The sequence below is a fragment of the Bifidobacterium miconisargentati genome (genome assembly GCF_019331675.1).
In the GTDB taxonomy this organism is placed as follows: domain Bacteria; phylum Actinomycetota; class Actinomycetes; order Actinomycetales; family Bifidobacteriaceae; genus Bifidobacterium; species Bifidobacterium miconisargentati.
This window is the reverse complement of record NZ_JAHBBJ010000013.1, coordinates 1-57,671: the sequence shown is the minus strand read 5'-3', so window position 1 is coordinate 57,671 and position 57,671 is coordinate 1. Positions and strand designations below refer to the sequence as shown.

Genomic DNA, 57,671 nt, shown 5'->3' with positions numbered 1-57,671 from the left:
CCTTGTTTGCCTCGCTGGCAGACCTCCCGCGGGGCGTTACGTGCGGTTTCTGCCTGGCTTGCCTCGCTGCACCTTGGCCCGGCGTGACCAATCAGGCAGATACTCCCCGTTATGCTTCCCTCAGAACCACAAACTGCGCGTCTTCGGTATGCCGGCCGTCTGTAATTTGTTCCAAAGCGGTCGTCTACGCAACACGTCGTCGAATGTAAACCGCACGACCGTGGCGACCTTCGCCCGGCGTAGTGCATCCTCACGTGCCCTTTCATCGTGAACCACGCCCTGTATGGTCTTGCGCCCCGACATATCCGGATCCACATATTTTCGTGTGCCGTCAAATTCGCCCACGATGATGCGGCCGTCGGCGAGTCTCCACATGAAATCCACCCGATATGCCATGCCGGTTTGAGGATCGATGATGGTCTGCTGAATTTCCGGAGTCGCGTATCCGCCTTCGATGATGGTGCCGCGAGCCAGCGATTCGCCGCCATTCTCGCTGGCGGGATTGGCATGATGCAAAAGCCGGAATACCGTTGTGCAGTCTTTCCGGGAGTTGCCGCAGATGGCGAGTATGTCACTTGCGGCGACGCCGCTGGCCAGCGCGGAGTCGATGACGGGCAAGGCCAGGCGGAATTCGTGCATAAGGCCGCAATCCACTACGGTTCTGGCTCCGTCGGTCACGGGAATGCCATCCACGTATGCCGGAGTGCATGACGGTATGAAAATTCGCCGCACCAGGGCGGTGCTTGCATCTGCACCCTTACCGGGGGCGACGATGGCGATGGTGCCGTCATGCATCATCCACGGATGGTCAAAACCGTGGATGCTCGCCGCGGTGATTCCGGCGAATATCCAATTCGGATGTTTGAGGTGCAGCGTACGGGCGATATGCGTCGATCGTTCCGCGGGATTCAGGGAATCCCAATAGGTGGGTGATACGTACATATTGGGGAATACGCGCTTCAGCTCCTGTGCCTTGGCCCGCCGCTCCAATGCGGAACGCTGAGCTTTGTCTTTGCCGACGGCACAGCGGCGTTCTGTTTCGGCCTGTTGCATTAACGTTTCCACGACTTTGTGATGTTTCATGGCAATGACCATATGCCGGCGAATGCCTCTCGGGAAAGGCGGAGCGGCCAATGTGGGTGCAGCTTCTCAGCAAAGTGCTGAATTGTGGATAGATGTGGATAAGTATGTGGATAATGGGTGGTCGGCCGTCAGACGCATCTTCGACGATTCCAATGTGGGGCCAATCGGCTGCGTAATACCTGTTCTACCGCGCTGAAATGATGTGAGCGGGGTGCCAGAGGGCACTACTAGCTGTATTGCCGCGTTAACTGGCTGCCAGCGGGGAAAGCCGGTTGCGTATTGCCTGTTCTGCCCCGCTAACAGGCTTGTATTGGGGTTATGAAGGTATGTGACGCCTGCTCTGCCCCGCATGCATGCCATAAAAAGAGCATCGGCGGCACCTGCTCCCCGTTTTACCGCTCCGCACCGGTCCTCAACGGTAAATCCCGGTCAGCCGGTGCTTGGAATGCCTCGCCGGCATTCGGCCCCAAGCGCCCGGAAGCCCATCGGACGACCGCCGGCCCATGCTTCGAGCGGCGGTATTCCGCGTGTCACAAACCACTCGTATAGTTGGGCCCATGCCAACATTTTCACGCGAAGAAATCGTGCATTTGGGCGATCTTGCCCGAATCGCGCTCACCGATGAGGAAATCACCCGTCTGCAGGGCGAACTGAACGTCATCGCAGACTCCATCAACAAGGTCCAGGAAGTCGCTTCCGACGACGTCGAGCCCACCGCCAACCCGGTTCCGCTTGAGGCCTACCTGCGCCCGGACGTGGCCGAGACCCCGCTCACGCAGGAAGAGGCGCTCGCCGGCGGTCCGAAGACCGAGGCCGGTATGTTCGTGGCACCGCGAATCCTGGGAAGCGAGGAGTGAACCCGATGAGCAACGAAACCGCATCTCTCGTCAAGCTGTCCGCCGCCGAGCAGGCCGCCGCCATCAAGAAGGGCGACGTCACCTCCCGCGAGCTCGTCGAGGCCCACCTCAAGGTGATCGAGGCCGCCGAGTCGTCCATCAAGGCCTTCCTCAAGGTCTCCGGCGACGTGGCCCTGGAGCAGGCCGACGCCTTCGACAAGAAGTCCGCCGAGGACAAGGCCGCCCTGCCCGAGCTGGCCGGCGTGCCGATCGCCATCAAGGACATGATCGTCACCAAGGGCATCGAGACCACCGCCGCCTCCAAGATCCTCGAAGGCTGGGTGCCGCCGTACGACGCCACCGTCATCGAGAAGCTCAAGGCCGCCGGCATGCCGCTGCTCGGCAAGACCAACCTGGACGAGTTCGCCCAGGGTTCCTCCACCGAGCACTCCGCCTACCAGACCACCCACAACCCGTGGGATACCGAGCGCGTGCCCGGCGGTTCTGGCGGTGGCTCCGCCTCCGCGGTCGCCGCGTTCGAGGCCCCGCTCGCCCTCGGCACCGACACCGGCGGCTCCATCCGTCAGCCCGGCGCCCTGACCGGCACCGTGGGCGTCAAGCCCACCTACGGCGGTGTCTCCCGCTTCGGCGCCATCGCCATGGCCTCCTCGCTCGACCAGATCGGCCCGGTCTCCCGTACCGTGCTCGATTCCGCCCTGCTGCAGGAAGTCATCGGCGGCCACGATCGCCGCGACTCCACGTCCATCCCGGAGGGCCCGCGCCCGATGGTCGCCGCCGCCCGCGAGGGTGCCAAGCGTGACCTCAAGGGCCTGAAGGTCGGCCTGATCAAGGAACTCGGCGGCGATGGCTTCCAGCCCGGCGTCGAGGCCCGCTTCAACGAGGCCGTCGACAAGCTCAAGGAAATGGGTGCCGAGGTCGTCGAGGTCTCCTGCCCGCACATCGGCTACTCCTTGGGTGCCTACTACATCATCATGCCGTCCGAGGTGAGCTCCAACCTGGCCCGCTACGATGGCATGCGCTACGGCCTGCGCGTGATGCCGCCGGCCGGCGTGCCGCAGACCGCCGCCAACATGATGGCCTACACCCGTGAGGCCGGCTTCGGCGACGAGGTCAAGCGTCGTATCATCCTCGGCACCTATGCCCTGTCCGCCGGCTACTACGACGCCTGGTACGGCTCGGCCCAGAAGGTCCGCACGCTCATCATCCAGGACTTCAAGAAGGCCTTCGAGCAGGCCGACGTGCTGGTCTCCCCGACCTCCCCGTCCACCGCCTTCAAGTTCGGCGAGAAGATGGACGATCCGCTGGCCATGTACATGAACGACATCGCCACCATCCCGGCCAACCTCGCCGGCGTGCCGGCCATGTCCATCCCGGCCGGCCTGTCCGACGACGGCCTGCCCGTGGGCTTCCAGTTCATCGCCCCGCAGCAGCGCGACGAGGTCATGTACAAGCCCGCCGCCGCCCTCGAAGCGGCGCTGGAGGAAAGCTGGGGCGGCCCGATCTGGAACAGCCTCAAGACCCCGTGGCTTGACGGCCTGGCCAAGTGACGGAAGCATCGGAAGGAAAACACAAACATCATGGCTGAAAAACTGATGAAGTACGCCGATGCCACCAAGAAGTATGACGTGGTCTTCGGCCTGGAAACGCACGTGGAGCTCAGCACGAACACCAAGCTGTTCTGCCCGGCCCACATCGAGTTCGGCGGCGAGCCAAACACCCAGCTGACCCCGGTCTCCCTGGGTCTGCCGGGTTCCCTGCCGGTGGTCAACAAGACCGCCGTCGACTACGCGATCAAGCTGGGTCTGGCCCTGCACTGCGAGATCGCCGAGTGGAGCCAGTTCGCCCGCAAGAACTACTTCTACCCGGACATGCCGCGCGACTACCAGATCTCCCAGTACGACAAGCCGACCAACGGCAACGGCTACCTGGACGTCGAGCTTGAGGACGGCACCGTGTTCCGTGTGCCGATCGAGCGCGCGCACATCGAGGACGACGCCGGCAAGAACACCCACGTCGGTGGTGCCGACGGCCGCATCGAAGGCGCCGACCACTCCCTCGTGGACTACAACCGCGCCGGCGTGCCGCTGATCGAGATCGTGACCAAGCCGATCGAGGGCGCGGGCGACCGCGCTCCGGAGATCGCCGGTGCGTACATGCGCGCCATCCGCGACATCGTGCGTGCGCTGGGCATCTCCCACGCCCGCATGGAGCAGGGCAACATGCGCGCCGACGTGAACGTCTCGCTGCGCCCGTCCGCCGACGCCCCGTACGGCACCCGTTCCGAAACCAAGAACGTGAACTCTTTCCGCGGCATCGAGAAGACCATCCAGTACGAGATCCGCCGTCAGGCTGCCCGTCTGGACGAAGGCAAGGAGATCCTGCAGGAGACCCGCCACTGGGATGAGGCCTCGCAGACCACCGCCGGCGGCCGCGTGAAGTCCGATGCGGACGACTACCGCTACTTCCCGGATCCGGATCTGGTGATGCTGCACATCACCAAGGAGCACATCGCCGAGATCCAGGCCCAGATGCCGGAGATGCCGCGCGAGCGCCGCAACCGCCTCAAGGCCGAGTGGGGCCTGACCGACCTGCAGATGCGCGACATCCTCAACGCCGACGCCCTCGACCTCATCGAGGAGACCGTCAAGGCCGGTGCCTCCGCCGCCGGTGCTCGCAAGTGGTGGCTGGGCGAGCTGTCCCGCGAGGCCAACGCCAAGGGCGTCTCCCTCGAGGAGCTGCCGGTCACCCCGGCTGACGTGGCCGAGGTCGAGAAGCTCATCGCCGACGGCAAGCTCAACGACAAGCTCGCCAAGCAGACCGTCGCCGGCGTGCTCGCCGGTGAGGGCACCCCGGACGAGGTCGTCAAGAAGCACGGCTACAAGATCGTCGAGGACAACGGTGCCATCGAGGCGGCCGTGGACGCGGCGTTCGAGGCCAACCCCGACGTGGTTGAGAAGCTCAAGAGCGGCAACATGAAGCCGATGGGCGTGATCATCGGTGCCGTCATGAAGGCCACCCGCGGCCAGGCCGACGCCAAGGCCGTGACCAAGGTCGTCATGTCCAAGATCAAGGGCTGATTCTTCGTTCAGTCTCACCATGGCTCCCCTCCTTGAGGGGAGCTGTCAGCGAAGCTGACTGAGGGGAGTACCGGATTCGTCCGTATGCTTTCCTTGGTTCGCTTTGCCGGACGGCTCCCCTCTTCGAGGGGAGCCTTTTTCGTATGCCTCTCCTTGTGCGCCACCGGCGTAAACATGTGGCGAACATCCCACTTCAGCCCGTTTCCAGCTTTCGTCCAGTCGAGTAAGATAGGTTCGGCACTGCAATATGAGTCGAAACAGGGGACGAGTACCAATGGCAGGGACCAACGAGGTGTTGAGCATGGCTACTGATGCGCGGATGAAGCGTGATTTGCCCGAACGCATCGTCATTCCTCCGATTCGCGGCGAAATGGTGCACCTGCGCCCGGCCACCGTGGAGGATCTGCCCCGCTTGGATGAGCTGGACGCCTTCTATGGCGCCTCCAAGATCACGGGCAAGGACGCGGCCACCGAGCGTGCCGTGGTGCACACCTGGGTCCGTCGCTCCCAAGCCTGGGAGGCCGGTCAGGCTCCCGCCGAATCCGGCGTGGGCGATCCCGAATCCCGCCGCACCATCGCCTGGGCCGTGCTGACCGACGCCGACCATGACGATGACGGCAAGGTGGACGCCGCCTCGACCGGCAACGTCATCGGCATGATCTTCCTCATCGACATCGATGGCTGGTCCCGCTCCGCACGCATCCAGATCGTGCTCGGCCGCGACTACCGTGGCCGCGGCTACTCACGTGACGCCATGCCGCGCGTGATGACGTACGGTTTCGCCCCCGAGCCGGCCGGCCTGGGCATGCATCGCATCTGGGTGGGCGTGCCGGAGAAGAACAGCCGCTCCATCTCCGTCTACCAGTCGCTCGGTTTCGTGCCGTCCGGCACCTCGCGCGACGCCCTGTGGGACGCGGAGAACAACAAGTACCAGGATCTCATCGTCATGGATACGCTGGTGGACGAGTACGATCCGATCCGTTCGCTCGACGCCTTCGGCATGCACCTCATCGAGGACAATCCGGGCGTCAAGGAGGCCCTGTCCGCCCGCGAGCACTCCATCGCCATCCAGCAGAACATCGCGAGCCCGGCCGATGCGCAGGACGGCGATGCCGGCAGCGATCCGGACCCGAAGCCGGCGGCAGCGGCACCGCAGCGGCAGGAAACCAAGGAAGAGCAGCGGAACGACTCCGGCGCGAACCGGATCGCCGACGAAGAAAGCAACTGGCCGTACGGTCAGAACGAACGCAAGACCTCGAAGGAAGCATGGTGGCGTACACTGGGCCGAGGCCGCAAGCGTGACACGGAAAGTGAGTAATCAAGCATGAGCGCCGAGGATCTCGACAACTACGAAACCGACGCCGAACTCGCACTGTATAAGGAATACCGAGACGTCATCAAGCTCTTCACCTACGTGGTGGAGACCGAACGCCGTTTCTACCTGGCGAACAAGGTGGACTTCAACGTCCGCTCCGCCGGACAGGACGTATACTTCGACGTGCAGCTCACCGATGCGTGGGTGTGGGACGTGTACCGTTCCAGCCGTTTCGTCAAGTCCGTCCGCATCGTGACGTTCAAGGACGTCAACGTCGAAGAGGTGCAGAAAACCGACATCGACATCCCTGACGACATCCATTAACCTCGGATTCATCTCCGATCGTTGTCGTTGACCGCTGAGGGAGCGGGATAGATGACGCTGGACACACTCAAGGCCGTTCGGCCAAGCTTACGGTCCAGCATCACCTATCCCGCTCCCTCAGCTCGTTGTTGGAGGAGGCAGACCGCGATTGGTCTGGGGAAAGATAGTTCTGTCGTTTTTGTTGTCGTGACTATGAATATTCGTTGAGGAAATGCACAAGGTCGGCGTGCGCTTCCGGGGCTTGGGATAAGCTATCGCTGATTTGGTTAGAAGGAGATTTCAAGTGAGCGAAAAGCAATCCGTGGTGATTATCGGCGGTGGCCCCGCCGGTCTGACCGCTGCCTGGGAGTTCGTCAAGGACGGAGGCGCTGAGAACTACGACGTGACCGTGCTCGAGGAGACCCGCGAATTCGGCGGCATTTCCCGCACCGTCAAGCACAACGGCAACCGCATGGACATCGGCGGTCACCGCTTCTTCTCGAAGGACACCCGCATCATGGACTGGTGGAAGGAGGTCCTGCCGCTGCAGGGCGCCCCCAGCTATGACGACAAGAAGCTCGGCCGTCACCACGATCTCGAACCCGGCGGCCCGGATCCCGAGGTCACCGATGAGGTGATGCTCAAGCGTCACCGCGTCTCCCGCATCTTCTACGGCGGCCGCTTCTTCGACTATCCGATCTCCCTGAAGCCCGCCACCTTCAAAGCCATGGGCTTCGTGATGACCATGCAGGCCGGCTTCAGCTACCTGAAGTCCATGTTCCACAAGCTGCCTGAGGACAATCTCGAGAACTTCTACATCAACCGCTTCGGCCGCAAGCTCTACTCCATGTTCTTCGAGGGCTACACGGAGAAGCTGTGGGGCCGTCACCCCTCCCAGATTTCCGCCGATTGGGGCGCCCAGCGCGTCAAGGGACTGAGCGTGATGGGCGTGCTGAAGAACGCCTTCCAGAAGCTGCTGCCCAAGAAGCGCTCCAACGCCGAGGTGGAGACCTCCCTCATCGAGGAGTTCTGGTACCCGAAGTACGGTCCGGGCCAGCTGTGGGAGACCGTGGAGAAGCGCTGCGCCGCCAACGGCGCCAAGGTGATCACCGACGCCAAGGTGGTCGAGGTGCGCCAGTCCAACGGTTCCATCTCCTCCGTGGTCTACGAGGATTCCGAGGGTAACCGCACCGAGCTGGCCGCCGACCAGTTCATCTCCTCCATGCCCATCAAGGACCTGGTCAACGCCATCGACGCTGCCGGTGAGGACGCCGAGGCCCCCGAGTCCAAAGTCGCCCCCGCGGACATGACCACCATCGCCAACGGCCTGCCGTACCGCGACTTCGTGACCGTGGGCCTGCTGGTCAAGCGCATGCGCCTGAAGAACACCACCAACATCCCCACCCTCGGCAACCCGCCGATCGTGCCGGACTGCTGGATCTACGTGCAGGATCCGGGCTACACCGTGGGCCGTATCCAGGTGTTCAACAACTGGAGCCCGTACCTGGTCAAGGACGTGGACAACACCGTCTGGATCGGTCTTGAGTACTTCTGCAACGAGGGCGACGCCTTCTGGAACATGAGCGAGGAGGACTGCGTCAAGTTCGCCATTCACGAGATGGTGCGCATGAAGGTCATCTCCAGCCCGGACGACGTGCTCGACACCCACCGCGAGAAGGTCAAGAAGGCCTACCCGGCCTACTTCGACACCTACGCCCAGATGGACGAGCTCGTCGAATACCTCGACTCCTTCGGCAACCTCTACTGCGTGGGCCGCAACGGTCAGCACCACTACAACAACATGGATCACTCGATGGCCACCGCCATCGAGGCCGTCGGCAACATCAAGACCGGCAAGACCTCCAAGAAGAACGTGTGGTCGGTCAACACCGAAAAGTCCTACCACGAAGAAAAGTAAATAACGGAGCGTCAACGGCCTTTTCTCAGCGCTCGACGTACCTTCGTACGCCTTCGGCTTCGAACGGCCGTTGCCGCACACGTTATTTACTTTTCTTGGAAAAGCACCGCTTTTCTTTCGGCTCCCCTCGCTGAGGGGAGCTGTCGAACGAAGTGAGACTGAGGGGAGCCCCGCTGGAAATCACAGCCGGGCTCCCTTTCGTTTTTCTCCCTAGCTCCCTTCGCTGAGGGGAGTTTTTGCTGGACTCTGTTAAACCAAGATCGACATGGATTCCACCGGACTACCCCTCAGTCGGCTTCGCCGCCAGCTCCCCTGACAAGGGGAGCCAAGATAGGGGAATGCCGATCTTGGATTAACAGAGCTTTTTACTATGTGTGCGCTGTTTTTGCGTTGGTCGGCGAGCCGTTGTACAGTATTCGAAGTTCGCTAGGTAACAGAGACGCCGCGAACCTCTATGTGCGGTACAACCGCAAATCACTCTTAACGCCGTCAGAGGCGCAAGCCTGTTCGGTATGGAAAGGGCACACTAGTGGCAAACAGCCAGAATCTTGAGGATATGAAGCTGCCTGAGCTCAAGGAGCTCGCCAAGCAGATGGGTCTGCGCGGAACGTCGACCATGCGCAAGCCCGACCTTCTCGCCACCCTGCAGGCCGCGCGCAACGGCGGTGAACCGCCGGCCGGCGTCACGGTGCGCGCGCCCAAGACCGCCGCTCCGGCCGCCAAGGAAGCCGCGGAGACCAAGCCGGCCACCGCCGACCAGGCCCCGGCCGTGCAGCCCGTTCCGACCACCGACCAGCCCGCTGCCGCTCCCGCCGCAACCGCACAGGACCAGCCGCAGCAGACCCCGGCCGAAACCGCCGAAAAGCTGTCCAAGGCCGAAAAGCCCGCCAAGTCCGGCAGGGGCGAGAAGTCCGTTTCCGACGTCGTGGCCCAGCTTGACCTGCCGTCCCTGGATGCCGCCTCCTCCGAACCGCGCCGCTCCCGTCGTGCGCTGGACAACAAGGACGCCAAGGACCACACGGACGACACCCGTTCCTACCGTCGTAACAAGAACGACGATCAGGCCGAATCCGGCCGTCGCAAGACCCGTCAGCACACCGATGGCGACGACCTGCTCGCCACGCTCGACCTTGGCGGCGATGCCGAGGGCCGCCGTCGCCGCAATCGCCGTGACGAGAATGCCGAACCGCTGATTCGCCGCGTGCGCGACGATGAGGACGAGCAGCCGCGCCGTCGTCGCCGTCAGGAAGGCGACGAGGAGAACGTGCGCGACCTCGACGACATCCTGGCCACCCTGCCCACGCAGAAGCAGGAGCAGTCCGAGGACGCCGAACAGGGCGAGGACCGCGATTTCGTGCGCCGCAGCCGCAATCGTGACCGTGGCAACGACCGTAACGATCGCGCCGAGCACAATGATCGCGCCGACCGCCGTGGCCGTCGCCTGCGTGGCCGCGACCGCGACAACATGGGTGCCGGCGACGATGATCGCCGTTACGACGATCGCGCCGACCGTGGCAATGATCGTGCCGACCGCAACGATCGCAACGACCGTGCGGACCGCCGCGAGGAGCCGCAGGAGGATCTGGTGCCGGTTGCCGGCATCGTGGACGTGTTGGATTCCTACGCCTTCGTGCGCACCTCCGGCTACCTGCCCGGCCCGAACGACGTGTATGTCTCCATGGGACAGGTCAAGAAGTATGGCCTGCGCAAGGGCGACGCCGTGCACGGTTCCATCCGCGCCCCGCGCGAGGGCGACCGCCGCAACCAGCGCCAGAAGTTCGTGCCGCTGCAGTCCATCGACTCCATCAACGGCCAGAGCGTCGAAGAGACCCTGAACCGTCCGCAGTTCTCCAAGCTCACCCCGCTGTACCCGCAGGAGCGCCTGAAGCAGGAGACCACGCCGAACAAGATCACCGGCCGCATCATGGATATCGTGGCCCCGATCGGCAAGGGCCAGCGTGGCCTGATCGTCTCCCCGCCGAAGGCCGGCAAGACCATCACGCTGCAGAACATCGCCAACGCCATCGCCACCAACAATCCCGAGGTGCACCTCATGGTGGTGCTGGTGGACGAGCGTCCGGAAGAGGTCACGGACATGGAGCGCACCGTGCAGGGCGAGGTCATCTCCTCGACCTTCGATCGTCCGGCCTCCGACCACACCACCGTCGCCGAACTCGCCATTGAGCGCGCCAAGCGTCTGGTGGAGCTCGGTCAGGACGTGGTGGTGCTGCTCGACTCCATGACCCGACTGGCCCGCGCGTACAACATCGCCGCCCCGGCTTCAGGTCGCATCCTGTCCGGTGGTGTGGACGCCCAGGCCCTGTACCCGCCGAAGAAGTTCTTCGGCGCCGCCCGCAACATCGAGAACGGCGGCTCGCTGACCATCATCTCCTCCGCACTGGTGGAGACCGGCTCCAAGATGGACGAGGTGATCTTCGAGGAGTTCAAGGGCACCGGCAACATGGAGCTGCGCCTGAGCCGCGAGCTGGCGGACAAGCGACTCTTCCCGGCCATCGACATCAACGCCTCCGGCACCCGCCGCGAGGAGCTGATCACCGAGCCCAAGGAACTGCCGATCATCTACCGTCTGCGTCGACTGCTCGGCGGCATGGAGCCCGAGCAGGCCTACCAGACGCTGGTGCCGCGCCTCAAGAAGACCGCCACCAACCGCGACTTCCTGGCCGCCATCGTGCAGCAGGCCAACAACGGCAACGCCGTGAACGGCAACTGATTTCGATTCCTCGGTTCCCCTTGCCAGTGGTGAGGGGAACTTTTTAATGCACGATGAAGCATCGACGGCTTCCCGAGACTGGAGTATCCTCGAATCTATGAGCGAAACGAGCAGTGACTGGCAGAGGACGACCATCGATTCCGCCCAAGCGGCGGCCCACCCGGAGACCGCGAAGGCGGTGGCGCAGATCAAAGCGCTTCGTCAATCCATCGACAACATCGATTCCGCGGTCATTTCACTGCTCGCCGAGCGGTTCAAGACCACGTCACAGGTGGGTGTGCTGAAGGCCAACGCCGGGTTCGCTCCGGAGGACACCAAGCGTGAGGACTACCAGATTGAGCGCCTCCATCGCATCGCCGTCGATGCCGGCCTTGACCCGGAAATCGCGGAGAAATACCGCGAATTCGTGGTGACCGAAGCCAAGAAGCGCCACCAGCGCATCGCCGATGCCGGCGGTGATCCGGGCGTTCTGGACGTGTTCGCCTAATTTCCGCTGGGGCGTGCCTCGACTAGATTGATACGGAGTTGGTTATCCGCCCCGGTCCGTGAGTCGCGCGCGAGTGCGCTGCCTGATGCATGTTGACCGGCCGTATCGATGGGATTGATGGTATGAAGCTTGCCGCCGCCTTGGTCAGCTGCGCCCTGTGCGTGACGGCCGCCACCGGTGGTGCATGGCTCAGCCGTCCGGCCGACGTGGACTACGGACCTCTGCTGGCCTCCGCCGCCGACCGATACGCCGTGCTGGATGACGGAGGCGCGCCCGTACGCTGGTATGTGACCGGTTCGGTAAACGGGACGGCCGCGTCCGGCGCCGATTCCGACGCCGCCGTCGCGCGCATTCCCGCCGACTCCGATACCGCCCCGACCTCCCCATGGAAGGTCACGGTCACCTACTCGCTCGATGGTCCGAACGTGGACGCCGCAACCGTGAGCGGCGCATCCGGTCTCGTCGGCATATACATCGATGTCAAGCCCGCCACTGACGAGGCTGACGGAAGCGTTCCCGTCGTCGCGTTCACCGTGCCCACCCAGGTCTCCGACGACATCTCCGTGGATAAAGGCGTCTCACTCGCCACGCAAGGTTCGAACACTGTCGTCGCGGCGGCCGGTACAGCCGGTTCCGGTCTGAGTTTCAGCTGCTATATGAACGCCAAGGACTTCACGATGAGTGCCGTGGCGCTCGCCTCGCTGCCTGAGGCGGCCGGTGAATCCGGCAACGCCGCGTCGGTCTCAGGTTCCGATGCCGCACAACTCACCACGACCGCAGCCGCGCTGGTCGACTCCCTGACCGACGCCGGCTCAGGCGAGCACCAGCAGCTCGTGGATCAGCTCAAGGCCCTGCGGGACAACGAGCGCAAGCTGGACCAGTCCGTGGTGGCCGAGCGTAAAGCCGCCCACAAGCAGACGTTCGAAGGCTACATGGCCGCGTACGTGAGCTCGTACACCAATCACCTGTCGGGCTCCATCGGCACGTCCACACAGCTGCCCGCGCTGATGGGAACCGCCGGCGAACTGTCCGGCGATACGCCGCTTGCGCAGGCCGTGATTGACCTGGCCAACGCGGTGAACAACGTGAGCGCCGCACACATGCACGCGGGTGCCGTGGATGCGTTGGACGAGGTGATCCGCCGCATCCAGCAGCAGGGCACCACCGGTCTTATCGACGATCTGACCTCCGAGGCCGCCGAGGAGGCCACCAAGGGATCCAAGCAGTACTCCGAGGGGCAGAGCCAGCTTTCCGCCGCGATGATCCCGTATTCGATGAAATACACGGACGTCTACACCGCCAACCTGTCCGCGCTGACCGGCGGCACGTCCTCCGGCGCCTCCGCCTACGCACAGCAGGCCATCGCCGAGACGAACGACAGCGACGATCTGAAAGACGCGCAATCCAAGGTGGACGCCGCCATGAGCACGTTGGCCGCAGCCTGCGAGCACACCGGCAAATCCCAGGCGCTGAAGCAGATCGTGCTGCGCTTCTCCGATCAGTTCGAGGGCGGGGACAATGCGGGCGCCACGCAGAATGGCAGTGCGGACAGTGATTCCGGCAATACCGGATCCACTACGGCCTCGGATGCGGCGAAGACGTCCAAGAATGGCGAGAGCAAGAACACCGAAACCAGTCAGGCCAAAACCATCAGCGAATCCCGTGCGCTCGCCGGACTGGCGGACCCGCAGTCGCGGTCGTTCTACGGCCGCACCAAGGCCGCCGACGCCAAACGCAAGGCCCAGGCCGCACTGAAGCAGGCCGAGGCCGCCAAACAGCAGCAATCGCAGGACGCCAACGCCTCGCTCGTGGACGATACGATGTCCATGTCCGCCGGCGACGTGATGAGTTACGCCAATGGTCTCACCTCCGCGTTGGGCGGCGGCAAGTCGTCCAGCGACTCCGGTGCGTCCGGCAGTGGTGATGCCGGCCAGTCCGGTCAGTCGCAATCCAATACGTCCGGTTCCGCGGCAACCGGTGACGGCACTTCGGCGACGTCCGGCAAGTCGGGTCAGTCGGGTCAGTCCGGCGATGCCGCGGACGACACCGACACTGCGCCCGTCCTGTTCGGCTTCGACAAGGGCGGTACGTTGCTCACGCATGACATGAGCACGCTCATCGGCGAGACCGTGGAACTCGGCGACGCCGGCACGCTCATCGCCCAAGCCATCAACCAGCTCGGCTCGTCCGTGCCCCAAGCCAACACCGGCGATCCCCGCTACTTGCTCGTCATTCCTACTGTCTGATCTGTAAGGAGATGCCTTCATCGCCGGGGAATCGGTACAGGCCGTGGTTGGCGTGATATTGCGGTGTCTGCAATTACACGGAAATATGAATATATGGTATGAAAACGATATGGGGGAAGCCCCGACCGTACTGGTCGGGGCTTCCCCCATATGTGCGCTTCTTTCGGTCGCCGGATGGCGGCTTACTTGGCCTTTTTGACGGGAGGTTCGCCGAGCTCGCTGGACTCGACGGCGACTTCGGCAGCCTCAGCGGTTGCGGCTTCGGCGGCGTCCTCGGCGGACTCCTCCTCGGCGTGCTTGGCCACGAGATCGAACTTGCCCACCACACGGCCGGCCTGCGCGATATCGGTCAGCGCGGCGCGAATCGCGTCCACGCCGTCCTGCGCGGCGGTCAGCGCCACGGAGAGAATCGGCGTCTTCATGGAGACCTTGGCCTCGGACTTGATCTTGCGCAGCTGCTCCACGGCCTTGCCTGCCCAAGCCAGCGTCTCCGGCGAAACACCGGCGGCAGCCGCGGCGTACGGCTCCGGGGTCGGCCAGGCGGCGCGATGCACGGAACCGGAGCCGGCGTGCATCCAGCTCCACACCTCTTCAGTGGCGTACGGCAGGTACGGGGCCAGCAGGCGGGCGAAGGCGTCCAGACCCAGGCCCAGCGCGGTGCGGGCGGAACGGACGGCCTTCTCGGACGGGGCCACGCCCTTCTCATCCGGGGTGCCGTAGGCGCGGTTCTTGACCAGCTCGATGTAGTCGTCGCAGAACTGCCAGAAGTAGGACTCGATGGCCTCCAGCGCCTTGGAATGCTCGTAGGCCTCCAGCGCGTCGGTGGCCTGACGGATCACATGGGCCAGCTTGGCCATGGCGGCGCGATCCAGCGGCTCGGTCACGTCGGCCGGGTTCCACACGGCCTCGGCTGCGGCACCCACATGATGGTTCTCGTCCTCGCGGCCGATGGCCAGCGCGAACTTGGTGGCGTTCAGCAGCTTGATGGCCAGTCGACGGCCGATCTTCATCTGGCCGATGTCGTACGTGGCATCCAGGCCCAGACGGGCGGCGGCGGCCCAGTAGCGCACGGCGTCCGCGCCGAACTTCTCGATCGGCTCGTTCGGCACCACCACGTTGCCCTTGGACTTCGACATCTTCTTGTGGTCCGGATCGAGAATCCAGCCGGACAGCGTGGCGTGGGCCCACGGCAGGCACTTGTTCTCAAGGTGTGCGCGGTCCACGGTGGAGAACAGCCAGGTACGGATGATGTCCTGGCCCTGCGGGCGCAGATCCATCGGGAACGTGGCGTTGAACAGGGCCTTGGAGGCCTCGTCCGGCTCGGCCCAGTGGGTCACGATCTGCGGGGTGAGCGAGGAGGTCGCCCACGTATCCATGATGTCCTTCTCGGCAGTGAAGCCGCCGGGCACGTCGCGCTGGTCCTCGGTGTAGCCGGCCGGCACGTCGATGGTCGGGTCGATCGGCAGGATGTCCTCGCTCGGAGTGATCGGGTGATCGTAATCCGGCTCGCCATCGGCCTTGACCGGGTACCACAGCGGGAACGGCACGCCGAAGAAGCGCTGGCGGGAGATGAGCCAGTCGCCATTGAGACCGTGGACCCAGTTCTCGTAGCGCACGCGCATGAAGTCGGGGTGGAAGTTCAGCTCCTTGCCGCGCTCGATGAGCTCGGCGTTCAGCTTGGCGTCCGTGCCGCCGTTCTTCAGGTACCACTGGCGGGAGGTGACGATCTCGAGCGGCTTGTCGCCCTTCTCGTAGAAGTTCGTCATACGCTTGGTCGGCGTCGGCTCGCCGTCCAGATCGCCGGACTCGCGCAGCTTGTCCACAATCACCTTGCGGGCGGAGAACGTGGTCTTGCCGGCGGTTTCCGCGAAGATCTCGCGGCCGGCCGGATCGGTGATCCAGTCCGGGGTGTCCATCACGATGCGGCCGTTGCGCTGGATGATCGGACGGGTGGGCAGCTTGAGATCGCGCCACCACTGCACATCGGTCACGTCACCGAACGTGCAGCACATGGCGATGCCGGCGCCCTTGTCCATCTCGGCGGCCGGGTGGGCCAGAATCGGCACCTTGACCTTGAACAGCGGGGAGTAGACCTCCTGGCCGAAGTACTTCTTGTAGCGGTCGTCGTCCGGGTTGGCGATCAGCGAGGTGCAGGCCGCCAGCAGCTCCGGGCGGGTGGTCTCGATGTAGATCGGGGTGCTGTCCTCGAAGCGGAAGGCCACCTTGTGGTAGAAGCCCGGGTACTCGCGGCTCTCAAGCTCGGCCTGGGCCACGGCGGTCTGGAAGGTCACGTCCCACAGGCCCGGGGCGTCCTGCTGGTAGGCCTCGCCGCGGGCGAGGTTGCGCAGGAAGGCCTTCTGGGCCACGCGCTGCGGGTGCTCGCCGATGGTGTGGTAGGTCTGGGACCAGTCGATGGACAGGCCCAGCTTTCGCCACAGCGCCTCGAACAGCTTCTCGTCCTGGGCGGTCAGCTTCTCGCACAGCTCGATGAAGTTCTTGCGGGAGATCGGGACCTGGTCCTTGGCGTCGATCTTCTTGCCATCGGTGCCTTCGAACGGCGGCTTGAAGTCCGGGTCGTACGGCAGGGAGACGTCCACGCGCACGCCGTAGTAGTTCTGCACACGGCGCTCGGTAGGCAGGCCGTTGTCGTCCCAGCCCATCGGGTAGAACACGTCGAAGCCGCGCATGCGCTTGTAACGCGCGATCACATCGGTGTGCGTGTAGGAGAACACGTGGCCCACGTGCAGCGAACCTGAGACGGTGGGCGGCGGGGTGTCGATGGAGTACACGGCCTTGCGGTCGCGGGTGTTCTGGAATTTGTAGGTGCCGTTCTCATCCCAAACGGCGCGCCACTTATCCTCAAGACCGTCCACGCCGACCTTGTCGGGCAGTGGGGTGAGGCTGGCGTTGATGATGGAATTGCCTTCAGTCATAAGGCCAAAGTCTATGCGTGTTGCATGACAAGGCGGCCTTTTCCGGCCCTTTTGCCGGTGACCCCGTGGGCGGTGTATCGGGGCTTGACGTCCGGTGCCGGGAACTGCGGAATCCTGGTGGGCCTGCCACGCTCCTCAGGATTTCAGTCGATGCGTACGTTCGCCAGCGGCAGTCGCTGATCCGTCAGCGCGGTCGGGTACCCGCTCACGCCGCTTCGCGCGGCCGTGAAACAGGCCCGTGTGTACAGCCAGTCGGCGGCCGCATCCTCGCTGAGTAGCCGCGCATACGTTTTCATCCGCTCCGCATAGTCCGCATCGTTCGTGGCCGCCCGCGCCGATGCATACGCTTGCTGCGCCTCCGCGCGGTCGTAGTGGAACGGTCCGTTCCCGTCCACGAACAGGCCGGCGTCGTCCGTGCCGTCCATGCTCATCAGCGTCATCTCCCACGTGCCGGCCTGGATACGCGCCGCATAATCGGCGTCGGAAAGCACCTCAAGGTTCACGTTCGGCCGCGGCCCCTGTTCGATCTGCTGCTTGATGGTCTCCGCCAACGTTCGCCAACGCTCGGTGACCACCAGATTCACCGTCGTCAGGTACTGGTCGCCGAAATACCCGAACATCGACTGCGCCTGGGCCGTGTCATAGGGGAACAGCCCGGTCAGATCCTCATAGCCCGATTCGAGCGGGCTGATGGGTCCGCCCAACGCTCCGTTGCTGCCGGCTTGAGAGCCCGCGATACCAGCTGCGTCGATCTGGTAGCGGAACGCCTTGCGCGCCTGTTCGTCCGAGAGCAGCGAATCGGTGCCGTGATTGTACGCCAGCATCACCTTGCTCGTGGTGGCGCCTTTGGTCACGGTGATGCCGCTCGTTGTGCTTGCCTTCGCGGACTCGCTCTGCAGCGATGCCGCCGCATCCGCGCCGAGATTCTGGGCCAGCTCGATATCGCCGCTCTGCAGAGCCTTCATCAGTGCGGTGTCACTGTCGTACTTGGTCATGGTCACGGCGGCGCTCGCCGCCTTGGTGCCGTGATACTCGTCGTTGCGAGCGAGGGTGAGTGATTGGCCGGAGCGGAAGTCGCGCACGGTGAACGGTCCGGAACCCACGGCCTTCGTGGCGTAGTCGGCACTGCCCACTTCCGCATCGAACACGACGCCGAGCTTGCCGGACAACGTTCGCAGCAGTGTGGGATTCGGTTGGTTCAGGGTGATGACGACGGTCGTGGCGTCCGGATTGGCCACCGAGGCGAGGCTGCCGAGACTGTTCGTATCGCGGCTGCCGATGGAATTACCGGCGGACTGATTCGTGGTCTGGTTTGCGGCCTGACCATTGACCGCCTGCTGCAGCGACCACACCACGTCCGCCGCGTCCAACGTGTGCCCATTGGAGAACGTGACGTTTTTGGCGATGGTGAGGGTGTAGGTCAGGCCGTCATTTGTCACGGTCCATTTCGTGGCGAGTCCCGGCTGAAGCCGGTTCTGCTGGTCCACGGTGACGATCGTTTCGTACACGTTGCCGATGAGTAGTCGTTCAGCGGGGGAGACGGTGTCGATTGCGGTCGGATCGGCGGCGGATTCGCTTGCTTCCGATGATGCGGACGGTCGGATATCCAGCGATTCCGGCATATCCGTCACGCCAATTTTTACGGTCGTGGCATCTTCGGTGCCCGCATTACCGAACGGAATCAGCGGGCGATGATTGATGACCGACCAGCCGGCCCAGACGAGCGCGCTGAGCAGTGCGGCCACCCCCAGAAAGACTCCCCACTGAACCCACGCATTGTCCCGTCTGCTTCGCATGGAGCCCAGTCTAGCGGTGGCGAGCGATGGGGAGACGGTACGGGCGTAGGTTGTATGCCATGCGTTGGCTATCTGACTTCACTGACGGTTCTTTTTGCGACGTTTTCTAACCAGTGACTGTCGGTTTGCCGTCGCTAAGCGGCTCAGTGATGGCAGAAGGCCAGTGCTTGGACGCATACCGTCGCGAAAACCGGATTTAGCAAAGGGAACAAGCCAAGTACTGGCCCTCCGCCTTCACTGAGAGGCTTCAGTGAAGCCATGTGACCGGCCCCTGGCCTACGCCTTCGCCGGCTCGAAGCTGGGACAGGAATCGGCGAGCGGGCAGTGCTCGCAGTCCGGCGTGCGGGCATGGCAGGTGGCCCGGCCGAACAGGATGAGCCGATGGGACAGATCCGTCCATTCCTCGGGCGGGAAGCAGGCGGTGATTTCCTTTTCGACCTTGACTGGATCGGACTTCGCGATGCGCCAGTCCGAACGCCAGCGCAGACGGCCGGTCACGCGCATCACATGCGTATCCACCGGGAAGCCGGGGATGCCGAAGGCGTTGCCAAGCACCACGTTCGCGGTTTTACGGCCCACGCCCGGCAGGCTGGTCAGCTCCTCCATCGTATGCGGCACCTCGCCGCCGAACCGTTCGTCCAGAGCGGTGGCAAGGCCGATGAGATGCTGGGTTTTGGAGCGGTAGAAGCCCAATGGATGGATGATGTCCTCCACTTGGGCGGGGTTGGCGGCGGCCAGCGCGGCGGCGGTGGGGAACGTGGCGAACAGTTCCGGGGTCACGGTGTTCACGCGCTTGTCCGTGGTCTGGGCGCTCAGCACGGTGGCGATGAGCAGTTGCAGCGGCGTGGAGAAATGCAGTGCGCACTCGGGAGCGGGAATCACCTGACACAGGATGGCGTATTCATGATGCATCCGCTCGATTCGCGCGGTTTTGGTCTCGCGCATGGGATTTGCCTCGAATCGGCTCAGAATCAGGCGGCGGTGTTGAGCGCCGGAGCGCCGCCGTCGGCATCGGGATCGACTGCGTCACCGCGGATGGCCGACTGTGCGGCCTGCTTGGCCGCGGCCTCGCCACGGTCGTTCTCGGGCGGGTCGAAGCGGTAGCCCACGTTACGCACGGTGCCGATGAGATGCTCGTATTCGCCGCCGAGCTTGGCGCGCAGACGACGGATGTGCACGTCCACGGTGCGGGTGCCGCCATAGTAGTCGTAGCCCCACACCTCCTGCAGCAGCTGGGCGCGCGTGAACACGCGACCGGGGTGCTGGACCAAGTACTTGAGCAGTTCGAATTCCTTGTACGCCAGATCGATGGGGCGACCATGCAGGGATGCGGTGTATCCATTGGTGTCCACGATGAGATCGCCGGAGCGGATCTGCCCGTCCTCCACGGTGGTGCCGGGTTCGGTGGAGGCGCCGGACGGCGAGCTGGTAGCGGGCGCATTGCCGCGTTCGGAAACGAGGCGCAGACGACCTTCGACCTCGGCGGGGGAGGCGGTGGTCACCACCACGTCCGCGATGCCCCACTGGGAGTTGACCACGGTGAAGCCGCCTTCGGTGAGCACCAGCACGATCGGCGTGGACAGGCCGGAGGCGTGGATGAGGCGGCACAGCGTCTTGGCGGTGGCCAGATCGTCGCGGGCGTCCAGGAACAGAATGGTGTTCTCCGGCATCTTCACCAGGCTTGCCGCATCCATGGGCAGCACGCGCACACGATGGGAGAGCAGGGCGAGGGACGGCAGTACGGTGGCGGGATCGCTGGCGAATGTCATCAACGTAAGATCCGTCACGCTAATTCCCCCTCTTACTTGATTTCGCGGCAGGACCGCGATTCTTATCGATGCAAGGTCCGTGAGTCGAACGTTGTCACGCCGCTGCCGTCACGTTGACATTATTGTACGCGCGTGTGCGGGACACATGGATGTTACGTATGCGGAATATGAACGTGCCCCGTCTGCGAGGCAACTCACAAACGGGGCACGGTGTCAGGTATTGGAATGATTGTTGAATGATTCCGGGGCGCGGCAGAGCCGGCTTCAGGCTCCCAGACGGGACAGGATCAGCGTCGCGGCGGCGATGGTCACGCCCATCAGCATCACCGGCAGCAGACCGGTGCCGATCCACGGGTGGCGAATCGCCGGATCCGGGTCTGCGTCACGCACCCACAGCGTGGACGCGACGGCCAGGGCGAGCGCCAGAACCACCAGCACGATGACGGTCACGGTACCGGCGGTGGTGCCCCTGAGCAGCATGGAACCCAGCGCCGGCAGGAAGCACCAGCCGGCCACCGCGATGGCGGCCACGCCGGAGGTCACGGCATGGGAGAGCGAACGGATGAGGTGTGAACGGTTCTCACGGGCCATTTGGCGGCCGAAGGAGAAGATCACCAGCACCAGCAGCAGCAGGCCGGCGGCCAGCGCCCATGAATACCACGGGTAGGCCTCGCCGCTTTTGGCGATCTGCTCGGGCGGGACGTCGCCGGACGGGAACGGCGCCGCCACGAAGATCAGCGAGGCCACGCCGAACGCGATGGTGACCGCACGGTCCAGCGTGGAGCCGCGGAACGGCCAGAACAGCACGAATTCGCCCAGCACCAGTGCCGCGATGATCAGCGGAATGGCCGGGAACATGCCGCGGGTGGGGATGGCCGTGGCGGCGATGAGCAGCACATAGGCCGTGAACTGGGTCAGCAACATGCCCAAAGCCTTGTTCTTCCAATTCGGCTGGGTGATTTCGCTCATGTTGAAGCCTCTCGGTAGGAAAACGTCTCATAATATCCTACGTCGTGCGCAGGAAAGCGGACGATTGCGGGCTTTTGCTGCGGACTTGCGCTTCGGAAGCCTGTGCCTGCCCGACATCGATTGCAGCGGTGATTGCAGCAGCGACTACAGCGCCAGGATGCCGAGATGCTCCAGCAGCACCTTGAGGCCGATGAGGATCAGCACCACGCCGCCTGCGATCTGCGCAGGCTTCTGCCAGCGGGAGCCGAATACGCGGCCGATGTAGAGGCCCGCGGCGGAGAACAGGCCGGTGATCACGCCGATCGTGGTCACGGCGAAGATGATGTTGGTCTTCATGAACGCCAGGCTCACGCCCACGGCGAAGGCGTCGATGCTGCATGCCACGGCCAGCGGGAGCATGTGCTTCCAGTCGAACTGGGCGGTTTCCTTGGCGTTCTCCTCGTCCTCCTCGAACGCCTCGTGCACCATGTTGCCGCCGATGAACACGAGCAGGCCGAAGATGATCCAATGATCGAACGCGGTGACGTATGAGCTGAACGTCGAGGCTGCGAAATAGCCAAGAATCGGGAACAACGCCTGGAATCCGCCGAACCAGAGCGCGGTTTTGATGGCATCCTGCACGCGGACCCGCGTGACGGTCAGTCCCTTTCCGATGGAAACGGCAAACGCATCCATAGCCACGGAAACGGAAATCAACAAGGTTTGAATGATGATCGAAATCATGAATATGAAGAAGGTTCATCGCCGGGCATCCGCGCGATGGGCCTCGACCAGCGTCCCCACACGCCGCCTACGCCTAGTTGAAAAGACAAGAAGGCATTATACACGAAAGGACCAAACAAATATGGCTTCCCTCGTGTGAGGGAAGCCATGAAGTCAGAACGTCAGAGCGTCACTTCTGGGAATCGGCGAGACGCTGACGAGCTTCGACAATCTCCTTCTCCGCAACATCAGCACCGGTCCAGTAATCGCCGGGCTTGACTTCCTTGCCGGGCTCCAGGGCCTTGTACTGCTCGAAGAAGTGCTTGATTTCGGCGAGGTGGTACTCGTTGACGTCCTTGACGTCCTTGATGCCGTCGTAACGGACATCGGCCGGCACGCACAGCACCTTGTCGTCGCCGCCCTCTTCGTCCTCCATGTGGTACAGACCCACAGCGCGGCACTCGATGACGCAGCCCGGGAACACGGAGTTGTTGACCATCACCAGGGCGTCCAGCGGATCGCCATCCTCGCCCAGGGTGCCCTCGATGTAGCCGTAGTCATCCGGGTAGCCCATGGCGGTGAACAGCTCGCGGTCCAGGAAGACGCGGCCGGTCTCCTGGTCGACTTCGTACTTGTTCTTGGAACCGCGCGGGATCTCGACCACGACGTTGAAGGTTTCTGCCATTGTTTTCTCCTTAGGGAATCGGCAAACTATTCGTTACACACACTACTACCTCGGGCGGCGCGCAGTCACGCTGCGTCGCGGTCCGAGAACGGAAAAGCGGGAACCGGACATCTCCGACTCCCGCTTTCCTATGGACTGATCAGTCGATTGCTGCACAGTCCTGCGCGATCACTGCACGGACAGGATGTGCGCCACGTCGGCCCACGGGGCGAGCGAGACATAGTTGTCCCAGCCCCACTGGAACTCGCGGCCGGTCAGCTCGTCGCGCACGTTGAGCGGGCGGTCGGTGGGCAGGCCCAGCTCGTCAAGCTCGATGTGCACGGTGGACTGGTGCGCGTTGTGGCCGTCCAGGTTCACCACCACGATCAGCGTGTCCGCCTGGCCCGTGCCGGTCAGTTCGGCCGGCGTGTGGCGGGCGAACGCCAGGATGTTCGGGTCGGAGGTGGGCAGCACGGTGAGGTTGTGGTAGCTCAGCGCGGCCGGGTGCTCGCGGCGGATCTTGTTGAGCGTGGTGAGCATCTTGGCCACGCCGTACTTCTCGGCCTTGGACCAGTCGCGGACCTTGACCTCGTACTTCTCGTTGTCGATCTGCTCTTCGAAGCCCGGACGCTGCTTATTCTCGATGAGCTCGAAGCCGTTGTAGATGCCCCAGCTCGGAGAGCCCATGGCGGCCAGCACCGCGCGTACGCAGTGGCCGGCGATGCCGTTGTCGCGCACGTAGGCGGTGAGGATGTCCGGCGTGGTGGGCCAGAAGGTGTTGTGCTGGTAGTAGCCGTCGTCGCCGTTGGTGATCGGCAGGTACTCGGCCAGCTCCTCCTTGGTGTTGCGCCACGGGAAGTAGCAGTGGGACTGCGTGAAGCCCACGTAGCTCAGCGCGCGCATCATGCCCGGGCGGGTGAACGCCTCGGCCAGGAACAGGATCTCCGGGTGCTTCTTGGTCACGGCGGCAATCACGTCCTGCCAGAAGCGGACCGGCTTGGTGTGCGGGTTGTCGATGCGGAAGATGGTCACGCCAGCCTCGATCCAGAGGTTGAGGACGCGCTCCACTTCCTTCTCGATGCCGGGCATGTCCGCGTTGAAGTCGATGGGGTAGATGTCCTGGTACTTCTTCGGCGGGTTCTCGGCGAAGGCGATGGTGCCGTCCGGCTTGTGGCGGAACCAGTTCGGGTGCTGCTTGACCCACGGGTGGTCGGGCGAGCACTGCAGCGCGAAGTCGAGCGCGATCTCCAGACCGAGCTCATGGGCGCGCTGGCACAGGGCCTTGAAGTCATCCATGGTGCCCAGCAGCGGATCCACGGTGTCGTGGCCGCCGAGTTCGGAGCCGATGCCGAACGGGGAGCCCGGATCGTTCGGGCCGGCGATCAGCGAATTGTTGCGGCCCTTGCGGTTGGTCACGCCGATGGGGAAGATCGGCGGCAGGTAGACGATGTCGAAGCCTTCGGCCTTGGCGCGTTCCAGGCCTGCGATGGAGGTCTTCAGGGTGCCCTGCGTAATCTTGCCGGTCTCCGGGTCCACGGTGGCGCCTTCGGAGCGCGGGAAGAACTGGTACCAGGCGGCGAAGCTGGACTTCGGGCGCTCCACCTTGAAGCGCTGCGGCTGGCTGGGGGAGAGGCCGTCGCGCAGCGGATGGGTCTCGTGCAGGGCCTTGACGGCCGGGTCGGTGGCTGCGGCCAGACGATCCTCAGGCGCGAGCTCCTTGTTCGCCATGGTCTCGGCGGCCTGCTCGATCACCTTGCGGTCCTTGGCGGACAGGCCTGCGTCCTTGGTCAGGGCCCAGCGGGCGAGCAGCTCGGCACCGGAATCCAGCGCGTTCTCCACATCGTCCTTGACCTTCACCTTGATGGTGGCGTCATGCAGCCAGGAGATATACGTGTCCTCCCAGCCTTCGACGGTTACGGTCCAGATGCCCAGCTGGCGCTTGACGGCAGCGTAGCCTTCGTCCCACGGCTTGAGATCGCTGTGCTCGCCGCACTTGAGCGTGACTTCCCAACGGTCCAGGCCGGGGTTCGTGCAGGTCATCGGGAGGCGCAGGGTCTCCTTGCCACGCGGATTGCGCACAACGGCGGTGGCGCCCACCTTGGTGCGGCCTTCGATGAAGACCTGGGCGGTCACCTTGAAGGGTTCGCCGATCTCCACGCGGGCCGGATAGATGCCGCGTTCCTCGGCGGGAGTGATGTCCATGACGTTGATGCGGCCGAACTGGCCGGGCTCGCTGGCATCGATGACGGGAGCGGGGGCTTCGCCCACCAGCCCGTTGAGGGCCTGGTTCATGCGGCGGGTTTCGGGGTCAACCCGTTTGCGGCGGGTCGTGGTCTTCTTGGCGGCAGAAGTCGCCTTTGACTTCGAGGCCTTGGAGTCTGGGTTACTACTTATATTGCGCTCTGCGCTTTGTTGTACTGCCATACTGCCCATTCTAAGGGGGTACGTGCATTTCGTGGTATTTCTTGTGCATTGTGGATAACTTTCGTGTAAACGTTCGATAAACAGTGTGATGTGGATAACTTTGCTGGCCGGTTATCCACAACTTCCCGGCTGTTGGGGAGCCGGGGCCACATCGGTTGGAAATGTTGGGATTGTGTGTGCGAAACTGCCATGCTCGACCTAGCCGCACGTAAGGAAGCGCGCGGCCCTTACGGAAAGGATCCGAGAGATGGCAACACAATGGCGGCGCAAGAGCATGGCCGCACTAACAATGCTCCTAGCCCTAACCCTGATGCTCGGGATTGTGGCAGCTGTTTCCGCTTATGCGGATGAGGAAATCACTCTCACTCCTTCTACTGAAGAAACTCGAATCAAATTTAAGTACGACGATAAGTGGTTTTATCAAGGATTGGTCGGAACGGATAATCAAGGGCGGCATTATTACTGTATCGAAGCCGGAAAGATGACAGATCGAGCTATTGGTTCAACGACATTTGTTCAGAACACTGTAGAAGCTCGACGTATGGCTTGGATTCTTTCAAAATATCATGATGTAGATGCTGAAACGCATGCAGCAATTTCCGTTATAGTTCAAGATAACTTTGGAAAGATGGAAGATGCATGGAATGGGCACAGGGCGGCGCTCAAAGAACAGCATCCTAATGTTATTGATTTAGCAGAAAAACTTTGGAATGAATCGGCTGATAAGGTGCCGGCGAAAGCTCAAGTTATTCGAACAGAAACGGAATCGCCTCATTCGGGTGCGGTCGAGGTTGCCGTGATGGATTCTTTAGGCAACCCGATTGCCGGGGTGAAGTACACAGTAACGTTGAAGGGGCCTGCTCATTTTGTCGGGAATGGAGATAATACATTCTCTGGTATCTCTGAAGAGACAGCTGAATCCTTGTCGTGGGAATCTGACGGGGAAGGCGAAGTAACGGCAGAGGTTTCTTATGATTGTGAGCAACTGATTGAGGCTGATAGTGCTCAAGATATGGTGGCTTTGGCCAATTCGATTACGCAGGATGGGGTTTCGGCTACGTTCGAAGTTGGCCGGTCTATTTTTCAGCCATCGGTTTCAACGCGAGTAACGGATAAAATCATTGAAACGGGAGATTCCGTATCTGATGAGGTGACTAGCAAGCTCGAATCCGGTCAATGGGATACCGGAATGAAGGTATTGGCTTCTGGATATTACTTTGATGGCATTGATGCCGATGATTTAGGTAAGACCATAACTCCAATGGAGTATGAGACTACGGCGGAATTCTTGGAAAGACTTGCTTCGGATGGACACAAGCCAGTTGCGTACGGTAGAGCCTCCTTTGAACATCCGGAGCAGACTATTCAGGTGCGAGCTGTGACCGAGATTGACGGGGAGAAAGAATATTTAGCGAAGCAGAATAGCGATTTTGGTACTTGGGTTTGGGCCTTTGAGCGTGCCGTCCAGGATGATAATGTGAAAAAATATATGGAAGGTGATTGGACGAGCAGCTTCCTTGAACCGTCAGAGACGAATCTAACCCGTCGTTCAATTGAAGTCTCTTCGCAAGTTACGGAGCAACTTGTAGAAATTGGTTCGGATTTAAGTGACACAATTACCGTGTCGGGATTTCCGGAAAAGCATGGTTCGTTTGCAGGAAACGAGAAATATGAATTCGACGCAGATCTACCGTATGCCCAAGTAAGTGTTTGGTGGTCCGGAGATGCTGATGATTCTTCCAATCATGATGCATATGAACCTTCTACCGAGAAGGTGCCGGACAAAGAAGACGCCAATCATAAGTTGGTCGCTCAATGGAATGTACCGGCAGAGAACGGCACTTACAAAGTAGGTGCTGGGCAAAAAGATGCTGAAGGAAAGGCCATTACTATAACTGCGGAGCGAAGCGGATGGTATGTCTTCGTATGGTCGTTCGATGGTGACGATCGGGCAGCGCTGGTCTCCAGCCGATATGATGACGCCCAAGAGCGTACGTATGCAACCGAGCTAGAGCTGGAACTTCGGGAAGAGCCAGAGCCTGAAGAGGAGCTTAAACAGCCGGAAGTGACAACCACTTCAAAGCAGCTTGGTAAGACGGGATCTGCGGTTTTGTTGTTGTCGGGGATTGGGGTTTCGGTGCTTTCGGTGGGCATTATGATGCTTGCCGCGATTAAGCGACGGAGCTTGTAAGCGGTTCTGATGTGTTGGGACAAAAGGCCAGAAGATTCTTTGTGGATTTCTGGCCTTTTCAATAGCCGTTTGTCCTCTGGGCAAGAGAATTCGAATTATCTCGGTTCGGCGTTCGCGGAAGAACGAGGAGGACTTCTATGAGCAAAGTGAATGAGTCCGGCAAAGGCGCGATTGCCGGTGAACAGTTGGATGAGATGTTTGACAATGGGGAAGATGTCCTCGACTACTTTGACATGGATCACGCAGTCGTAGAACACCATCCGCCATTGGAGAAGCGCGTTACCTTCACTATGCCGGCGTGGATGGTGAGCGAGCTGGACAAAGAGGCGAGTGAATTGGCGATTAGCCGTAATGCCGTGGTGAATACGTGGATAGCAGAGCGGCTTCGTCGTGACCGTCGGCGGGTGGACTCTACGAGCGAAGCCTGAGGCGGCCGGAAACGAAAAAGGTTGGAATCCGATTGGATTCCAACCTTTTGTTGGTAGCGGGGCATGGATTTGAACCATGGACCTCTGGGTTATGAGCCCAGCGAGCTACCGAGCTGCTCCACCCCGCGTCGGCTTGTCTTTTCGACAGCTCTATCTACTTTACTGATGCGTCGGAAAAAGTCAATGTGTGGTGTGTCTTCGGCGTGTCGCGTTTTTATGTTTACGGAACGCGGGCGCGAGAGTGGCGGGGCGCAGGGGATATTCGGACGCTCAAATGCGCGAGTCTTGGGTGAGACGTGCTTTCGCGCGAAAGTACGGAGGAAGTGTGGCGTGTGCAGGGTGCGTGGACGGGGCGAGGCGTATGGGGCGTCCGGATCTCATACGAAAGGACAAGGTGGTCGGGACGTAAGGGCTCGAGGCTCGTAGGCGGGGATTATGTGAGGGGCGGGGATTAGGCGAGGGATTGGGTGGGGCATCCGTTCGCCCCGGCGAATGCGGCCGACCTCTCGAATAACGCGCCATAAACGGAATCTATGGCGCATCGGGCCGGCTTCGGGTGAACCTGCATGCGACATATCCGGCGGAAGGACATAATGGGAGCATGCCTATCAAGATCCCCAGTGGCCTGCCGGCCCGTGACATCCTCGACTCGGAGCGTATCTTCGCGCTTGAGAAGCCCGAGGCGGAGCGTCAGCGCGTCCGCCCGCTCAAACTGGTGATCCTGAATCTCATGCCCAAGAAGATCGAGACCGAGACCCAGTTGCTGCGTCTCGTTTCGAAGAGCCCGTTGCAGGTGGAAGTGGACTTCATGAAGACCTCCACCCACGAGGCCACGCACGTCTCCGCCGATCATCTGGTCAAGTTCTACGAAACGCTCGACGCTTTCCGCGACAACTACTACGACGGCTTCGTGGTGACCGGCGCCCCTGTGGAGCACATGCCGTTCGAGGAGGTGGACTACTGGGAGGAGTTCAAGACCATCCTTGACTGGGCCTCCACCCACGTGTTCTCCACCATGTATCTGTGCTGGGGCGCCATGGGTGCGCTCTACTACCGTTACGGCGTGCGCAAGGTGGACTACCCGCAGAAGATCTTCGGCGTCTTCCCCCAGTACCTGCAGGACGAATACTGCTTCCTGACCAATGGCTTCGACGAAATCGCGCTCCAGCCGCATTCCCGCCTCGCCGGCGTGAACGAGGCCGATCTGGCCCTGAAGAAGCAGGAACTTCAGGTGCTGACCTGGGGCCCGCAGTCCGGCCCCGGTCTGGTGGCCACGCGCGACTTCTCCGAGGTGTTCGCCTTGGGCCATTGGGAGTATGGCAAGTACACGCTCGCGGAAGAATATGAGCGCGACATGAAGAAGGGCATGACCAACGTGCCGTTCCCGCAGAACTACTTCCCGCACGACGACCCGTCCCTGGAACCGCTGTTCAGCTGGCGCGCGCACGGCAACCTGTTGTGGCGCAACTGGCTGAACTGGGTGTACCAGACCACGCCATACGACCTGACCGAAGTGCCGCAGCTCAGGGCCGAGAAGAAGCTGGGCACGGATCGATCGATTCGTCATCTGCCCGGCGGTCCGCGTAAGGACAACTTCGCGCCGTTCATGCATGACGGGTATGGGGTGATTCAGGGGAAGTAGCACTCCCTTCGGCCGATGTCGGTTTGACGGGGCCTTGCTCTTTGCGCTTTGCCGGAATTTGCCGCGCCGCGGTCGAAGGTGTCCACGAATCGGACAGGAAAAATGTTGGTTCGGCGGTTCGAAATTGACCGCAACGCGGACACTGACATGTCCATTATGCGGACTGCCGAATGAACGAAACCCGGCACCTCGCACGCAACCGTCTAATACGGAATCGAAAGATAACAAAACCATAAATCCCTTACGGCAGTAAGGCTCAGGCCGGACACGCCCGGTGGCCGTTGACTTTGTCCCAACGCAGGCCAATAATCACCTTTCAGTCATTCGGAGTCGAATGCCCAGCGTCGACTCCAGTCCACGCATGGCATACCCCGGAGTGGAATGGCGAAAGTAACCGCAACGTCACATTCGGCCGTTCCGCTGGTCTAAACTGACACCTGACATTGAAGAAGCAGGAGGCGTGAGAATGAACGATGCCCTTTTCAGCGGGCTTGCTTTGGCCGCGGATGGTCCGGAATTCCCGACCACCGACGACTTCCTTCTTCCCCAGATCATCTTCCCCGGCACGCCGTTCGCCATGGACCGCATCATCATGGTGCGCGTCATCGCCACGGCGATCATGCTGGTGGTCCTGGGCGTCTCGGCCGCGCGCGCGAAGCTGATTCCCGGTCGTTGGCAGGGCGCCATCGAATGGGTCATCGAGTTCGTGCGTGACCAGATCGTCTATCAGGTGATGGGCAAGGAGCGTGGCCAGCGTTATCTGCCGATGATTACCACCATGTTCTTCACCATTCTGGTGTTCAACCTGTGCGGCATCATCCCCGGCTTCAACATCGCAGCCACCGCCACGATCACCATGCCGCTGGTCTTCGCCGGCTGGTGCTTCGTGCAGTACTGGATCGCCGGCGCACGAGAGAAGGGCCTCGGCCACTTCCTCAAGGACGAGCTCTTCCCCAAGGGCGTTCCGGCCCCCATCTACATCCTGCTGACCCCGATTCAGCTGCTCGAGCTGCTGGTGATCCGCCCGGTCTCCCTGACCCTGCGACTCTTCGCCAACATGGTGGCCGGCCACATCACCGTGGCCGTGTGCCTCGCCGCGACCCAGTGGTTCCTCATCGAAATCCCGAACAAGCTGTGGTCCATCCTCGGCGTGGGCACCTTCGCCGCCGGCCTGGCCATGACCCTGTTCGAGATCCTGGTCGCCGCCCTGCAAGCCTTCATCTTCGCCATGCTGACCACCGCATACATCAACATGAGCTACCCGGAGGCCGAGTGACCGCAACCGCTTGAGCACACGCCCGAACACCGGGCCGCTCGCGGAACGCATCGCTCCAAACCACAAGATTTTCAATATTTCCTTCGTATAGAAGAAAAACCAGAAAGGAAAAACCCATGGATATCATCACCCTCGCTGAGGTCGCTGGTAATCTCAACGCAATCGGCTACGGCCTGGCCGCCATCGGCCCTGGCATCGGTCTGGGCATCCTGATCGGCAAGACCATCGAAGGCACCGCTCGTCAGCCTGAGCTCGGCGGCCGTCTGCAGACCCTGATGTTCCTGGGTCTGGCATTCGTCGAGATTCTGGCCCTCCTCGGTCTGGTCGCCGGCTTCATCTTCCGTTGATCGTTGCCGTTGCGCCGCACCCGTACGGCGTGATGGTGCAACGGAATCGTGAATGACAACGGAAACGAAGCAATGAAAGGAGAACGACAATGACTTTCGCGGAGCAAGACGGAATCAATCTGTTCATCCCCAAGGTCTATGACATCGTATGGTCGCTGATCATCCTGCTGATCATCGCGGTGTTCTTCTACAAGTTCTTCATGCCGAAGTTCCAGGCCGTGTTCGATGAGCGTGCCGCCAAGATCGAAGGCGGCATTGCCAAGGCCGAGCAGGCTCAGAAGGACGCCGCCGAGGCGAAGGCCAAGTACGAGGCCCAGCTGAGCACCGCCCGCGTGGAGGCCGCCAAGATCCGCGACGACGCCCGCGCCGAGGCATCCCACATCGTGGCCGATGCCCGTGCCCGCGCCGAAGCCGATGCGGCCCAGATCACCGCCAACGCCCAGCGTTCGCTGAAGTCCCAGCAGCAGCAGGCCATGGTCTCGCTCAAGGGCGAGGTCGGCGCGCTTGCCACCGCCCTGGCCGGCAAGATCCTCGGCGCCAAGCTGCAGGACAGCGACGTGCAGTCCTCGATGATCGACTCGCTGCTCGACGACCTGGACGCCAAGAAGTGACTGTGAACATCGTCAGGAACATCCGTAACCAGAAAGGGAGGTGACCATGCGAGGAGAGGCATCTCGTATTGCAGACCGCGAGTCGCGTGACTCGCTCGCCCCGAAGCTGCGTGACACCCGTGAGGATGCATGGCGGATCGGCAACGAACTGTTCAAGATCACCGGTGTGCTCGACCGCAACCTTCCGCTGGAACGAGCGCTGACCGACCCCTCCAGGCCGGTGGCCGACAAGATCGCGGTGCTCAAGGAGCTGTTCAAGGGCGCGGAGCATCCGATGACCCTGGAGATCATGACCGATCTGGTCTCCCGTCGTTGGAGCCGTGCGCGAGACATCGCCAACGCGGTGGAGGACTTCGGTGTGGACGCCATGATGTACTACGCCGACGCCACCGACGCCACGCTGCAGGTGTCCATCGAGCTGTCCCAGCTGCACTCCGCGCTGCTGACGCTGCCGGTCGTGCGTGCCAAGCTGTACGACGACCAGGCCACCAGCGAATCCCGCGTGAAGCTGTTCCGTGAGATCTTCGACGGCAAGGGCCTGAACAAGATCACCATGCGCCTGGCCGAACACGCCACCTGCAACCTGCGTCGCCGCCGCTACCTGGAGACCATCCAGTGGCTCATCAACAAGTTCTCCCGCCACATGGGCGAGTCCATGGTCACCGTGACCACCGCGACCCCGCTCAAGAAGGAGCAGATCGAGCGACTGACCAAGGTCTACTCGGCCAAGGCCGGACGTCCGGTGCACATCAACTCCGTGGTGGACCCGAGGGTCCTGGGCGGTATGCGCATCCAGGTCGGCGACGAGGTCACGGACAACACCGTGGTCGCACAGCTGCAGAACCTGCACCGTACCGTGAAGGCGGACACCAACTGAGCGGACCGGCTCCCGGCCCATCCGCGCAGCGGAACACAAGCAAAGACTTGACTGAACAATAACCAATAGAAGGAGTGATCATGGCAGAACTGACCATCGATCCCGCCTCGATTCGCAAGGCCTTGGACGACTTCGTCTCGTCCTACCAGCCGAGCGACACCCCCACCCAGGAAGTGGGATATGTCGCCACGGCAGGCGATGGCATTGCCCACGTGACGGGATTGCCTGGTTGCATGGCCAATGAGCTGCTGACGTTCGAAGACGGCACGCTCGGCCTGGCGTTCAACCTTGACGCCCGTGAAATCGGCGTGGTGATTCTCGGCGATTTCGCTGGAATCGAGGAAGGCCAGGAAGTGCGCCGTACCGGCGAAGTGCTCTCCGTGCCCGTCGGCGACGGCTATCTCGGCCGTGTCGTCGACCCGCTGGGCAACCCGATCGACGGCCTCGGCGAGATCAAGAGCGAAGGCCGCCGCATCCTCGAAGCCCAGGCTCCGGACGTGATGCACCGCCACCCGGTCGACGAGCCGCTGTCCACCGGCCTCAAGGCCATCGACGCAATGACGCCGATCGGCCGCGGCCAGCGCCAGCTCATCATCGGCGACCGCCAGACCGGCAAGACCGCCATCGCGATCGATACCATCATCAACCAGAAGGCCAACTGGGAATCCGGCGACCCGAAGAAGCAGGTGCGCTGCATCTACGTGGCCGTGGGCCAGAAGGGCTCCACCATCGCCTCGGTGAAGCAGAGCCTGGAGGACGCCGGCGCCATGGAGTACACCACCATCGTGGCCTCCCCGGCTTCCGATTCCGCCGGCTTCAAGTACATCGCGCCGTACACCGGCTCGGCCATCGGCCAGCACTGGATGTACAACGGCAAGCACGTGCTCATCGTCTTCGACGATCTGTCGAAGCAGGCCGAAGCCTACCGTTCGATCTCCCTGCTGCTGCGTCGTCCGCCGGGGCGTGAGGCCTACCCGGGTGATGTGTTCTACCTGCACTCCCGTCTGCTCGAACGCTGCGCCAAGGTCTCCGATGACCTCGGTGGCGGCTCGATGACGGGTCTGCCGATCGTCGAGACCAAGGCGAACGATGTGTCCGCCTACATCCCGACCAACGTGATCTCCATCACCGACGGCCAGATCTTCCTGCAGTCCGACCTGTTCAACGCCAACCAGCGTCCTGCCGTGGACGTCGGTATCTCCGTCTCCCGAGTCGGTGGCGCCGCACAGACCAAGGCTCTCAAGAAGGTCTCCGGTACGCTGAAGATCTCCTTGGCGCAGTACCGTTCGCTGGAATCCTTCGCCATGTTCGCCTCCGATCTGGATGCGGCGTCCAAGGCCCAGCTGACCCGTGGTGCCCACCTGACCGAGCTGTTGAAGCAGCCGCAGTTCCACCCGTACTCGATGGAGCAGGAGGTCGTGTCCGTGTGGACCGGCACCCATGGCAAGCTCGATGACCTCGAGCTGGCCGACGTGCTTCCGTTCGAGCAGGGTCTGCTGGACTACCTCGACCACAACACCGATATCCTCAAGACCATCCGCGAGACCGAGGACTTCACCGCCGACACCGAGGCTGCACTCGGCAAGGCCGTGGACGCCTTCCGTGCCACCTTCGTCACCTCCGCCGGCAAGCCGCTGGTGGAGAAGAAGCCCGACACGTCCAAGGCCGCTCCGGTCGAGCAGGAAAAGATCGTGGCGGGAGAGAAGTAAGCCATGGGCTCGCAACTCGCATTGAAATCACGCATCCACTCCACCGAGTCGTTGGAGAAGATCTTCAACGCCCAGGAGATGATCGCGTCTTCGCACATCGCCAAGGCCCGTGACGTGGCCCTGAACGCGAAGCCGTACACCGATGCGATTTTCGATGCCGTGCAAGCGTTGGTGGCACATACCCATATCACGCATCCGATCGCGGTGAAGGACGAGAGCAACCCGCGCGTGGCTGTTCTCGCCCTCACCTCGGATCGTGGCATGGCCGGCCCGTACACCTCTTCGATCATCCGTGAAACGGAATCGCTGCTGGCCCGCCTCGAGGCGGATGGCAAGCAGCCGGAGCTGTTCGTGTACGGCCGTCGTGGTTCGACGTACTACAAGTACCGCAACCGTGACGTGGCGGCCACATGGGAAGGCGACACCGACCAGCCCGGCGTCGAGATCGCCGAGACGATCTCCAACACTCTGATGGACGCCTACATGAAGCCGGCGGAGAAGGGCGGAGTTTCCGAACTCTACATCGTCTTCACCGAGTTCATCAACATGGTGGTCCAGAAGGTGCGCGTGCTGCGCATGCTGCCCGTGGAGATCGTGGAGAACGAAGCCAAGGTCCCGGACCCGGAGAACGAGAAGGCCGCGGAGGACATCTCCCCGCTGTACTCCTTCGAGCCGAGCCTGGACGAGGTGCTGGACGCGATTCTGCCGAAGTACGTCCAGTCCCGTATCCACGAGTGCCTGCTGACCGCCGCGGCCTCCGAGACCGCAAGCCGCCAGAACGCCATGCACACGGCAACGGACAACGCACGCAATCTGGTCGACGACCTCACCCGCAAGCTCAATGCTTCGCGTCAGGCCTCGATCACCCAGGAACTTACCGAAATCATCGGCAGCGCTGACGCGCTGAACACAAAGGAAGAGTAGGAACGCACTATGGCTGAGAATCAGACCACTGTGGCTTCCGAGACCAACGGCGAGCCGGTTCACGGTCGCGTCACCCGAGTCCAGGGTTCGGTTATCGACGTTGAGTTCCCGGTCGGCCATATGCCCGACATCTACAACGCCCTCCACGTGACCATCGTCAACACCGGCGCCAAGGAGGAAGGCGAAGCCAAGTCGACCGAGATCACCCTTGAGGTCGAACAGCACCTCGGTGACTCCACGGTCCGTTGCGTCGCCCTGAAGCCGACCGACGGCCTGGTGCGCGGCGCCGCCGTGTACGACACCGGCGCCCCGATCTCCGTGCCGGTCGGCGACGTGACCAAGGGCCACGTTTTCGACGTGTCCGGCAACATCCTCAACAAGAAGCCGGATGAGCAGATCACCGTCACCGAGCGCTGGCCCATCCACCGCAACCCGCCGGCCTTCGACCAGCTGGAGTCCAAGACCCAGATGTTCGAGACGGGCATCAAGGTCATCGACCTGCTGACCCCGTACGTGCAGGGCGGCAAGATCGGTCTGTTCGGTGGTGCAGGCGTGGGCAAGACCGTGCTGATTCAGGAGATGATTCAGCGCGTGGCCCAGAACCACGGCGGTGTGTCCGTGTTCGCCGGCGTCGGCGAGCGTACCCGTGAGGGCAACGATCTGATCGGTGAGATGGACGAGGCCGGCGTGCTTGAGAAGACCGCCCTAGTCTTCGGCCAGATGGATGAGCAGCCGGGTACCCGTCTGCGCGTGCCGCTGACCGCACTGACCATGGCCGAGTACTTCCGTGACGTGCAGAACCAGGACGTGCTGCTGTTCATCGACAACATCTTCCGCTTCACGCAGGCCGGTTCCGAGGTGTCCACGCTGCTGGGCCGTATGCCTTCCGCCGTGGGCTACCAGCCGAACCTGGCCGATGAGATGGGTGCTCTGCAGGAGCGCATCACCTCCACGCGAGGCCACTCCATCACCTCGCTGCAGGCCATCTACGTGCCGGCCGATGATTACACCGACCCGGCCCCGGCCACGACCTTCGCCCACCTGGACGCCACCACGGAGCTTTCCCGTGACATCGCCTCCAAGGGTATCTACCCGGCCGTGGACCCGCTGAGCTCCACCTCGCGAATCCTCGATCCGCGTTACGTGGGCCAGGCCCACTACGAGTGCGCCAACCGCGTCAAGGCGATTCTGCAGCGTAACAAGGAGCTGCAGGACATTATCGCCCTGATCGGTATCGACGAGCTCTCCGAGGAGGACAAGACCACCGTGAACCGTGCTCGCCGCATCGAGCAGTTCCTCGGCCAGAACTTCTACGTGGCCGAGAAGTTCACCGGTCGCCCCGGCTCCTACGTGCCGGCCGACGAGACCATCGAGGCCTTCACCCGCATCTGCGACGGCGTGTACGACGACGTCCCGGAGCAGGCATTCTCCGGCATCGGCGGCATCGACGACCTCGAGGAGAAGTGGCACAACATGCAGAAGGAACTTGGTGAGTGATGGCTGAATCGGAAAAGACCACGATGAAGGTCAACATCGTCGCCGCCGACCACCCGGTGTGGCACGGCGAAGCGTCGAGCGTGACCATTCCCGCCTCCGAAGGCGGCATGGGCATTCTGCCGGACCATGAGCCTGTGCTCACGGTGATCAAGCAGGGTACGCTCACCGTGGTTGAGCCCGATGGCGTTCGCCACATGTTCGAGGTGACCGACGGATTCATCTCCTTCGACTCGAACAAGCTCACCGTGGCGGTCGAACGCGGCCACGACGTGCAGTACTCCGGTCAGGAGTGAGTGTCGCTCGCTTGAGCTTCCTTTGAGCCGTGTCTTGGCTCGTTAGGCTCCCTTTGGGTTTTCCCGAAGGGAGCCTTTCGTTCTTCTCTGGCTCCCCTTTCTGAGGACATTGCCGTGAAGCAAACAGCAGAGCTGTTTGTAGGCGATGTGCGAGACGACAGTCGAGCCAACAAAACGCGAACGAAGTTCGTCATTAATTGCAGGACGAACTGTCAGCGTAGCTGACTGAGGGTAGTCAGAAAGAGACTTGTTATGCGGCATCGTTACAGTGGTGGCCTATGCGAATCATTGTTGCCGACTGTTCCGCCGAGTATTCCGGCCGACTCAACGCCTCGCTGCCCCCGGCCAAGCGCGTGCTGCTCATCAAGGCCGATTCCAGCCTGCTCATCTTCTCCGAGCTGGGCTCGTACAAGCCGCTCAACTGGATGGCGGCACCGTGCACGATCCGCGAGATCACGCCGGAGACGTCCGAGGCTCCCGAGGACGATGCATCGTCCGATGCCCTGACGAGCGGGGGAGCGGGGACCGATGCGGATACTTCGTCTTTGGAGGAGTCCCTTGCGGCCGAAGAGGCGGTTGCCGATTCCACCGAATCCGCCGAACACGTGGAAAAGGTGCTGCGCGTCACCTCGGACAAGGGCTCGGATGTGCTGGAGGTCACGCTGTACCACGTCTACTCCGACCAGTCCTATGATTTGGGCGTGGATCCGGGCCTCATCAAGGACGGCGTGGAGGATCATCTCCAGCGGTATCTGGCCGAGCAGATCGAACGTATCGGCAAGGGCGCCAAACTCGTGCGCCGCGAATATCCCACGGCCATCGGCCCGGTGGATATCATGGCCATCAACGCCGACGGCGAACATGTGGCCGTGGAGATCAAACGTCATGGCGGCATCGACGGCGTTGAGCAGCTCACACGCTACTGCGAGCTACTCAATCGCGACCCGCTGCTGGCTCCGGTGCACGGCATCTTCGCCGCGCAGACCATCACCCCGCAGGCCCAGGTGCTCGCCAAGGACCGTGGCTTCACGTGTCTCATCCTTGATTATGACGATATGAAGGGCACCGAGGACGATTCGTTGAGACTGTTCTGATATGACTTGGCCCCCTCTGACGAGGGGGCTGTCAGCGAAGCTGACTGGGGGAGAGATCGCGACGCAGTCGTCGGAATGAAGGAATCGGCCTATGACCGATGCTGTTTCCCGCGGCAAGCCGCCGCTTCTCTCCCCCAGTCTCGTTTCATGAGACAGCCCCCTCGTCAGAGGGGGCCAAGTCCTATCAGAACGGATCAGTACGTGGCGAGGATGTCGACCACGAAGACCAGCGTGGAGTTCGCAGGAATCGAGCCCTGGGCCTTGTCGCCGTAGCCGAGGTCCGGCGGCACCACCAACAGTACCTGGGAGCCGACGGTCTGGCCGGCCAGGCCCTGGCTCCAGCCCTTGACCACGTCGCTCAGCGCGAACTCGGTGGCTTGGCCCTTGTCCCAGGACGAATCGAACTGCGTGCCGTCCAGCAGCCAGCCGGTGTACTGCACCTTGACCGAGCCGGATTCCTGCACCTTGGCGCCGGAGCCCTTGATGAGCGGCTGCACCACCAGTTCGCTGCTGCCCTTGTACCCGTTCATGTCAATGGAGGGCTTGCCGTTCTTGGCGCGCGTGACCTTCGGCAGGTCGGCGGGCACGTCCTTGACCTTCTCGCCGGTGGCCTTGGTGTAGTCCTTGGACTTGGAGACGAAGGTCATCGCGAGGATGTACGAGTAGCCGGACGAGTTCTCGTCGTTCACGCCGAAGCCGATGGTGGTGTTGAGCTTGGCGCCCTTGATCTGGTTGTAATACGTGGAGTTCAGCGTGGAGGAGTCCACCACCATCGAGCAGTCGGGGGTGTTCTTGGTCCACGTGTCCATGAGCTCGGTGCCGTCCTTGACGTTCAGCGCGATGCCCTGGGAGCACACGCGGTCGCCGTCCTCGATGACGTCGCCGTCGCCCTTCTGCAGCACCACGTACGAGCCGTCGGACACGGTCATCGGGGCCTTGAAGGAGATGGTGGGCTTCTCGCCCAGCTTGCCGGTGGCGGTCACGCCGGCGATCTGGTTCTTCTCCGAACCGGAGGACGAGGAGGAGGAGGAAGAAGACGAGGACTTGGACGAATCCTTGGAGTCCGAGGAGGATGAGGACGACGAGCAGGCGGCCAGCGAGACGCACATGATCATCGAGCAGGCGAGGGCCGCGGACTTGGTCAGGAAAGAGACCGTATTCTTGGTCAGGGAAGACTTGCGCATGACACACCACCCTACCGGCAAACCCTGATTTTCAGCCTGTTTTGAGTAATCAAGAGGTGAAGATTGTAGAATGGGAACGTTATGAGTGCTGAAGAACAGACAACAGAGCCGAACCAGGACGCCAAGCCAAAGCGTCCTACTCGGCATGCCACAATCATGCGCGGCGTGGTGACGCCCATCTTCGGACTTCTTGCGGTGGCCTCGATCGTGCTGGGGGTTTTGAATGCCACGATCTGGAAGCCGTCCACCGAAATCACCGCTTCCGCCAGCATCACCGGCTCGCAATACATCATCACCGATCCGGGCGTACTTGACCTGCTCGACCAGAACACGACGCTGACCGTGGAATCACGGTCCTCATCCGGCCAGACGTGCGTGGCGCTGGGCCCCGCCAAGGATGTGACCGGCTGGGTCGGTTCGGATGCATACCAGCGGATCACCGGGCTGAGCTCGTGGACCACGCTGAGCACCGAGCGTGCCGGCTCCGGCTCGGGCAGCTCGGATAGTTCGTCGTCCGATTCTGATTCGTCCGGCTCGTCCGATTCATCCGCCGCCTCCGCTTCCACCGCCGAGGTGGCGTTCAAGGACTCCGATCTGTGGACCTCCGTCAAGTGCGGCACGGGTTCCGCCACGCTCAACGTGAAGAAGGCCACCGGTGCCACCGTGGCCATCGTGGATCTGGGCGAAGGCAACGCGGACGCCACCGTGAAGCTCAACTGGGTGCGTTCCGAGGTGCCGGACTTCGCCATGCCGTTCTACCTGTCCGGCGGACTGCTGGCCATCATCGCCGTGCTGTGCGCCTCCGTGTTCGCCATGCCGCCGCACAAGCGCCGCAACAAGCGCGTGATCGAAGGCGTGGCCCATGAGGTCGTGGAGGCCGGGCTGTCCTTCGCCGAGCGTGCCGAACGGGCCGCTTCCGGAGCCGTGGCCCCGTCGTACCCGGCTTCGGGCGATGCCGCCGGTCGCAAGCGTCGTCGTCACGCCTCGCATCGCCGCGGCGCCACGCCGGCCGTCAGCGAGCAGTCCGGCACCGACGAATCCGTCGCACAGTCGCCCACCATCATCGATCCCGCCTCCCGCAACCTGGTCGCCGACCAGCAGTCCGCGGCACCGGCCGCATCCGACCAGACCGGCGCATCGCCGCTGCCTGCCGCCAACACCGATGCCGAATCGACTTCGGTGATCACGCCCGACGAACTGCAGGCGTACTTCTCCCGCTTGGCCCAGGAGGTCAACAACGGCGGCGGTACGGACGACCACGGACAGGAGGAGAGCCGATGAACAAGCCGAATACGTTCGCACGTGCACCATTCGCACGGTGGGGCAGGCTCGCCGTCGCCGCGCTCGCCGTCGCCGCGATGGTGACCCCGTTGGCCGCCTGCGAAGGCCAGCTGCCCACTCCGGTGGCCGATTCGTCCACCCAGGCCACGCCTGACCTGACCGAAGCGCAGGAGAAGAAGATTCGACTGGCGATTCTCGATGGGATCGACGCGGCCGATCAGGCCAAGAGCGTGGACCAGCTCGCCGCCGTGATGGGCGGCCCGCAGCTGGAGATCCGCGGCAGCCAGATCACCGTGGCACAGAAGACCGGTTCCCTGAGCAAGTTCGCCGTGATTCCGAAGGACGTGGCGCAGGTCGTGATTCCCACCGATGACGGTTGGCCGCGCTCGGTGTTCACCATCACCACCACCACGTCGGACCAGCAGTCCAAGCGTCTGCTGGTGATGAACCAGGCGTCCGCCCGCCAGAACTACAAGCTGGTGGCCATGGCCCGTCTGTTCGAGGGCGCGCAGCTGCCCAAGTTCGAGATTCCCACGCTGGGCTCCAAGCAGGGTTCCGCCAAGGACAGCGGCCTGGTCATGACCGCCGCCGACGCGCTGACCCAGTATGCGGACGTGCTGCAGAACGGCTCGAACAGCCAGTACGCCTCCAAGTTCGCGGACGATCTGTTGCGCCAGAACCTGGCCAAGACCGCCGCGGACGTGCAGGCCGGCATGGAACGCAACAACGGCACCCAGCAGCAGACCTTCGAGGCCGTGCCCGACCAGATGTGGGTCATGCGCTCGGCCGAAGGTGGCGAGCTCGTGGTGGGCCGCATCAACTCCGTATGGGTGCGCAAGGCCGGCGACGGCCGCGAATCGCAGCCCGCCTCGGACGACGAGAAGGCCCTGTACAACAGCGACAAGTACACCAGCACCATGCAGGTGACGTACGTGAACGTGGTGGCGCTGTACATCCCCAAGGCCGGCGGGGCCGATGCACAGGTGACCGCCGTGGGCGCCGACCGCCAACCGGTCAAGGTCGAAGCGCTCTGAGCATATCCGCTGCGTACTCGCGGTGCCGGAACTACAATCGGTTCCGGCACCGTTTTTTGTATTCGTGAAGCAATGTGGAGGCAAGTATGGCTGATCAGCAGTTCCATCCCGGAGTGTCCCTGGCGGGGGCCGTGGATCTGGAGGCCCTGAAGCATCAAGTCAAGGCCGAACCGGGGCAGGTGGGCGGCGCTCCCGCGGCCGGCGGCTATGTGATCGACACCAACGAGAACACCTTCCAGGCCATGGTGCAGACCTCGGCCACGTTCCCGATCCTCATGCTGCTGTGGGTGCCCACGGACGACCGTCTCTTCCCGATGGCCCGCGCGCTGGGCGACGCGGTGAACGCGCTGGACGGCAAGATCCAGCTCTCCCGTATCGACATCGCCTCGAACCCGTCCATCGCCCAGGCGCTGCAGGTGCAGGGCGCGCCCGCGCTGTTCGCTCTCATCGGCGGCCGTCCGATGCCGCTGCTGCAGGGTCTGCCGGGAGACGACGAGGTCAAACAGCTGTGCGACGAGGTGATTCCGAAGATCATCCAGGCCGCCGCGCAGGCCGGTGTGAGCGGCACCGCGCCGTACTCCGGCGATCCTGATTCGGATGCGGCCAAGTCCGCCGGTGCCGCCGGTGCGGGTGCCGATCAGGTGCCGCCCGAGCACGCCGAGGCCCATCGTCTGGCCGAGGAGGGCGATTACGCCGGTGCGGCCGCCGAATATGCTCGCGTGCTGGAATCCGACCCGCACGATGCGCTTGCCGCCCGTGAACGCGCCAAGGCGCTGCTGCTGGCCCGCTCCGGCCAGGCGAACGTGCGTGAGGTGCGCGCTGCCGCGGCCGCCGCCCCGGACGACGTCGAGGCGCAGCTGGCCGTGGCTGACATCGATATGATCGGCGGCCAGATTCAGGACGCCTTCGACCGTCTGCTGGACTTCCTCGCCGCCGGACACAAGGCCGACCTGGACGAGGTACGCAAGCGTTTGCTGGAGTACTTCGCCATCCCCGAGCCGACCGATGAGCGCCTGAAGCGCGCCCGCCGTCGCCTCGCCACGCTGATGTACTGAGCCGAGGCTTTGACCCGCGCTACGCCATCCGGTTCTTTCCAAAATATGGCTGGAAGTGCGGGCCCTCCTTGGCCAGCTCCCGTTCGAAGTCATCCCTCCACTCGCCGAACGGCCGCTCGGCGAGTCCGTCGTTGTTGAACCGTGGCTGATCGGTGATTTCGGTGATGCAGAACTTCGGAATCGTCAGATTGGTGACGGGCGTGGCGCGCTCGGCCTCGGCCACCACGAGTGGCGCGTTTGGGCCGCCGAACACGTCCACGCTCCAGCCGTCCTCCGCGATCCACACGGAATAACGGTTCTTGATGACCACCCTGCCGCCGCGCTTGACGAGTTCGACCGCGATGCGCGTATCGATCTCGCGCTCCACCTCATAGCGCGTGCCGCCCACGGACGGGCCTTTGACGGTGACGTATGCCTCGGAGAAGCGCTCGCGGTTGTCCTCCAGCACGGCGATCGGGTCCAAATCGGGCGTCATGTCCATCTGTATGCTGTGCGAGAGCAGCCGCACGCGCAAGGCGTAATTGTCGGTGTACACGTAGTAGCTCTGAATGATGAGCGCCGGGGCATCGCCGTCGTCATATTCCGCCGGCAGTTCGCGGCAGAAGAAGCGGCGCTCGTATTCGAAGTCATCTGTGGGTTCCGACATAGCCCCATTGTAGGGCGAAGCGCGGGGATTTGCGGGGTTTGCAATCGTTGTTGCAACGGTTTGCAGTCGGGGCGCGCCGGCGGGCTTATTCCACGCGGCGGTTGGTGCTGTTTCGTGCTGTTCTGCGCGATGGGCCTCGTCGAACCTGTGAAATCGCTGCGAATGGCGGACCGATGGGTGCGGGCCGGCCGGGCGTGGTGTACAGTAGTGAAGTTGTCTGGGTCCGTAGCTCAGTGGATAGAGCGTCTGTCTCCGGAACAGAAGGTCGAGGGTTCGATCCCCTTTGGGCCCACCAGATTGGCGGGATTCCAAGGCTTGCAAGGTCTTGGAATCCCGTTTTTCGTATCAGGCCGGTGGGACTAAGCAATCGTTTCGGTACAGAAGACGGATGCTTCTGGCATGAAACCGTCGCTGGGCAGGCGATTTGCGGTCGTTTCGAGCTAGAAGGCGCTCGTTCCTATCATCAAATGGACGCTGAGGAGGGGATTTGCGGTCGTTTCAGTCCAGGAGACGAGGGTTTCTGTACTGAAAGGACCGCAGAAAAGGTGTTTGGCGGTCTCGCTGGTACAGAATGAATGCGCTTCTGTACTCAAAAGACCGCTGCGAGGCTGTTGCATACTGCTCGCGGGTGGTTTGGAGCCGTGTTGTCCGCCAGACAAGAGACCCTGCTCGTATGACGGAGCCCATGTCAGGGCCTCCCTGAGTTTTCCCTGAGATAACCATGAACTTGACATGAAATTAGGCATGGGAACCCCTGCCGCATCGCATAATGAAAGCACTACGCGGCGCAAGCGATGCCCGCCGCGGCAGGGAGGTGCATGATGACGAAGATGGATAATTCCCAAAGGCCTGAACGTGGCGGTGGGTTCCGCAATATCATCGATTTCCTACTCGTACCTCATGCCGCGAGGAATAGGGCATTGGATGTCTCCGCGATTCCGCCGGCAACTGCGCCCGGAACCGTCCATACTCAGTCCCGTCGCCGCTGGTTCGCCCAGATCGTCGTGCTGGTGTTGGCGTTGGCGCTGATCACCGGCATGGCCACGTCCGCCGCGGTACGTGTGCGTCGCAAGGAGCAGGACGGGCCGATCGACTGGCAGGTGCGTCCGCTCGCCATCGCCCATCGGGGCGACGATTCCGCTCCCGAGAACTCGCTGCACGCCATCACCAACGCCGGCGCGAACGGTGCCGACTATGCCGAGATCGACGTGCGGTTGGATGCCGACGGCACCCCGGTGGTCTTCCATGACCGCTCCACCGGCCGCCTCGCCGCGGACGGCCGCAACGTCTCGGTGGGCATCCTGAGCACCCGCGAACTGCAGCACCTGACCATGCGGCAGAACGGCGAGGACTTCCACGTACCCACCTTGGAACAGGCCGTGATGGCCGCCCAACACGTCAACGACCATCTGGGGCTGCTGCTGGACATGAAGACCGGTTCCGTCCATGCGCCGAAGCTGACCCGCGCCATCTCCCGCGTGATCGAACGCAATAATTTCTCCGACCGTGCGATGTTCATGTCCACCAACGACGACGCGGTCGAATTCATGCGCAAGTTGCATCCGGGCTGGACGGTCGGCAAATGCGTGAGCCCGGCGGGCCATCCGGAAGTCGGCTGGCCCAGGGGAGTGAGCTTCGTGGTGATGCGCGGCAACCGGTTGGACCAGGCCGTTCTGGACCGCGCGAACCGCAGCAACATCCCCGTGTACGCCGGTGTGAGCGGCGACTATAACGAAGGCAGACGGTGCCTGAAACTCGGTGCGGACGGCGTGCTGGGCGCCAGTGCGAAAAGCGTGCGCAGGCTGGCGCGCCGGTTCGCCTTCACGGTGAGGCAGGGGAGGCCTGGCGATATGGCCGCATCGCGGGCATCGGACGGCCCGCATGACGATGCAATCGCTAGACTGCAACGTAATCGGCCAATGGCCGGGCACTGACGCCGGCGGTATCGGACGGGCGCCACCTATGAGAGGAGCATCATCATGAGCGAAAAGATGGAAGCGGTCGCGACTTCCGAGGCACCGGCCGCGCTGGGCGCGTACAGCCAGGCCGTCAAGGCGAACGGATTCGTGTTCGTCTCCGGCCAGCTGGGCATCGACCCGGCCACCGGCGAACTGGCCGGCGAGACCGCGGGCGAGCAGGCCGCCCAGGCGCTCAAGAACATCAAGTGCATTCTGGACACGGCCGGCACGGGCATCGAGCACGTGTGCCGCGCCACCATCTACCTGAAGAACGTGGAGGACTTCAAGGAGGTGGACGCCCGCTACGCCGAGGTGTTCATCGGTTCCGTGAAGCCGGCCCGCGTGGCGTTCGGCGGCAACGACATCCCCAAGGGCGCGCTCGTGGAGATCGACGCCATCGCCGTGCTGTGATGCGCTGATCGCTGTTTTGCTTTGCGATTTTGAGACGACCCGTCGTCTGCCCGGATATATGCATCCGAGGCGGGCGGCGGGTCGCTTTCGTCTGTAGGGAGTCTGTAGGGAGTCTGTAGGGCTGGGCGTGGGCGGCCTGAGTAGCGCGAACAATGACGGTTCCGATTCGGGTGGGGCCGTGCAACAATGGTGGGCATGGCATCCAAAGGAAAACCGTCACCGCGTTCCGCGGTCAGCCCCCTGAGCGACGCACGGGTCGCCGAGCTCGCGAAACAGCATCGTCTGGTTGATCCGATGCATGATTTCCCCACCGGAGCGGGGCACAAGGCCAAACTCGACGAGATCAACGCACAGAATCCCAAGGCCACCAAACGACTGCTCACCGGCGTGGACGTGGTTTTCCGCGCGAGCTGTAAGACCCGCGCGTGGGGTCTCGAACAGGTGCCCGAGGACGGTCCTTTCATCACCGCGGCCAGTCATGTGACCATGTTCGACGTGTTCGTGCCGATGGCCAGCCTGTTCCACATGGGCCGCCGCCCGCGGTACATGGCCAAGGCCGAGATGGCGAAGTGGCCGGTGATCGGCAAGTGGTTCCAGCTGGTGGGCATGCAGCCGGTCCAGCGCCACTCCGGCAAGGCCAAGCAGATCGAGGAGACGTCCATCGACATCCTCACGTCCGGCCGTCCGCTCACCGTATGGCCGGAAGGCACCGTGACCCGCGACCCGAAGAAATGGGTGATGAGCATCAAGGAGGGCGTGGGATTCATCGCGCTCGAATCCTCCTGCCGACTGGGCCGTCAGGTGCCGCTGTTCCCGGCGGTCACGTGGGGCGCGGCATCCATCAACCATTGGTGGCCGTGGCCGCGCAAGAACGTGGTGATGTGCTACGACCATCAGCTTGATTACGCCGATTTGCTTACGGACATGGATTCGTGGGGCGACGAGCCGCCGGTCGAGGCCGTCAACGAACTGACGTGGCGCGTGCTCAAGCGCATGAACACGGTACTGGCCGCGATTCGAGGCGAACAATTCCCGGCCGAGGGCTATTGGGACTACCGCAGCATGAGCCGCAAGCCGTGGCCCGAGATCGGCGGGCCGTTCCCGGCGGAGTAACCGGAGTAACATGGCACGAGGTAATCGTGGCAATCGCGCAAGGAAGCTTTGGAGTAGGTAGGAGTAGACATCATGGGTAGGAAAGTAACGGTTCTCGGAGCAGGAGCATGGGGTACCGCCTTCGGTCAGGTGCTGGCCGACGCGGGCAACACCGTGACCATGTGGGCCATGGAGCCCGAAATCGTGGAGGGCATCCGCGACCATCATCACAACGGCGTGCGCCTGCCGTCCGTGGAGAAGCTGCCGGACGCCATGACCGCCACCGGCGACCGTGCCGAGGCCGTCAAGGACGCCGAGATCGTGGTGGTGGCCATCGCCGCCCAGTTCGCGCGCGTGGCCCTGACCGAGTTCAAGGGCCTCATCCCCGAGACAGCCATCGTGGTGAGCCTCATGAAGGGCATCGAGCGCAAGACCAACAAGCGCATGGACGAAGTGGTGCGTGAGACCCTCGACCTGCCGGCCGACCGTTTCGCCGCCATCTCCGGCCCGAACCTGTCCAAGGAGATCGCCGATCGTCACCCCGCCGCCACCGTGGTGGCCTGCGAGGACATCGAGAACGCCAAGAAGGTGGCCGAAACCTGCACCACCTCCTACTTCAAGGCCTTCGTGACCACCGACGTGATCGGTCTGGAAATGTGCGGCAGCCTCAAGAACGTGACCGCGCTCGCCGTGGGCATGGCCCGTGGCGCCGGCTACGGCGAGAACACCGCCGCCATGATCGAGACCCGCGGTCTGGCCGAACTGACCGCTTTGGGTGCGGCCGCCGGCGCCGATCCCAAGACCTTCGCTGGCCTGGCCGGTGTGGGCGACCTCATCGCCACCTGCGGCTCCCCGCTCTCCCGCAACTACACGTTCGGCTCGAACCTGGGCAAGGGCATGAGCGTCGAGGAGGCCACCAAGGTGAGCAACGGCGTGGCCGAGGGCGTACCCACCACGGACGCCGTCGTGGCGCTCGGCGATCAGCTCGGCGTGCCCACCCCGCTGGCCTACCAGATGAGCCGCGTGCTCAACGAGGGCATCTCTTGCTCCGAGATGTTGGCCGGCCTCTTCGGCCGCGAGGTCACCGCCGAGTAGGACTGCGGCCCGACGATAGGGCCGGGGCGCGAGTACACTCGGGTCACGGATTTAGGAACGGCGGACAGACGCCGGACAAGAGTCGAAAGATAGGGATGGTTATGGCCAAAAAGCGTGTTGTGGTGCTGTACGGCGGACGTGCGGACGAGCATTCGATCTCCTGCATCTCCACCGCCGGCGTGCTCAACGCCATGGACACCGATCGCTTCGAGCCGATTCCGGTCGGCATCACCAAGGACGGCAAGTGGATCGTCAACGGTGAGGACCCGCGCGGATGGAGCTTGGACGGCGGCGAGCTGCCGACCGTGAAGATCACGCCGGAATCGCGCCCGGTGCTGCTGGACCCCTCCCGCGGCAAGGATGGCTTCTTCATGGGCGAACCGGAGCATCTGGGCTCCGGCGAATCCGGTTTCGGCACGAGCTTCGTGAGCCTCAACGACCCCGAAATGAGCCACGTACTCACCTCGCTGGGCCATGTGGACGCCGTGCTGCCCGTGCTGCACGGCCCGTATGGCGAGGACGGCACCATCCAGGGCCTTCTGGAAATGATGGACGTGCCGTACGTGGGCTGTGGTGTGTTCGCCTCCGCCGCCTGCATGGACAAGCACTTCACCAAGGTGGTGCTCTCCTCGGCCGGCATCCCCACCGCGCCCGGCATCACCGTGGACGCGCGCAACTTCACCGCCGCGGGCGTGCTGGAGCAGATCGAGGCCGCCCAGCTGGCCTACCCGCTGTTCGTCAAGCCCTCCCGCGCCGGCTCCAGCTTCGGCGTGACCAAGGTGGAACAGGCCGACGACCGCGAGACCCAGCTCGACCGTCTGGCCGCCGCGATCGCCACCGCCGGCGAGCATGACTGGAAGGTGCTCATCGAGCAGGGCATCGACGGTCGCGAGGTGGAATGCGCCGTGCTGTGCGCCAAGCCGGGCGACGAGCCGGAGGCCAGCTGGCCCGGCGAGATCGTGCTCGACCACCAGGACGACGACCAGTTCTACGACTTCGACTCCAAGTACATGGACGCCTCCGCCAGCCACGTGGAAGTGCCGGCCAACCTGCCGGTGAGTGTGCTGGAGGACGTGCGCGACGTGGCCCGCCGCGCCTTCAAGGCCGTGGACGGCGCCGGACTGAGCCGCGTGGACACCTTCGTGACCCCGGACGGCACGGTGATGGTCAACGAGATCAACACCATGCCCGGCTTCACGCCGATCTCCATGTACCCCAAGGCCTGGGAGGCCACGGGCATCGGCTACACCGAGCTCATCACCCGCCTCATCGAGGGCGTGCTGCGCTGACGCGCGTTTCTGCATTCGCGGAAGCCTTGAAGGGGATCGGCCGAGAGACCGGTCCCCTTTGACGTATCCGCCGCAATCGTCACGAATTCATCTTCGGTTTCCTTTTGTTCAGCGAACGGTCGCCAAACGGTGCCGAGCGTTCATCTGCACGCCAGTGTCGGTACATTCTGAACGCTTATGTTCGGTTTTTGGAATTACGGGCCGCGCGAATCACGACGCGAAACAAGCCCACGACTCCCGGGATTCGGCCTCATATGCCGTATCCGGATGTATGCCCAAGAAAAGGAACATCATGAAGAACCTGCGTAAGATCGCGGCCGGCTCCCTCGCCGCCGTGCTGGCGTTCACCATGGCCGCCTGCGGCTCCGGCAACGCCTCCTCCGACTCCGCTTCCGGCTCCACCTCCACCGGCAAGGCCGTGAAGGTCAACGAGAAGTCCGCCAAGGCCACCTCCCTGAAGGACTTCGGCACCATGGACGACCTCGTCAAGGCCGCCGAGGAGGAGGGCGCCCTGAACGTCATCGCCCTGCCCCACGACTGGTCCAACTACGGCGAGGTGATCGACGGCTTCAAGAAGAAGTACCCGAAGATCAAGATCACCGAGCTCAACCCGAACGCCTCCTCCAAGGAGGAGCTGGACGCCGCCAAGACCAACAAGGGCACCGACGCCGCCCCGGACGTGTTCGACGTCGGCCAGTCCATCGCCGCCACCTCCACGGACGCCTTCGCCCCCTACAAGGTGCAGGCCTGGGACAAGATCCCGGATGAGAACAAGGACGCCAACGGCGCCTACTACGCCGACTACACCGGCATCATGTCCATCGGCTGGAACAAGGACAAGTACGGCGACATCACCAAGCTCGATGACCTGCTCGACCCGAAGTTCGCCGGCACTGTGGCCCTCAACGGCAAGCCCGCCGAGGCCGGCGCCGCCTTCAACGGCTACCTCATGGTCAACCAGCTGGCCGGCGGCGACATCAACAATCTGCAGCCCGGCCTCGACTTCTTCAAGAAGCTCAAGGACTCCGGCAACCTGACCACCGTGGACGTGACCAACGGCACCATCGACTCCGGCCAGACCGGTGTGGTCATGGACTGGACCTACAACCAGGCCTCCTACAAGAAGGAGCTCAAGAGCAAGGGCGTGAACTGGGAGTACAAGACCTTCCCGAAGGCCCAGGTGGTGAGCTACTACAACCAGGCCATCAACGTGGACGCCCCGCACCCGGCCGCCGCCCGCCTGTGGGAGGAGTACCTGTACACCGCCGAAGCCCAGAACCTGTGGTTCAAGGGCGGCGCCAATCCGGTTCTGCTCGACTCCATGAAGCAGGACGGCACCGTGGACAAGGACGTGCTCAAGGACGCCATCACCATCGAGGGCAAGCCTGTGAACTACACCAACGACGACGCCACCCGCATCACCGACTGGCTCCAGAACAACTGGGACAAGACGATCGGCAACTGAGCCGCTGGCTCGGTGACCATACCGAAACGTCAAGAATCAAGGCATCATTCATGACCGCCGCAATCGCACAGAACGGACCTGCAGCCGCCAAGGCCGCGGGTCCGTCCGCTACCTCCTCCACGCTGGCCCGGCATCGCCAGGAACTCGGCACTCTCGCCGTGACCCTGCCGTTCTTCGCCTACACCGCGTGCTTCCTGCTCGCGCCCACCGTGATCGTGGTGCTCGGCGCGTTCCAGACCCGTGACGGCGGCTTCACGCTCGCCAACTTCAGCAAGCTGTTCGAAGCCAACACCGTCTCCGCATTCGTCACGTCCATCGTGGTATCCATCGCATCCTCGGTGATCGGCGCCGTGGTGGGCGGCCTCGCCTCCTACGCGCTGGTGATCGGCGCCAAGCCCAACGGCCTCATGCGCCGCATGGTCTCCGCCATCTCCTCCGTGCTCGCCCAGTTCGGCGGCGTGATGCTCGCCTTCGCGTTCATCGCCACCATCGGCATCAACGGCATCGGCACCATGTTCATCAAGCAGGTGACCGGACTGACCGTCAACCCCAACTGGCTGAGCTCCCTGCCGGGCCTCGTGACCGTGTACTGCTACTTCCAGATCCCGCTGATGATCATCATCTTCCTGCCCGCGGTCGATTCCATCCGTCCGCAGTGGCGTGAGGCCTGCGAATCGCTCGGCGGCAACACCGTGCAGTACTGGACGCGCGTGGCCCTGCCGATCCTGGCACCCCGCTTCATCTCCGCGTTCCTGCTGCTGTTCGCCTCCGCGTTCTCCGCGTACGCCACCGCAGCCGCCCTGTTCTCCCAGCGTTCGATTCTCGTGCCGCTGATGATCCAAGGCGCCATGCGCAACGAGATGGACCCGAACCAGCAGGGCTTCGCCCAGGTGCTGGCATTCGCGATGATCGTGGTCGTGGCCATCGTCATGCTGCTGAGCCACGCCGTGGAAAAGAGGGCCGGACGTTGGCAGTGAACGAAACGAATGCAACGAACGCGACCGTGGAAGCCGTCGCGGACGAAACCGTCGGCACCAAGCCGCCGCAGTTGCGCGCCGCCCGCGTGCGCAAGCAGAGCATCATCAAATTCGTGATCCTGCTCGTCACGCTGGGCTTCCTGTTCATCCCGCTGTTCTCGATGCTCATCTTCACGCTGCGCCACCCGCTGTCCGGGCGCTGGTCGCTGGCCCCGTGGGTCGCGATCTTCACCGGCAACGGCGAGTCGCTGGGCGCGGACCTGACCGTGCTGTGGCAGGGCCTCGGAACCTCGCTGGCGCTGTGCGTGGTGACCGTGGTGATCATGCTGCTGCTCATGGTGCCCACGATGGTGATCGTGCACATCCGTTCCAAGGCTTTGGAACGCGCCATCGAATGGGTGGCCACGCTGCCACTGACCATCCCCGCCATCGTGCTGGTGGTGGGCCTCGGCCCGATTTACCGCTGGCTGTCCGCCGACGTGCTGAGCACCAACCCCATCTGGCTGTGCTTCGCGTACGTGATCCTCGTGATGCCGTTCGCCTTCCGCGCCATCGCCGTGGGCCTCAACTCCATCGACGTCAAGACGTTGGTGGAGGCCTCCCGCTCGCTCGGCGCCTCCTGGCCCAAGGTGTTCTTCCGGGTGATCATCCCGAACCTGTGGCAGTCGATCCTTTCGGCATCCTTCATCTCCATCGCCGTGGTGCTGGGCGAATACACCGTCGCCTCGCTGCTCGGCCGCATGAACCTCCAGGTCGCGCTCTACCAGCTCGGCCAATCCAACTCTCAGATCTCCACCGCCATGTCGCTGCTTGCTCTGCTCTTCGGCGTGGTGCTGCTCGTCGCGCTCGACCTCATCTCCGACGCGATGCGCAAATCCAAGGAAGGTAAGTGACCAGACATGACCGCTGATCAGAAGATTTCGGCGTCCTCCCTCACCGCCGGTGCCGCCGTCAAGCCGGACGAGGACGCTTTCAAGAACGACCCGACCGCCACGCTCGAAGGCGTGCGCGGCAAGGACGTGACCAAGGCCGCCAAGCAGCTGCTGCGCGAAAGCGCCAAGCGCGGCGGCGGCTCCATCCAGATGCAGGATGTGGTCAAGATCTACCCCGGCTCCACCAAGCGCGCCCTCGACGACTTCAATCTCGACATCAAGCCCGGTGAGATGGTGGTGCTGCTCGGCGGCTCCGGCTGCGGCAAGTCCACCGCGCTACGCTCGCTGGCCGGCCTCGAGGACATTCAGGGCGGCCGCATCATGGTGGGCGGCCAGGACGTGACCGGCGTGCCGGTCAACAAGCGTGAGATGGCCATGGTGTTCCAGGCCTACTCCCTCTTCCCGCACATGACCGCGCTCGAAAATGTGGCGTTCGGCCTCGAGGTGCGCGGCGTGGGCAAGGAGGAGCGCCGCAAGGTCGCCATGGAGCAGCTCGAGCTCGTGGGACTGGCCGATCAGGCCAAGAAGTACACGCAGCAGATGTCCGGCGGCCAGCAGCAGCGCGTGGCCCTGGCCCGCGCCCTCGCCATCAAGCCGCGCGTGCTCCTGCTCGACGAGCCGCTCTCCGCCCTCGACGCCAAGGTCCGCGTGCAGTTGCGCGACGAGATCCGCCGCATCCAGCTCAACACCGGCACCACCACCGTGTTCGTGACCCACGACCAGGAGGAGGCACTGGCCGTCGCCGACCGCATCGGCGTGATGAACAAGGGCAAGATCGAGCAGATCGCCGCCCCGCAGGATCTCTACCAGCGCCCCGCCACCGAGTACGTGGCCACGTTCATCGGACTCACCAACCGTCTGCCCGGCGCATCCAACGGCGAGGAGGCGGTGGTGTTCGGCCAGCGTCTGCCGCTGCTGCCCGGCTCCACCAAGGGCGATGCCGTGGCCGTGCTGGTGCGTCCGGAGAACCTCACGCTGACGCTGCCCTCGCAGCACGACTCCCACGTGGGCGAACGCGCCCGCGTCGAGGTGATCCACTTCCTGGGTTCGCTGGTGCGCGTGGACACGGTCATCACCTCCGGCGAATACCAGCGCTGGAACAAGGGCGAACAGCTCAAGGTGACCGTGCAGCTGCCGGCCAGCGAACTGCCCGCAGGCCTGGCCGTTGGCGACGACGTGGTGGTCACGCCGCGCGCCGTGGCCGCGCTCGCCTGCTGAAAGGTGCGCAGTCCGCTGTTGCGGCGGTCGTTGTAGACAAACGTCGACTAACGATGGCAGGGTCGCGGGATTCTTAGGGATTCCGCGGCCTTTGCCGTATGCTGGTAGCTAACGCCGCAGTGGCGGACTCACAAGGCCAAGGACGGCCAAAGGATGGGGGAAACCGATGAGTGAGCCGATACCGACGATGCCCGCGCCCAACGCGCAACAGCCGCAATACCAGCCGCAGCCCGGCCAATCACCTCAACCGCAGGACTCGGACCCGCGACGCGCCCAGCACGCGCGTCAGGGTCGCGATTGGTGGTTCACCGCGCACCGCAGATTCTCGCTGATCGGCGCATCGCTGACCATCATGATATTGATCTGGAACGGCCTGAACATCCTACTCGGCACCTCGCTGGATCCGATGTTCGGCGGCAATATGCCGGTATGGGTGAATCTGCTCATCTCCTCCGGGCCGCTATACCTCGTGGCGATTCCCCTGAGCATGATCATCATCACGCGCGTGCCGGCCATCAGGACCATCCAATACCCGATGCGCGTCGGCGAGTTCTTCCAGATGCTCATCATGTGCTTCCCGGTGATGTATCTGGGCAGTTTTCTGGGCTTCATCCTGAGCTTCGCCCTGACCGGCGGGCAGGGCACGAACCGGCTGAACCAAGTGATGGGCGGCGACGAATGGTGGGCCACCCTACTGTTCGTGTGCATACTCGCGCCGATCGTCGAGGAATGGCTGTTCCGCAAGGAGCTCATCTCCCGCCTGCGCCGCTATGGCGAGAAGACCGCGATCATGTTCTCCGCCATCACCTTCGGCCTGTTCCACATGAACCTGTTCCAGTTCTTCTACGCCTTTGGACTGGGCCTTATCTTCGGCTATGTGTATACGCGCACCTCGCGCCTGCGGTACACCGTGCTCATGCACATGGTCATCAACCTCAATGGCTCGGTGGTGGCGCCGTTCCTCGTCGAGCAGGTCGATCCGCGCATCATGAACGGTTCGATGAGCCAGGAGGAACTGTTGCGTATGGCCTCCGAACCCGGTGCCGGCATGGGTGGGATTGGTTATCTGTCCTTGTACGGCATGGTTCTGATGGGGCTGACGATCGCCGGCATCGTGCTGCTCATCATCAAGCGGAAAAGCTGGGAGTTCTACCCGGCACCTGAGGAGCTGCCGGCCGGACTCAAGGTGCGCACCGCCTACGGCAACCCCGGCGTCATCGTGTACCTGCTGCTCACCATCAGCCTGACCGGCTGGATACTGTTCATGTAGTTTCGGGGCTGCGGGAGCTCTACGGCAGGAGCCGCTTCCCGCGTCTGCGCGAAATCACACGTTGTCGGACGAGCCGCCGTCCTCCACCAGATAGTCGGTGCCGGCCTCGGCGATGGCACGGGCGGCGCGGTCGCGTACGCTGGATAGCAGCACACCGGGCTTGGCGAACAGTAGCACCTGACCGGTCATGCCGTACGGCGAGAAGCCGGTGAACTTGACCAGCGGCGGCTGTGTCTCCAAGGCGACGTCCGCCGTGGCCTTCGTGACGCAATCGAGCAGCCTCCGGCTTACCTCGGCCGGGGCGCTGGAGGCCTTGGCCGTGAATTCGAGAGTGACCGTGCCTTCGCTCACCGGCGTCAGTTTGGTGAGCGAGGCGGTATTGAGGATGGAATTGGGGATGACCATGCGGTCGCCGCTGCGCGTCTCGATCATCGAGTGACGCCAGGTGATGTCCACCACGGTGCCGGTGGTGCCCTGGATGGTGACCAGATCGCCCGGCTGGATCACGCGGCCCAGCATAAGACCGAACCCGCCGATCACGTTGGCGATGGTGTCCTTCAGACCCAGGGAGAGGGCCACGCCGCCGACGCCAAGGGCGGTGACCAGCGTGGTGGGGTTGATACCGAACACCGGTTGCAACACCATGGCCGCCGCGGCCACCCAGATCACCACGCGCGTGAGATTGATGAAGATGGAGGCGCTGGGAATCTCCGATTTATCCAACACCTTGCGCAATATGCGGCTGACCGCCCGGTCGGCGATGAACGCCACGGCGGCCACCAGCAGCAGCCAGATCAGCTTGCCGGCGTTCGTATGGAACCATGTGGATATCAGTGCGCCAAAATCAGTCATACGGCCCACCGTAACAGTCGGTCGCAACACTGTTCCGATCGGAATCCTGAAGGTACGGTCGGAGCGTTCCGGGCATATACCTACCATTTGCGGGACCGTGTAAAAGATTCTGGGCATATGCCTGCCGCGAGGCGCCCGAAGTTGTGCTCCTCGCGGTAGGCATATGCCCAGAATGGCCTTTATGGTGCCGATATGCACAGAATAACTGGTGGGTATATGCACAGAACCCGCCAATTCGGGGCGGGCTCCCTACTCCTGATGTTCGCGGCAGGTCTGGCCGAGGCCGCGGGCCAGACGAATCGGGTCGAGAATCTCGTCAAGCTGTTCGGCGGGCAGGTCGGTGCGCTCGGCGGCCACCTCGCGCACCGTGCGGCCGGTCGCCACGGCTTCGGCGGCGATGTCCGCGGCCTTCTCGTAGCCGATGTAATGGTTGAGTGCTGCGGAGATCGACGGCGAGGACTGGGCGAACGCGCGCCCTCGCTCCACGTTGACCTCGATGCCCTCCACGCAGTTGACGCGGAACACGGTCATGGCGTTGGTGAGCAGGGACATGCCGGTCAGCAGCTCATGCACCATCACCGGGTCGAAGGCGTTGAGCTGCAACTGCCCCTCGGCCACAGCCCAGTTCACGGTCACGTCCATGCCGAAGATCATGAAGCAGCATTGGTTCACGCACTCGGGGATCACCGGGTTCACCTTGGCCGGCATGATGGACGAGCCGGCCTGACGTGCGGGCACGTTGAGGTCGTTGAAGCCGCAGCGCGGGCCGGAATTGAGCAGACGCAGGTCGTCGGCGGCCTTCTTGAGGTGCACGGCGAGGCTCTTGATGGCGGCCGAGGTGGCCACGTACGCACCCATGTCCGTCATCGCGGCCACCGGATCGGGTGCGGCGGTGACGGGTAGGCCGGTGATACGGGCCAGGTGACCGATGGCGGACTTGCGGAACCTCAGGTCGGCGCAGATGCCGGTGCCGATGGCCGTGGCGCCGAGGTTCAGCTGGGCCAGCAGCGGCACCACGCGGTCGAACGCGGCCAGATCGGACTTGAGCAGCGTGGCGAAGGCGTGGAATTCCTGGCCGTACGTCATCGGCACGGCGTCCTGCAGCTGCGTGCGGCCGATGGTCACGTCATTGATGTGCTTGTCCGCGAGGTCGTGGAAGGCCTTGGCGAGCTTCTTGGTGGCCTCGGCCAGCGGGCCGATCGCGTCGATGAGCGCGAGCTTGCAGGCCGCGGGGTAGGTGTCGTTGGTGGACTGGGATTCGTTGACGTCGTCGTTCGGATGGATGTAGGCGTAGGCGCCGCGCGGGTGCCCGGCGATCTCCAGCGCGCGATTGGCGATGACCTCGTTCATGTTCATGTTCGAGGACGTGCCGGCGCCGCCTTGCATCACGTCCACCGGGAACTGGTCGGCGAGCTTGCCGCCCTCGATCTCCAGGCAGGCTTGGCGGATGGCCTCGGCCTTGGTGTGGTCCAGCAGACCCAGCTCCTCGTTGGCGATGGCGCAGGCCCGCTTGACCGTGGCGTATGCGCGGATGAGCTCGGGATGCTGGCCGTCCGTGATGCCGGAGACGGGGAAGTTGGCGATGGCGCGTTGGGTGTGGATGCCCCAGTACACGTCCGCCGGCACCTCCATCTGGCCGATGCAGTCGTGCTCGAGGCGGGTGCGGGCGGTAGGGGTGCCGGCGGACGTGTACTGGGGCATCCACACCCAACGCGCCATCGCCAACTTCCCCGTCTCCGGCATCACGGA

47 protein-coding genes and 2 tRNA genes are annotated in these 57,671 nt (G+C 63.1%); 35 read left to right on the top strand and 14 right to left on the bottom strand.

Features of this window, described 5'->3' with window-relative positions; translation table 11 throughout:
• Positions 1 to 120: 120 nt before the first annotated feature.
• A complete protein-coding gene (locus KIH81_RS08800) occupies positions 121 to 1,083 on the bottom strand; it encodes a hypothetical protein (protein ID WP_214305040.1) in 963 nt (320 codons plus the stop codon).
• Between the two features lie 557 nt (positions 1,084 to 1,640).
• Between KIH81_RS08800 and gatC the strand changes: the two genes are divergently transcribed.
• The 9 genes from gatC to KIH81_RS08755 all read left to right on the top strand — a co-directional run bounded on the left by gatC (position 1,641) and on the right by KIH81_RS08755 (position 14,017).
• A complete protein-coding gene (gatC, locus tag KIH81_RS08795) occupies positions 1,641 to 1,940 on the top strand; it encodes an Asp-tRNA(Asn)/Glu-tRNA(Gln) amidotransferase subunit GatC (protein WP_044089358.1) in 300 nt (99 codons plus the stop codon).
• Between the two features lie 5 nt (positions 1,941 to 1,945).
• Entirely contained in the window at positions 1,946 to 3,487 is a 1,542-nt protein-coding gene (gene gatA, locus KIH81_RS08790; protein ID WP_214305013.1) for an Asp-tRNA(Asn)/Glu-tRNA(Gln) amidotransferase subunit GatA, read from the top strand.
• A gap of 30 nt (positions 3,488 to 3,517) precedes the next feature.
• Entirely contained in the window at positions 3,518 to 5,017 is a 1,500-nt protein-coding gene (gatB, locus tag KIH81_RS08785; RefSeq protein WP_214305012.1) for an Asp-tRNA(Asn)/Glu-tRNA(Gln) amidotransferase subunit GatB, read from the top strand.
• Between the two features lie 274 nt (positions 5,018 to 5,291).
• Entirely contained in the window at positions 5,292 to 6,335 is a 1,044-nt protein-coding gene (locus tag KIH81_RS08780; protein WP_214305011.1) for a GNAT family N-acetyltransferase, read from the top strand.
• 6 nt (positions 6,336 to 6,341) lie between these two features.
• Positions 6,342 to 6,656: a DUF2469 domain-containing protein gene (locus KIH81_RS08775; RefSeq protein WP_033890645.1), complete on the top strand. Its 315-nt coding sequence runs from the start codon at positions 6,342 to 6,344 to the stop codon at positions 6,654 to 6,656.
• Positions 6,657 to 6,939: 283 nt separating this feature from the next.
• Complete coding sequence (locus KIH81_RS08770; RefSeq protein WP_214305010.1) at positions 6,940 to 8,553, top strand: NAD(P)/FAD-dependent oxidoreductase; 1,614 nt, start codon at positions 6,940 to 6,942, stop codon at positions 8,551 to 8,553.
• A 529-nt stretch (positions 8,554 to 9,082) separates the two neighbouring features.
• Positions 9,083 to 11,284 (top strand): transcription termination factor Rho, encoded by a 2,202-nt coding sequence (gene rho, locus KIH81_RS08765; RefSeq protein WP_214305009.1) that lies wholly within the window; start codon positions 9,083 to 9,085, stop codon positions 11,282 to 11,284.
• A 97-nt stretch (positions 11,285 to 11,381) separates the two neighbouring features.
• Positions 11,382 to 11,771, top strand: a complete 390-nt coding sequence (locus KIH81_RS08760) for a chorismate mutase (RefSeq protein ID WP_214305008.1) — start codon at positions 11,382 to 11,384, stop codon at positions 11,769 to 11,771.
• Between the two features lie 122 nt (positions 11,772 to 11,893).
• The gene (locus tag KIH81_RS08755) at positions 11,894 to 14,017 is read left to right on the top strand and encodes a hypothetical protein (protein ID WP_214305007.1); all 2,124 of its coding nucleotides are present in this window, start codon (positions 11,894 to 11,896) and stop codon (positions 14,015 to 14,017) included.
• Between the two features lie 182 nt (positions 14,018 to 14,199).
• Here the strand turns inward: KIH81_RS08755 and valS are convergent, their stop codons facing one another.
• The 8 genes from valS to KIH81_RS08715 all read right to left on the bottom strand — a co-directional run bounded on the left by valS (position 14,200) and on the right by KIH81_RS08715 (position 25,274).
• The gene (gene valS, locus KIH81_RS08750) at positions 14,200 to 16,950 is read right to left on the bottom strand and encodes a valine--tRNA ligase (RefSeq protein ID WP_214305006.1); all 2,751 of its coding nucleotides are present in this window, start codon (positions 16,948 to 16,950) and stop codon (positions 14,200 to 14,202) included.
• A gap of 143 nt (positions 16,951 to 17,093) precedes the next feature.
• Positions 17,094 to 18,746, bottom strand: coding sequence for an ABC transporter substrate-binding protein (locus KIH81_RS08745; RefSeq protein ID WP_214305005.1), 1,653 nt, complete (start codon positions 18,744 to 18,746; stop codon positions 17,094 to 17,096).
• Between the two features lie 276 nt (positions 18,747 to 19,022).
• Entirely contained in the window at positions 19,023 to 19,691 is a 669-nt protein-coding gene (gene nth / locus KIH81_RS08740; protein WP_214305004.1) for an endonuclease III, read from the bottom strand.
• A 26-nt stretch (positions 19,692 to 19,717) separates the two neighbouring features.
• A complete protein-coding gene (locus tag KIH81_RS08735; RefSeq protein WP_214305003.1) occupies positions 19,718 to 20,515 on the bottom strand; it encodes a winged helix-turn-helix transcriptional regulator in 798 nt (265 codons plus the stop codon).
• Positions 20,516 to 20,779: 264 nt separating this feature from the next.
• Positions 20,780 to 21,484, bottom strand: a complete 705-nt coding sequence (locus tag KIH81_RS08730) for a hypothetical protein (protein WP_214305002.1) — start codon at positions 21,482 to 21,484, stop codon at positions 20,780 to 20,782.
• Positions 21,485 to 21,628: 144 nt separating this feature from the next.
• The gene (locus tag KIH81_RS08725) at positions 21,629 to 22,207 is read right to left on the bottom strand and encodes a manganese efflux pump MntP (protein ID WP_109057824.1); all 579 of its coding nucleotides are present in this window, start codon (positions 22,205 to 22,207) and stop codon (positions 21,629 to 21,631) included.
• 169 nt (positions 22,208 to 22,376) lie between these two features.
• Positions 22,377 to 22,871, bottom strand: coding sequence for an inorganic diphosphatase (locus KIH81_RS08720; RefSeq protein ID WP_214305001.1), 495 nt, complete (start codon positions 22,869 to 22,871; stop codon positions 22,377 to 22,379).
• Positions 22,872 to 23,039: 168 nt separating this feature from the next.
• Complete coding sequence (locus KIH81_RS08715; protein ID WP_420829140.1) at positions 23,040 to 25,274, bottom strand: alpha-1,4-glucan--maltose-1-phosphate maltosyltransferase; 2,235 nt, start codon at positions 25,272 to 25,274, stop codon at positions 23,040 to 23,042.
• 247 nt (positions 25,275 to 25,521) lie between these two features.
• On the opposite strand from KIH81_RS08715, the gene KIH81_RS08710 reads away from it, so the two are divergent.
• Together KIH81_RS08710 and brnA are read left to right on the top strand one after the other, a co-directional pair.
• Positions 25,522 to 27,465, top strand: coding sequence for a cell surface protein (locus KIH81_RS08710; protein ID WP_214304999.1), 1,944 nt, complete (start codon positions 25,522 to 25,524; stop codon positions 27,463 to 27,465).
• Between the two features lie 194 nt (positions 27,466 to 27,659).
• Positions 27,660 to 27,893, top strand: coding sequence for a type II toxin-antitoxin system BrnA family antitoxin (brnA, locus tag KIH81_RS08705; RefSeq protein ID WP_170115054.1), 234 nt, complete (start codon positions 27,660 to 27,662; stop codon positions 27,891 to 27,893).
• A gap of 51 nt (positions 27,894 to 27,944) precedes the next feature.
• Here the strand turns inward: brnA and KIH81_RS08700 are convergent.
• A tRNA-Met gene (locus tag KIH81_RS08700) sits at positions 27,945 to 28,021 on the bottom strand.
• Positions 28,022 to 28,494: 473 nt separating this feature from the next.
• Here KIH81_RS08700 and KIH81_RS08695 point away from each other — a divergent pair.
• The 10 genes from KIH81_RS08695 to nucS all read left to right on the top strand — a co-directional run bounded on the left by KIH81_RS08695 (position 28,495) and on the right by nucS (position 38,163).
• A complete protein-coding gene (locus KIH81_RS08695; RefSeq protein ID WP_109057997.1) occupies positions 28,495 to 29,535 on the top strand; it encodes a homoserine O-succinyltransferase in 1,041 nt (346 codons plus the stop codon).
• Between the two features lie 466 nt (positions 29,536 to 30,001).
• Positions 30,002 to 30,811, top strand: a complete 810-nt coding sequence (atpB, locus tag KIH81_RS08690; protein ID WP_109057996.1) for a F0F1 ATP synthase subunit A — start codon at positions 30,002 to 30,004, stop codon at positions 30,809 to 30,811.
• 116 nt (positions 30,812 to 30,927) lie between these two features.
• The gene (gene atpE, locus KIH81_RS08685) at positions 30,928 to 31,158 is read left to right on the top strand and encodes an ATP synthase F0 subunit C (protein WP_109057995.1); all 231 of its coding nucleotides are present in this window, start codon (positions 30,928 to 30,930) and stop codon (positions 31,156 to 31,158) included.
• An 89-nt stretch (positions 31,159 to 31,247) separates the two neighbouring features.
• On the top strand, positions 31,248 to 31,769 hold the full coding sequence (locus KIH81_RS08680; RefSeq protein ID WP_109057994.1) for a F0F1 ATP synthase subunit B: 522 nt from the start codon (positions 31,248 to 31,250) through the stop codon (positions 31,767 to 31,769).
• A gap of 46 nt (positions 31,770 to 31,815) precedes the next feature.
• Positions 31,816 to 32,646, top strand: coding sequence for a F0F1 ATP synthase subunit delta (locus KIH81_RS08675; protein ID WP_214304998.1), 831 nt, complete (start codon positions 31,816 to 31,818; stop codon positions 32,644 to 32,646).
• 80 nt (positions 32,647 to 32,726) lie between these two features.
• A complete protein-coding gene (atpA, locus tag KIH81_RS08670) occupies positions 32,727 to 34,355 on the top strand; it encodes a F0F1 ATP synthase subunit alpha (protein ID WP_109057992.1) in 1,629 nt (542 codons plus the stop codon).
• A 3-nt stretch (positions 34,356 to 34,358) separates the two neighbouring features.
• Complete coding sequence (locus KIH81_RS08665; RefSeq protein ID WP_109057991.1) at positions 34,359 to 35,279, top strand: F0F1 ATP synthase subunit gamma; 921 nt, start codon at positions 34,359 to 34,361, stop codon at positions 35,277 to 35,279.
• A 9-nt stretch (positions 35,280 to 35,288) separates the two neighbouring features.
• On the top strand, positions 35,289 to 36,776 hold the full coding sequence (gene atpD, locus KIH81_RS08660; RefSeq protein WP_109057990.1) for a F0F1 ATP synthase subunit beta: 1,488 nt from the start codon (positions 35,289 to 35,291) through the stop codon (positions 36,774 to 36,776).
• Complete coding sequence (locus tag KIH81_RS08655; RefSeq protein ID WP_109057989.1) at positions 36,776 to 37,069, top strand: F0F1 ATP synthase subunit epsilon; 294 nt, start codon at positions 36,776 to 36,778, stop codon at positions 37,067 to 37,069. The genes atpD and KIH81_RS08655 overlap by 1 nt, the downstream gene beginning before the upstream one ends.
• Positions 37,070 to 37,347: 278 nt before the next feature.
• On the top strand, positions 37,348 to 38,163 hold the full coding sequence (gene nucS / locus KIH81_RS08650) for an endonuclease NucS (protein WP_214304997.1): 816 nt from the start codon (positions 37,348 to 37,350) through the stop codon (positions 38,161 to 38,163).
• 194 nt (positions 38,164 to 38,357) lie between these two features.
• Here nucS and KIH81_RS08645 read toward each other — a convergent pair whose 3' ends face one another.
• On the bottom strand, positions 38,358 to 39,347 hold the full coding sequence (locus KIH81_RS08645) for an FKBP-type peptidyl-prolyl cis-trans isomerase (RefSeq protein ID WP_214304996.1): 990 nt from the start codon (positions 39,345 to 39,347) through the stop codon (positions 38,358 to 38,360).
• A gap of 81 nt (positions 39,348 to 39,428) precedes the next feature.
• Here KIH81_RS08645 and KIH81_RS08640 point away from each other — a divergent pair, with 81 nt between their 5' ends.
• From KIH81_RS08640 to KIH81_RS08630, 3 genes are all read left to right on the top strand, one after another.
• A complete protein-coding gene (locus tag KIH81_RS08640; RefSeq protein WP_214304995.1) occupies positions 39,429 to 40,628 on the top strand; it encodes a hypothetical protein in 1,200 nt (399 codons plus the stop codon).
• Entirely contained in the window at positions 40,625 to 41,662 is a 1,038-nt protein-coding gene (locus KIH81_RS08635) for a DUF8094 domain-containing protein (protein WP_214304994.1), read from the top strand. The genes KIH81_RS08640 and KIH81_RS08635 overlap by 4 nt, the downstream gene beginning before the upstream one ends.
• A gap of 86 nt (positions 41,663 to 41,748) precedes the next feature.
• Positions 41,749 to 42,717 (top strand): tetratricopeptide repeat protein, encoded by a 969-nt coding sequence (locus KIH81_RS08630; protein ID WP_214304993.1) that lies wholly within the window; start codon positions 41,749 to 41,751, stop codon positions 42,715 to 42,717.
• A 19-nt stretch (positions 42,718 to 42,736) separates the two neighbouring features.
• On the opposite strand, the gene KIH81_RS08625 is transcribed toward KIH81_RS08630, so the two are convergent.
• Positions 42,737 to 43,363 carry a CYTH domain-containing protein gene (locus KIH81_RS08625; protein WP_214304992.1) on the bottom strand — a complete coding sequence of 209 codons (627 nt, stop codon included), beginning with the start codon at positions 43,361 to 43,363 and terminating at the stop codon, positions 42,737 to 42,739.
• Between the two features lie 219 nt (positions 43,364 to 43,582).
• Between KIH81_RS08625 and KIH81_RS08620 the strand changes: the two genes are divergently transcribed.
• The 11 genes from KIH81_RS08620 (at position 43,583) to KIH81_RS08570 (ending at position 55,070) form a co-directional block, all read left to right on the top strand.
• Positions 43,583 to 43,658 (top strand) — tRNA-Arg (locus KIH81_RS08620).
• A gap of 523 nt (positions 43,659 to 44,181) precedes the next feature.
• Positions 44,182 to 45,297, top strand: coding sequence for a glycerophosphodiester phosphodiesterase family protein (locus KIH81_RS08615; RefSeq protein WP_214304991.1), 1,116 nt, complete (start codon positions 44,182 to 44,184; stop codon positions 45,295 to 45,297).
• A gap of 45 nt (positions 45,298 to 45,342) precedes the next feature.
• Positions 45,343 to 45,732: a Rid family detoxifying hydrolase gene (locus KIH81_RS08610; protein ID WP_055427441.1), complete on the top strand. Its 390-nt coding sequence runs from the start codon at positions 45,343 to 45,345 to the stop codon at positions 45,730 to 45,732.
• Between the two features lie 195 nt (positions 45,733 to 45,927).
• Positions 45,928 to 46,845, top strand: a complete 918-nt coding sequence (locus KIH81_RS08605; protein WP_214304990.1) for a lysophospholipid acyltransferase family protein — start codon at positions 45,928 to 45,930, stop codon at positions 46,843 to 46,845.
• Between the two features lie 72 nt (positions 46,846 to 46,917).
• Entirely contained in the window at positions 46,918 to 47,919 is a 1,002-nt protein-coding gene (locus tag KIH81_RS08600; RefSeq protein ID WP_214304989.1) for an NAD(P)H-dependent glycerol-3-phosphate dehydrogenase, read from the top strand.
• Between the two features lie 101 nt (positions 47,920 to 48,020).
• Positions 48,021 to 49,208: a D-alanine--D-alanine ligase family protein gene (locus KIH81_RS08595; RefSeq protein WP_214304988.1), complete on the top strand. Its 1,188-nt coding sequence runs from the start codon at positions 48,021 to 48,023 to the stop codon at positions 49,206 to 49,208.
• Positions 49,209 to 49,500: 292 nt separating this feature from the next.
• A complete protein-coding gene (locus KIH81_RS08590) occupies positions 49,501 to 50,673 on the top strand; it encodes an ABC transporter substrate-binding protein (RefSeq protein ID WP_214304987.1) in 1,173 nt (390 codons plus the stop codon).
• A gap of 50 nt (positions 50,674 to 50,723) precedes the next feature.
• Positions 50,724 to 51,650, top strand: a complete 927-nt coding sequence (locus KIH81_RS08585; RefSeq protein WP_214304986.1) for an ABC transporter permease — start codon at positions 50,724 to 50,726, stop codon at positions 51,648 to 51,650.
• A gap of 26 nt (positions 51,651 to 51,676) precedes the next feature.
• Entirely contained in the window at positions 51,677 to 52,543 is an 867-nt protein-coding gene (locus KIH81_RS08580; RefSeq protein WP_214305039.1) for an ABC transporter permease, read from the top strand.
• 6 nt (positions 52,544 to 52,549) lie between these two features.
• Entirely contained in the window at positions 52,550 to 53,800 is a 1,251-nt protein-coding gene (locus KIH81_RS08575) for an ABC transporter ATP-binding protein (RefSeq protein WP_214304985.1), read from the top strand.
• Between the two features lie 166 nt (positions 53,801 to 53,966).
• On the top strand, positions 53,967 to 55,070 hold the full coding sequence (locus tag KIH81_RS08570; RefSeq protein ID WP_214304984.1) for a CPBP family intramembrane glutamic endopeptidase: 1,104 nt from the start codon (positions 53,967 to 53,969) through the stop codon (positions 55,068 to 55,070).
• A gap of 54 nt (positions 55,071 to 55,124) precedes the next feature.
• On the opposite strand, the gene KIH81_RS08565 is transcribed toward KIH81_RS08570, so the two are convergent.
• Entirely contained in the window at positions 55,125 to 55,922 is a 798-nt protein-coding gene (locus KIH81_RS08565; protein WP_214304983.1) for a mechanosensitive ion channel family protein, read from the bottom strand.
• 249 nt (positions 55,923 to 56,171) lie between these two features.
• Positions 56,172 to 57,623 (bottom strand): aspartate ammonia-lyase, encoded by a 1,452-nt coding sequence (locus KIH81_RS08560; RefSeq protein WP_214305038.1) that lies wholly within the window; start codon positions 57,621 to 57,623, stop codon positions 56,172 to 56,174.
• Positions 57,624 to 57,671: the final 48 nt, after the last annotated feature.

What these genes read in the sequence shown, in the direction of transcription:
- KIH81_RS08800 (WP_214305040.1), bottom strand. Translation starts at nt 1,083, where the DNA reads ATGAAACATCACAAAGTCGTGGAAACGTTAATGCAACAGGCCGAAACA.
- gatC (WP_044089358.1), top strand. Translation starts at nt 1,641, where the DNA reads ATGCCAACATTTTCACGCGAAGAAATCGTGCATTTGGGCGATCTTGCC.
- gatA (WP_214305013.1), top strand. Translation starts at nt 1,946, where the DNA reads ATGAGCAACGAAACCGCATCTCTCGTCAAGCTGTCCGCCGCCGAGCAG.
- gatB (WP_214305012.1), top strand. Translation starts at nt 3,518, where the DNA reads ATGGCTGAAAAACTGATGAAGTACGCCGATGCCACCAAGAAGTATGAC.
- KIH81_RS08780 (WP_214305011.1), top strand. Translation starts at nt 5,292, where the DNA reads ATGGCAGGGACCAACGAGGTGTTGAGCATGGCTACTGATGCGCGGATG.
- KIH81_RS08775 (WP_033890645.1), top strand. Translation starts at nt 6,342, where the DNA reads ATGAGCGCCGAGGATCTCGACAACTACGAAACCGACGCCGAACTCGCA.
- KIH81_RS08760 (WP_214305008.1), top strand. Translation starts at nt 11,382, where the DNA reads ATGAGCGAAACGAGCAGTGACTGGCAGAGGACGACCATCGATTCCGCC.
- KIH81_RS08755 (WP_214305007.1), top strand. Translation starts at nt 11,894, where the DNA reads ATGAAGCTTGCCGCCGCCTTGGTCAGCTGCGCCCTGTGCGTGACGGCC.
- valS (WP_214305006.1), bottom strand. Translation starts at nt 16,950, where the DNA reads ATGACTGAAGGCAATTCCATCATCAACGCCAGCCTCACCCCACTGCCC.
- KIH81_RS08745 (WP_214305005.1), bottom strand. Translation starts at nt 18,746, where the DNA reads ATGCGAAGCAGACGGGACAATGCGTGGGTTCAGTGGGGAGTCTTTCTG.
- nth (WP_214305004.1), bottom strand. Translation starts at nt 19,691, where the DNA reads ATGCGCGAGACCAAAACCGCGCGAATCGAGCGGATGCATCATGAATAC.
- KIH81_RS08735 (WP_214305003.1), bottom strand. Translation starts at nt 20,515, where the DNA reads ATGACATTCGCCAGCGATCCCGCCACCGTACTGCCGTCCCTCGCCCTG.
- KIH81_RS08730 (WP_214305002.1), bottom strand. Translation starts at nt 21,484, where the DNA reads ATGAGCGAAATCACCCAGCCGAATTGGAAGAACAAGGCTTTGGGCATG.
- KIH81_RS08725 (WP_109057824.1), bottom strand. Translation starts at nt 22,207, where the DNA reads ATGATTTCGATCATCATTCAAACCTTGTTGATTTCCGTTTCCGTGGCT.
- KIH81_RS08720 (WP_214305001.1), bottom strand. Translation starts at nt 22,871, where the DNA reads ATGGCAGAAACCTTCAACGTCGTGGTCGAGATCCCGCGCGGTTCCAAG.
- KIH81_RS08715 (WP_420829140.1), bottom strand. Translation starts at nt 25,274, where the DNA reads ATGGCAGTACAACAAAGCGCAGAGCGCAATATAAGTAGTAACCCAGAC.
- KIH81_RS08710 (WP_214304999.1), top strand. Translation starts at nt 25,522, where the DNA reads ATGGCAACACAATGGCGGCGCAAGAGCATGGCCGCACTAACAATGCTC.
- brnA (WP_170115054.1), top strand. Translation starts at nt 27,660, where the DNA reads ATGTTTGACAATGGGGAAGATGTCCTCGACTACTTTGACATGGATCAC.
- KIH81_RS08695 (WP_109057997.1), top strand. Translation starts at nt 28,495, where the DNA reads ATGCCTATCAAGATCCCCAGTGGCCTGCCGGCCCGTGACATCCTCGAC.
- atpB (WP_109057996.1), top strand. Translation starts at nt 30,002, where the DNA reads ATGAACGATGCCCTTTTCAGCGGGCTTGCTTTGGCCGCGGATGGTCCG.
- atpE (WP_109057995.1), top strand. Translation starts at nt 30,928, where the DNA reads ATGGATATCATCACCCTCGCTGAGGTCGCTGGTAATCTCAACGCAATC.
- KIH81_RS08680 (WP_109057994.1), top strand. Translation starts at nt 31,248, where the DNA reads ATGACTTTCGCGGAGCAAGACGGAATCAATCTGTTCATCCCCAAGGTC.
- KIH81_RS08675 (WP_214304998.1), top strand. Translation starts at nt 31,816, where the DNA reads ATGCGAGGAGAGGCATCTCGTATTGCAGACCGCGAGTCGCGTGACTCG.
- atpA (WP_109057992.1), top strand. Translation starts at nt 32,727, where the DNA reads ATGGCAGAACTGACCATCGATCCCGCCTCGATTCGCAAGGCCTTGGAC.
- KIH81_RS08665 (WP_109057991.1), top strand. Translation starts at nt 34,359, where the DNA reads ATGGGCTCGCAACTCGCATTGAAATCACGCATCCACTCCACCGAGTCG.
- atpD (WP_109057990.1), top strand. Translation starts at nt 35,289, where the DNA reads ATGGCTGAGAATCAGACCACTGTGGCTTCCGAGACCAACGGCGAGCCG.
- KIH81_RS08655 (WP_109057989.1), top strand. Translation starts at nt 36,776, where the DNA reads ATGGCTGAATCGGAAAAGACCACGATGAAGGTCAACATCGTCGCCGCC.
- nucS (WP_214304997.1), top strand. Translation starts at nt 37,348, where the DNA reads ATGCGAATCATTGTTGCCGACTGTTCCGCCGAGTATTCCGGCCGACTC.
- KIH81_RS08645 (WP_214304996.1), bottom strand. Translation starts at nt 39,347, where the DNA reads ATGCGCAAGTCTTCCCTGACCAAGAATACGGTCTCTTTCCTGACCAAG.
- KIH81_RS08640 (WP_214304995.1), top strand. Translation starts at nt 39,429, where the DNA reads ATGAGTGCTGAAGAACAGACAACAGAGCCGAACCAGGACGCCAAGCCA.
- KIH81_RS08635 (WP_214304994.1), top strand. Translation starts at nt 40,625, where the DNA reads ATGAACAAGCCGAATACGTTCGCACGTGCACCATTCGCACGGTGGGGC.
- KIH81_RS08630 (WP_214304993.1), top strand. Translation starts at nt 41,749, where the DNA reads ATGGCTGATCAGCAGTTCCATCCCGGAGTGTCCCTGGCGGGGGCCGTG.
- KIH81_RS08625 (WP_214304992.1), bottom strand. Translation starts at nt 43,363, where the DNA reads ATGTCGGAACCCACAGATGACTTCGAATACGAGCGCCGCTTCTTCTGC.
- KIH81_RS08615 (WP_214304991.1), top strand. Translation starts at nt 44,182, where the DNA reads ATGATGACGAAGATGGATAATTCCCAAAGGCCTGAACGTGGCGGTGGG.
- KIH81_RS08610 (WP_055427441.1), top strand. Translation starts at nt 45,343, where the DNA reads ATGAGCGAAAAGATGGAAGCGGTCGCGACTTCCGAGGCACCGGCCGCG.
- KIH81_RS08605 (WP_214304990.1), top strand. Translation starts at nt 45,928, where the DNA reads ATGGCATCCAAAGGAAAACCGTCACCGCGTTCCGCGGTCAGCCCCCTG.
- KIH81_RS08600 (WP_214304989.1), top strand. Translation starts at nt 46,918, where the DNA reads ATGGGTAGGAAAGTAACGGTTCTCGGAGCAGGAGCATGGGGTACCGCC.
- KIH81_RS08595 (WP_214304988.1), top strand. Translation starts at nt 48,021, where the DNA reads ATGGCCAAAAAGCGTGTTGTGGTGCTGTACGGCGGACGTGCGGACGAG.
- KIH81_RS08590 (WP_214304987.1), top strand. Translation starts at nt 49,501, where the DNA reads ATGAAGAACCTGCGTAAGATCGCGGCCGGCTCCCTCGCCGCCGTGCTG.
- KIH81_RS08585 (WP_214304986.1), top strand. Translation starts at nt 50,724, where the DNA reads ATGACCGCCGCAATCGCACAGAACGGACCTGCAGCCGCCAAGGCCGCG.
- KIH81_RS08575 (WP_214304985.1), top strand. Translation starts at nt 52,550, where the DNA reads ATGACCGCTGATCAGAAGATTTCGGCGTCCTCCCTCACCGCCGGTGCC.
- KIH81_RS08570 (WP_214304984.1), top strand. Translation starts at nt 53,967, where the DNA reads ATGAGTGAGCCGATACCGACGATGCCCGCGCCCAACGCGCAACAGCCG.
- KIH81_RS08565 (WP_214304983.1), bottom strand. Translation starts at nt 55,922, where the DNA reads ATGACTGATTTTGGCGCACTGATATCCACATGGTTCCATACGAACGCC.
- KIH81_RS08560 (WP_214305038.1), bottom strand. Translation starts at nt 57,623, where the DNA reads ATGCCCCAGTACACGTCCGCCGGCACCCCTACCGCCCGCACCCGCCTC.